Below are 43996 nucleotides of genomic sequence, written 5' to 3'. Positions count from 1 at the left end.
GGGGCGCCCGCTGGGGGGTGTCGGGGGGGGGGGGGGGGGGGGGGGTGGTTGTGGGGGGGGGCGTGTTGGGGGGGGGGGGGGGGGGGGGGGGGGGGGGGGGGGGGGGCCGGGGGGGGGGGCCCCGCGGCCAGGATCCACGCGAAAACGTGCGGGAGGCGTCGTGTCTGTCGGTGTCGCATGACCTGTGGACCGTACCGGGAGAAGCCCTACAGGGGTGTGACGTACGCGCCCGAGATGCCTCCGTCCACCAGGAAGTCGGTGGCGTTCACGAAGGAGGAGTCGTCGCTGGCGAGGAAGGCGACGGCCGCCGCGATCTCGTCCGCCTCGGCGAACCGTCCGAGGGGGATGTGCACCAGCCGCCGCGCGGCCCGCTCCGGGTCCTTCGCGAACAGCTCGCGCAGGAGCGGGGTGTTGACCGGCCCGGGGCACAGCGCGTTGACCCGGATGCCCTCGCGGGCGAACTGGACGCCGAGTTCGCGGGACAGGGCGAGGACGCCGCCCTTGGAGGCGGTGTAGGAGATCTGCGAGGTGGCCGCGCCCATCCGGGCCACGAAGGACGCCGTGTTGATGACGGAGCCGCGGCCCTGGCGGCGCATGTAGGGGATGGCGGCCTTGCAGCAGAGGTAGACGGAGGTGAGGTTGACCTCCTGGACGCGCTTCCACGCCTCCAGCCCGGTGTCCAGGATGGAGTCGTCGTCGGGCGGGGAGATGCCGGCGTTGTTGAAGGCGACGTCGACGGAACCGTAGGTGTCGTGGGCCGTGCGGAAGAGGGTGGCGACCTGTTCGGGGTCGGTGACGTCGACCTGGACGAAGATCCCGCCGACCTCCTCGGCCACCGCCTTCCCGCCGCGTGCGTCGATGTCGCCGCAGACCACCCGGGCGCCCTCGGAGGCGAGCCGGCGGGCGGTGGCGAGGCCGATGCCGCTGCCCGCCCCGGTGATGACGGCGGTGCGGCCCGTCAGCCGGCGGCAGACGGGCGTTTCGGGTGCTTCGGTCGCTTCGGTCGCTTCGGTCACAGTGCGGGGCCCTCCGTGCTGATGAAGACGTTCTTGGTCTCGGTGAAGGCGGTGAGGGCGTCCGGGCCGAGTTCACGGCCGATCCCGGACTGCTTGAAGCCGCCGAAGGGGGTCGCGTAGCGCACGCTGGAGTGCGAGTTGACGGACAGGTTGCCGGCCCGGACGGCCTGCGAGACGCGCAGGGCGCGGCCGACGTCGCGGGTCCAGATCGAGCCGGACAGGCCGTAGTCGGTGGCGTTGGCCAGGCGCACGGCGTCCGCCTCGTCCTCGAAGGGCAGCACCACGGCGACGGGCCCGAAGACCTCCTCGACGGCCACCCGGGCGTGCGCCTCGACGCCCGTGAGGACGGTGGGGGCGAACCAGAATCCCGGCCCCTCGGGCGCCGTGCCGCGGATGCCGGGCGCGTCGGCGGCGACGTAGGACCGGACCCGCTCCAGCTGCGCCCCGGAGATGAGCGGGCCCATCTGGGTCCGCTCGTCGGCGGGGTCGCCGACGACGACGGACCGGACGGCGGGGGCGAGCAGGTCGAGGAACCGGTCGTGGACCGAGCGCTGGACCAGGATGCGGGTGCGGGCGCAGCAGTCCTGGCCGGAGTTGTCGAGGAAGGCCATCGGCGCCGCCGCCGCGGCGGCCTCGACGTCGGCGTCCGCGAAGACGATGTTGGGGCTCTTGCCGCCGAGTTCGAGGGTGACGCGCTTGAGGAGGGCGGACCCCTTCGCGAGCACCCGCTTGCCCACGGCCGTCGACCCGGTGAAGACGATCTTCGCGACGCCGGGGTGCTCGACGAGTGCGTCGCCGGCGACGGGACCGGCACCGGGGAGCACCTGGAGGAGGTTCTCGGGCAGCCCTGCCTCCAGGGCGAGTTCGGCGAGCCGGAGGGCGGTGAGCGGGGTGGTCTCGGCGGGCTTGACGATGACGGCGTTGCCTGCGGCGAGGGCGGGCGCGGCGCCCCAGGCGGCGATCGGCATCGGGAAGTTCCACGGGGCGATGACCGCGACGACGCCGAGCGGTTCGAGGAGGGTGATGTCGAGGCCGCCGGCGACCGGGATCTGCCGGCCGGTCAGCCGTTCCACCCCGCCGGCGGCGTAGTCGAGCAGGTCGCGGACGTTGCCCGCCTCCCAGCGCGCGTTGCCGACGGTGTGGCCGGCCTCGCGGACCTCCAGTGCGGCCAGTTCCTCGACGTGGGCGTCGACGACGGCGGCGAAGCGGCGCAGCAGCCGGGCCCGGTCGGCCGGGGCCAGAGCGGCCCAGTGGGTCTGCGCCGCCGCCGCGCGCCCGACGGCCGCGTCCACGTCCCGCGCGGACGCGGCCGGGACGGTGGCGAGGACCTCCTCGGTGGCGGGGTTCAGCACCCGGAGCTCGTGGTCGTACGGGGGCGCGGTGTACGGGTAGGGCACGGGGGGCCTCACATGCGTTCGAAGGAGCGGCGCAGCTCCCAGTCGGTCACCGCGGCGTCGAACGCCTCCAGTTCGACGCGCGCCATGTTGCGGTAGTGGGCGACCACCTCGTCGCCGAAGGCGGCGCGGGCGATCGGGCTGTTCTCCCACAGGTCGGCGGCCTCGCGCAGGGTGGTGGGGACGTGGTCGTAGGCGGAGGTGTAGGCGTTGCCCGCGCAGGCCTCGGGCAGCTCCAGCTCGTGTTCGACGCCGTACAGGCCGGCCGCGACGAGTCCGGCGACCGCCAGGTGCGGGTTGACGTCGCCGCCGGGCAGCCGGTTCTCGAAGCGCATCGAGCGCCCGTGCCCGACCACGCGCAGGGAGCAGGTGCGGTTGTCGTGGCCCCAGGCGACGGCGGTCGGCGCGAAGGAGCCGGGCTGGAAGCGCTTGTAGGAGTTGATGTTCGGCGCGTACAGGAGCGAGAAGTCCCGCAGCGCGGCGAGCTGCCCGGCGAGGAAGTGCCGCATGAGGTCGGACATGCCGTCCGGGTCCTGGGCGGTTCCGGCCATCACGTTGGTGCCGTCGGCGTCCGCGAGCGAGAGGTGGATGTGGCAGGAGTTGCCCTCGCGCTCGTTGACCTTCGCCATGAAGGTGAGCGAGACACCCTCCTGGGAGGCGATCTCCTTGGCGCCCGTCTTGTAGACGGCGTGCTGGTCGCAGGTGACGAGGGCCTCGTCGTACCGGAAGGCGATCTCGTGCTGGCCGGGGTTGCACTCCCCCTTGGCGGACTCGACGGTGAGCCCGGCGGCCTGCATCTCGTTGCGGATGCGGCGCAGCAGCGGTTCGACGCGACCGGTGCCGAGGACCGAGTAGTCGATGTTGTACTGGTTGGCCGGGGTGAGCCCGCGGTAGCCGCTCTCCCACGCCTGCTCGTAGGTGTCCTTGAAGACGATGAACTCCAGCTCGGTGCCGACCTGGGCGGTGTAGCCGAGTTCGGCGAGGCGGTCGAGCTGGCGCCGCAGGATCTGGCGGGGCGCGGCGACCACCGGGGAGCCGTCGTTCCAGGCGAGGTCGGCGATGAGCAGGGCGGTGCCCGCGTTCCAGGGGACGCGCCGCAGGGTGGCGAGGTCGGGGTGGAGGGCGAAGTCGCCGTAGCCCCGCTCCCAGGAGGACATCGCGTAGCCGTCGACGGTGTTCATGTCGGCGTCGACGGCGAGGAGGTAGTTGCAGCCCTCCGTGCCGTGCTCCAGCACCTCGTCGAGGAAGAAGGACGCGGCGAACCGCTTGCCCTGGAGTCTGCCCTGCATGTCGGGGAAGGCCAGGACGACGGTGTCGATGTCGCCGGCCGCCACCAGGGCGTGCAGTTCCTCGACGGCGAGCGGGGGTGTGCGGTCTGCCACCGGAAGGGCCTCCTCGGGTCGGCCGGAAGCCATAAGGTATTGCGGGGAACCATTGGTTGGGAAGGGGGCGCGACCGGATGACAGGCGACCGGACGACGGGCCCGGCCGACGGCCGCGGGCCGCTCGACCGGCTGGCGCCGGTGCTGCGGCCGGTGCGGGCGGGCAACGGGTTCGAGGAGGCGCTGGAGCAGATCCTGCGGATCGTCCGGCTCGGGCTGGTGCCGGGAGGCGAGCGGCTGCCCGCGGAGCGGGACCTCGCGCGGCGGCTCGGGATCAGCCGGGTGACCCTGCGCGAGGTGCTCAAGGTGCTCCAGGAGCAGGGCCTGGTGGAGTCGCGGCGCGGGCGGTACGGCGGGACCTTCGTCCGGGTGCGCGCCGAGGCCCCGGACGAGCGGGAGCTGCGCCGCCGGCTCGCCTCGGTCGACATCGAGGACCTGCTGCGCTTCCGCGAGGTCCTGGAGGTGGGCGCGGCCGGCCTGTGCGCGGCGCAGGGCCTGTCGCCCGAGGGGGCGGAGCGGCTGCGCGCCGCGCTCGTGCGCACCGCGGACGCGCCGCTCGCCGACTACCGGCGCGCGGACACCCTGCTGCACCTGACCCTGGCGGAGCTGAGCGGTTCCCCGTCGCTGGGCGAGCGTCACGCGGCGGTCCGCGCCTCGGTGAACGACCTGCTGGACTGCATCCCGCTGCTCGTGCGCAACCTGGAGCACTCGCAGGCGCAGCACACCGCGCTCGTCGAGGCGGTGCTCGACGGGGACGCGGACGGCGCGCGGGAGGTGATGCGCGAGCACTGCGCGGGCACGGCCGCGCTGCTGCGCGGGTTCCTCACCTGAGGGCGGCGGGCCCTCGCGCCGGGCGCCGCGCCGGGCGCGGAGGATCCCGGTACGGCCGGTCCGCCCGCGAAAGGTATGAGACGGTTCCATTGACGTCCGCGGCCCCCGCCTCCCACGGGGGCGTGGCGAGGCGGAGCGGAGGGAGGGGCGCGTGGGCAGGCCGCTGATCGGGGTGAGCACGTATCTGGAATCCGGGGCGCGCTGGGGGGTGTGGCACCTGGAGGCGGCGCTGCTCCCCGCCGCCTATCCCCGGCTCGTGCAACGGGCGGGCGGGCTGGCCGCGATGCTGCCGCCGGACGCGGCGGGACGGGCGGCGGCGACCGTCGCCCGGCTCGACGCGGTGGTGGTGGCCGGCGGCGCCGACATCGACCCCGCGCGCTACGGCGCCGAGCGCTCCCCTCTGACCGGCCCGCCCGCCCCCGAGCGGGACGCCTGGGAACTCGCGCTGATCCGGGCGTCGTTGGAGTCCGGCACTCCGCTTCTGGGGATCTGCCGGGGCCAGCAGCTGCTGAACGTGGCACTGGGCGGAACGCTGGTCCAGCACCTCGACGGCCACGTGAAGGAGCCCGGGGTGTTCGGACGGCACGAGGTGACGCCCGTCCCGGGCACCCTCTACGCCGGTCTCGTGCCCGAGCCGTGCGAGGTGCCGACCCACCACCACCAGGCCGTGGACCGCCTGGGCGAGGGCCTGACCGTGTCCGCGTACGCGGCGGACGGCACCGTCGAGGCCGTCGAACTCCCCGGTCCCGGCTGGGCCCTGGGGGTCCAGTGGCATCCTGAGATGGACGACGACCTGCGCGTGCTGCGGGGGCTGGTCGCCGCCGCGTCCCGAACCGCGCGCCCCGGGGCGAGGGCTACCCGCCCCGGGTGAGGGACAGCAGGTCGCGGGCGGGGCCTGTGGGGCGGTGCCCGGTGGGCCAGACGGCGCGCAGGTCCCGGGCCAGCCGCACGTCCGCGACCGGAACGCTCACCAGGCGGCGCGCCGACAGCTCCTCCCCCAGGGCGAGTTCGCTGAGCACGGCCGGCCCGGCACCGCTCACGGCGGCGGCCTTGACCGCCGTGGTCGACGACAGCTCCATCAGCGGCCGGGCCGGCCCCCCGAGCGCCGCGTCGAGCACCTGCCGCGTGCCCGACCCCTCCTCCCGCAGGATCAGCGGGGTGTCCGCCAGCTCGGCCGCGGCCAGCGGGGCCCGGCGCCGCGCCCAGGGGTGCCCGGGTGCGGTGACGACGATGAGCCGGTCGCGGGCGATGACGGTCGCGTCCAACCCTGCCGGCACGCGGAGCCCCTCGACGAAGCCGAGGTCCGCCTCCCCGTCGAGCAGCCGCTCGGCGACGGCCGCGGAGTTCCCGGCCCGCAGGGACACGGCGGTGTCGGGCCGCTGCGCACGCAGGGCGATCAGCCAGCCGGGCAGCAGGTACTCCGCGATCGTCATGCTCGCGGCCACCCGCAGCCGGGAGTCCCGGCGGTCCCGCAGCGCCTGCGCCCCTGCGTCGAACGCCTCGGCCGCGTCCACCACCCGGCGGGCCCAGTCGGCGACCAGGGCACCCTCGTGGGTGAGCCGGGAGCCGCGCGGCGATCGGTCGACGAGGGCCACGCCGAGCTGGCGCTCCATGGACCGGATCCGGCTGCTGGCGGCCGGCTGGGTGATCCCCAGCTCGCGCGCGGCGCGCCCGAGGCTTCCAAGCCGGGCCACCGCGAGCAGCAGTTCCAGCGCCCCCAGGTCGGGCACCCGGTGCGCGATCCCGGGGCCCGGGCGTCCCTCAGCACCTGTGCTCATAAATGCAGCTTATGCCCTCATAGGTGTGTGCTCTCTGGTGGGGCGTCCCGGCCGGCGCCACGGTGGGGACATGGTCACCGCAGCCCGGCCCCGTTCCGCCGTCCCGGCACGCACCGCCCGCTCCGCGCCCCCGCGCACCGGCGGCGAGCGGATCGTCGCCGCGGTCCGCCACCTCGGCCCCAACTGGTACGCCTCCGTGATGGGTACCGCGATCGTGGCGACGGCGGGCGCCGGCCTGCCGGCCGGGGTGCCGGGACTGGGCACCGCCTGCCGTGTGCTGTGGGCGCTGTCGGCCGTGATGCTGGCGGTGCTGCTCGCCGCCCGCGCCCTGCACTGGAGGCACCACCGCGACCAGGCCCGCGCGCACCTCCTGGACCCGGCCGTGGCCCCGTTCCACGGCTGTCTCGCGATGGCCCTGCTCGCCGTCGGCGGCGCGACGCTGGTGGTGGGCGCCGACCTGATCGGGACCGGACCGGCGGTCGCGGTGGACACGGTCCTGTTCACGGCCGGGACCGTGGTGGGGCTCGCCGCCGCGGTGGGCGTCCCCTACCTCATGGTCGTCCGCCACCGGATCGAGCCCGGACAGGCGTCACCGGTGTGGCTGCTGCCGCTCGTCGCCCCGATGGTCTCGGCGGCCCTCGGGCCGCTGCTGGCGCCCCACGTCCCGGCCGGGCAGCCCCGCGCGACGCTGCTGCTCGGCTGTGTCGCACTGTTCGGGCTCAGCCTGCTGGCCGTCCTCGTGATGCTGCCGATGGTGTTCGCCCGGCTGGTCACGCGGGGACCGCTGCCGCTCGCGCTGACCCCCGTGCTCTTCCTGGTGCTCGGTCCGCTGGGCCAGTCCGCCACCGCGGCCGGCAAGTTCGCCGACGTGGCGCCGGGCGCCGCGCCGGCGTACGCCCACGGCTTCGCCCTCTTCGCGGTCCTCTACGCAGTGCCCGTCATCGGTTTCGCGCTGCTGTGGCTCACGCTGTCCGTCGCCCTGGTGGTCCGGGCCCTGCGTCACGGCATGCGGTTCTCGATGACGTGGTGGGCGTTCACCTTCCCGCTCGGGACGTGCGCGACCGGCGCCGAGGGCCTGGCCCGGCACACCGGCCTGACCGCCTTCGGCGCCCTGGCCGTCGTGCTCTACGCGCTGCTGGTGGCCGCCTGGTCGGCCGCCGCGGCCGGCACCGTCCGCGGCCTGCTCGGCGGACGCCTGCTCGCCGCGCCGCGCTGACGGGGCGCCGGGGCCCGGCCCGCTCACGGCACCGCGGCCCCGCCCGTGGCCGGCGCGGGCCCTGCCCCGGGACGCGGAACGCCCGGTGGGACGACCGGGCCCCGGCGGGGTGCGGTCGGAACCGCGGCCCGCGGCCTGCCCGGCCTCCTCGCCGAACCCCGGGGCGGCGGGCTCACGGCCACCACCAGGAGCACGTGGTTCCGTATCCCGGTACCGCGGCCGAGCGCACCGCCGTCGCGCACCGGCAGCGGGGGCGGGCTCGGGACCCGCTCCGTCACCCGCCCCGCGGGGCACGCCGGGCGGCGCCGGCCAGCGCCGCACCGAGCCGCGACGGGGCCTGGACCATGGACGGGCCGTACCAGGTGAGCATCCGGCCGTCGACGAGGGCGCAGGGCAGTCCCGGGAAGGCCTCGGGACCGTCGTCGGGGGTGAAGCGGTACGGCTCGTCGGGCAGCACGACGAGATCGGGGGCGTCGGCCGTCAGCCGGTCCAGCGGAACGCGCGGGTAGCGGTCCGCGTGCGCGGCGTACACGTTGTCGATGCCGAGCCGGGCGAGGACGTCACCCGCGAAGGTGTCCCGGCCGAGCACCATCCACGGCCGCCGCCACACGGGCACGACCGCGCGGCGGCGGGGCGCGGGCGCGGGCGGGCGGGCCCAGGCGTCCTCCGCCGCGTCCAGCCAGCGAGGGCGGGCGCGGGCCCCGCAGGCGGTGAGCACCCGGTCGAGCTCCCGGAGGGCTCCGGGCACGTCCCGCACCTCGGTCACCAGCACCTCGACACCGGCCCTGCGCAGGGCGGCCAGATCGGCCTCCCGGTTCTCCTCCTCGTTGGCGAGGACGAGGTCGGGCGCGAGCGCGGCGACGGCGGCGACGTCCGGGTTCTTGGTGCCGCCGATCCGGGCGACGGCGAGGTCCGCGGGGTGGGTGCACCAGTCGGTGGCGGCGACGAGAGCGCCCGGCAGCGACACCGCCACCGCCTCGGTGAGCGAGGGCACGAGCGAGGCCACGCGCGGGCCGGCGGCCCGCCGCCTCCCCGGCGCGGGGGCGTCCGCCGCGGGCGGTGCCACCGGTCAGCCCCTGCCGAGGCGGTGCCGGTCCTCCACCGCGTCGATGTGGTCGGGCACCTCCACGACGATCACGCGGGTGTCCGGCACGGTGGCGCGCCAGCGGTGCCGGACTCCGCCGCTCAGATGGAGGGTGTCGCCGCGTCCCAGGCGATGGGCGCGGCCCTCCGCCTCCACCTCAACGGCGCCGTCGCACACGTACATCAACTTGTCGTTGCGGTGCTGGAGTTCGCGTCCCTCGTCGTGGTCGCCGGTGAACTCGGTGGCGTGCAACTGGTGGAGACCGCGGACCAGGGGCCGCACCTGCCCGCCCGCCTCGGGAGGGAACTCGGCACCCGCCTCGGCGCGCACCACGTCGACACTGCACGCCGGGTCGGCCGCGGCGAGCAGGTCGGCGGCGGTGGTGTCGAGCGCTGCGGCGACCCGCTCCAGGGAGCTTCTGCTGGGCCGCGCCCGTTCGTTCTCCACCTGGCTGAGGAAGGGGACGGACAGGCCGCTGCGTTCGGCCACGACGGAGAGGGTGAGGCGCAGTGCGCGGCGCCTTCGCCGTACCGCCGCGCCCACCCGCAGCGGTTGGTCTTTGTGGTCGCCCATGGCTCCGGCACCCTCCCTCGTCCCGTCGGTCCGCGGGCCGTCCGGTTTTCGGCCCGCTCGTCCTGCCGAGTTCTCTGCACCCTACGCAGGTTCGGCAAACCGTTTCATGCACCCGTCACATCCCCGTCACGCTGAGGGAGTGCGAGGGTTACAGTTCGCGCCAGACGTGAGGGGGCGCGCCCCCGGGCGCGCGACCCCCGCCGCGGGAGGGAGGCGCCGCGGTGCCGGCCGGGCCGCCTCCCCGGGGCCCGGCCCGCGCGATGCGCCGGGCCCGGGCCGCGGTCGCCGGCGCCCGCGAGCGGACGGACCGGGGCGTTCCGTCGTCCGGAGTTGTCCGGATCTCTCCTCGCACGCCAGTACGCGGCCGGGCCGGGGCGTCGCCCGCGTGTGCGGCAGGAGGGCGCGGCGGGAGCACGGGCGGCGGCGCGGGCCGGACGGCGGGACCCGCCCGGCGGGCGGCCGGAAAACGCCGAGGAGTGGCCCTCGCCCCACGGGTCGTGACCCGTGCGACGTGGACCACCCCTCGGGGTGAACCGTTCACCGCCCTCCGGAGGGGGTGAACCGTGCGGCGCCTACTGCGGAGTCATCCGCTGGACCATGTCCGGGTGCTCCTTGAGCCACGCGGACACGGCGTCCTCCTCGTGACCCTGCCCGCGCTGCTTGATCTCGGCCTCCAGGCTGCCGAGTTCGTCCTCGCTCATCGTGAAGTTCTTGATCCACTCGGTGAGCTGCGGGTACCGGCCGGGGAACTTCTTGCTGGAGATGGTGCGGATCGTGTTGCCCTCGCCGAACAGCTTCTTGTCGTCGGCGAGCTTGGTGAGCTTGTACTCGCTGTAGGCCCAGTGCGGCGACCACAGGACGACGGCGACCGGCTTCTTCTTGGCGTACGCGCGCTTGAGTTCCGCCAGCATCGCCGGCGTCGACCCGTCGACGACCTTGTACTCCTTGTCCAGGCCGTAGCCCGGCAGCACCTTCTTCTTGAGGATGTTCATCTCACCGGTGCCCGGCTCGATCCCGATGATCTTCCCGCCGAAGGTCTTCGACTTGCCCTTGAGATCGGCGAGGGACTTGACGTCCTTCACGTACGAGGGGACCGCGATCTCCAGGGAGGTCGGCTTGTACCAGGTGCCGAGATCGTTCAGGTCGTCCTTGTGCTTGTCCCAGTAGTTGGACTGGGCGTAGGGAAGCCAGGCGTCGAAGTTGAGGTCGAGGTCGCCGGAGGCGAGGCCGGTGTAGACCGGGCCGACGTCCATCTGCTTCAGGTTGAGCGTGTAGCCGCGGCGGGCGAGCACGTTCTTCCAGAGGTAGGTGACGGCGACGTCCTCGTCCCAGGGGAACCAGGCGACGTCCAGCGCGCGCTTGGCCTCGGCGGGCGTGGCGGAGGCGCTCTCGACCGGGGCCAGCTTGTCGACGACGCCCGGGTTCTTCTTCAGCCAGGCGCGCACGGCGTCCTGCTGCTTGCCCTTGCCCACCTTGTTGATCTCGGCCTCGAGGTCGGTGAGCTGCTTCTCCGTCATCTTGAAGTTCTTCAGCCACCGGCCGACGACCGGGTTGTCCTGCGCGAAGCCCTTGCGGGACAGCGTGTGCACGCCGTCGCCCTTGCCCCAGGCCCCCTTGGGGTCCTTGAGCTTCTTGAGCTTGTAGTCGCTGTAGGCCCAGTGCGGCGACCACAGGGTCGCGACGATCGGCTTCTGCTTGGCGTAGGCCCGCTTCAGCTCGGCCAGCATCGCCGGCGTGGAGCTGTCGACGACCTTGTACTCCTTGTCGAGCCCGTACTCCTTGAGCACCTTGCTCTTGAGCAGACCCATCATGCCGGCGCTGGACTCGATGCCGGTGATCTTGCCGTCGAAGAGGTCGGCCTTGCCCTTGAGGTCCTCCAGGGAGTCGATGCCCTTCATGTAGGCGGGCACCGACAGCTCCAGGGAGGTCGGGCCGTACCAGGAACCGAGGTCGTCGAGCTGCTTGCCGTACTTCTTCCAGTACTGGGCGTGCGTGGTCGGCAGCCAGGAGTCGGTCTCGAAGTCGACGTCGCCCTGCGCGAGGGAGGTGTAGAGCGGTCCGGCGTCGAACTGCTTGACGTCGACCTTGTAGCCGCGCTCCTCCAGGACCTCCTTCCAGAGGAAGGTGGAGGCGACGCCCTCGTCCCAGGGGATGTAGCCGATGGTGACCTTCTTGCCCTTGCCGACGTTCTCGCCGTCGGCGGCGGTGGAGGTCGCGCCCGCGCCACCGAAGACGCCCATGCCGCCCGCGACCAGGGCGAGGACGACGACGCCCACCACGGCGACGGCCGGACGGGGGCGGTAGGACCAGATCTTCAGGCCCTGCGCGGCGCGCAGCTTGGCGGCGGCACGGCGGCCGAGCGGCGAGACCTGCGTGCCCAGCGCGCTGGTCATGCGGTCCAGGTAGATGGCGAGGATGACGATCGCGACGCCGGCCTCGGAGCCGAGACCCACGTTCAGCTGGCCGATGGCCTCGTTGACGTCGCCGCCGAGGCCGCCGGTGCCGACCATGCCGGCGATGGCGGCCATGGACAGCCCCAGCATGATCACCTGGTTGACGCCCGCCATCACGGTGGGCAGCGCCAGCGGCAGCTGGATGCGCAGCAGGGTGGCGCGCGGGGTGGTGCCGAAGGCGTCGGCGGCCTCGACCAGGTCGCCGTCGACCTGCCGGATGCCCAGCTCGGTCATGCGGACGCCGGGGGCCAGCGCGAAGATCAGGGTGGCGACGATGCCGGCGGGGGCACCGGTGCCGAAGAAGAGGATGGCCGGGATGAGGTAGATCATCGCGGGCATCGTCTGCATGAAGTCCAGGACCGGCCGGACGATGCCGCTGACCCGGTCCGAGCGCGCCGCCCAGATGCCCACGGGCACGGAGATCACCAGGGCGATCAGCGTGGCCACGAGGACGAGTGAGAGGGTCATCATCGCGTCCTCCCACAGTTCGAGGGAGTCGATGAACGCGAAGCCGGCGAACGCGAGGACACCGGCGGACGTGCCGCGCAGCCAGAACGCGATCACGGCGAAGATGCCGGCCAGCAGGAGGGGCTGGGGCGCCTGGAGGACCGCGTTGATCCCGTCGTAGGTGCCCGAGAAGACGGTCTTGAGGAAGTCGAAGAGCCACGACATGTGGTTCAGCAGCCAGTCGACCGCGTCGTTGACCCAGTCGCCGAAGGGGATCCTAGGCACCGGCCGTCACCTCCTCGCCGCGCGGGCTCGGACACTGCTCGGGCGCGCCCTGCTCGTCTCCGAGGAAGCCGACCAGGCGCTGCCGGGGGACGACGCCGACGAGGGTGTTCGTCTTGTCGACCACCGCGACCGGGTGCGAGAGCCGGGCGCTGATCGCGCACAGGTCCACGAAGGAGGTGTCCGTCGTGGCGGTCTCGCAGTCGCAGTCGGCCTCGTCGCCGCGTATCGCCGTGTCCATGACGGCGCCCGCGGTCAGCACGCGCGAGCGGTCGACGTCCTGGGTGAAGGAGGCGACGTAGTCGTCGGCGGGCCGGACCAGGATGTCCTCGGCGGTGCCGATCTGGACGATGCGGCCGTCGCGCATGACGGCGATCCGGTCGCCCAGGCGCATGGCCTCGTTCAGGTCGTGGGTGATGAAGACGATGGTCTTCTTCAGCTTCTTCTGGAGTTCGATCAGCTGGTCCTGCATGTCCCGGCGGATCAGCGGGTCGAGGGCGCTGAACGACTCGTCCATGAGGAGCAGGTCGGCGTCGGTGGCGAGCGCACGGGCGAGCCCCACGCGCTGCTGCATGCCGCCGGACAGCTCGTCGGGCCAGGACTTCTCCCAGCCGGCCAGCCCGGCCAGTTCGAGGGCCTTGGCCGCCCGCTCGCGGCGCTCGGCCGCGGGGACGCCCTGGACCTCCAGGCCGTAGGCGGCGTTCTCCAGCACGCTGCGGTGCGGGAACAGCGCGAAGTGCTGGAACACCATGCTGATCTTGTGGGAGCGAACCTCGCGCAGGTCGCGGTCGCTGAGCGCGGTCAGGTCCTGCCCGTCGAAGCGCACGTGCCCGGCCGTCGGCTCCAGCAGTCCGTTGAGCATGCGCAGCAACGTGGACTTGCCGGATCCGGACAGGCCCATGACGACGAAGATCTGGCCCGGCTCGACGGTGAAGGACGCGTCGACCACGGCGGCGGTGGTGCCGTCGGCGCGCAGTTCGTCGCGGTCGACTCCGTCACGAAGCCGCTCCACGGCCGCTTCTGGTCGTCTGCCGAACACCTTGTACAGATGATCGGCCTCAAGCCTGGATGACACGGGGTGCCTCTCGGTCGGACAGGGGAACCGGCTGAACGAGGGCCTACGGGGTTCCCGACAACGGACGACGGTTGAAGGAACAACCGACTTCGCTCAGAGGCGGCGCCTGCCCACGCTTGCACAAGGCAAACGTGGGAGTGCTCCAGGTCACTGTCGGTGCGTTACGGCATGATGCGATGCGTGACACAGCCCACTCGACGCCTCATGCTCCTCGACACCGCCTCGCTCTACTTCCGCGCCTACTTCGGCGTGCCGGAGTCCGTCCGCGCCCCGGACGGCACGCCGGTGAACGCGGTGCGCGGCCTGCTGGAGTTCATCGACCGCCTGATCCGCGACCACCGCCCCGACGACCTGGTGGCCTGCATGGACGCGGACTGGCGCCCGCGGTGGCGGGTCGACCTGATCCCGTCCTACAAGGCGCACCGGGTGGCGGCCGAGACCCCGGCCGGCCCGGACGAGGAGGAGGTGCCGGACACCCTCTCGCCGCAGGTGCCGGTGATCGAGGCGGTCCTGGACGCGCTGGGGATCGCGCGCGTGGGGGTCGTTGAGTACGAGGCGGACGACGTGATCGGCACCTTCGCCGGCCGCGCCACCGGCCCGGTCGACATCGTCACCGGCGACCGCGACCTCTACCAGCTCGTCGACGACCGGCGCGGGGTGCGCGTGCTGTACCCCCTCAAGGGCGTCGGCACCCTCCAGGTCACGGACGAGTCCTGGCTGCGCGAGAAGTACGGCGTGGACGGCCCCGGGTACGCCGATCTGGCGCTGCTGCGCGGCGACCCGAGCGACGGCCTGCCCGGGGTGCCGGGGATCGGGGAGAAGACGGCGGCCAAGCTGCTCGCCGAGTTCGGCGACCTGACCGGGATCATGGCCGCGCTCGACGACCCGAAGGCGAAGCTGACCCCCTCGCAGCGCAAGCGCCTGCACGAGTCGCGGCCCTACATCGCGGTGGCTCCCACGGTGGTGAAGGTGGCCGGCGACGTCCCGCTGCCCGCGGTGGACACGGCGCTGCCCCGCACCCCGCGCGACCCGGGGGCCCTGGACGAGCTCGCGGCGCGCTGGGGCCTCGGCGGTTCGCTGCAGCGCCTCCTCGCCACCCTGGAGGCGTAGCGGAGGGCCTCCCGGCATAGCCGGAACCGCGTCGCGCATAGGTACGGCCGACCAAGGAGTGCTAACTTAGGCAAGCCTAACTATGTTGACCTGGAGGCAGTCATGGCAGAGCGTCCGGCACGCAGGACCAGGAAGCCGCACTCCGCGACGGTGGTCCGCACCGAGCGGCTGACCCCGCACATGCAGCGGGTGGTGCTGGGCGGCGAGGGCCTCGCCGACTTCACCGCGGGCACCTGCACGGACCACTACGTGAAGCTGCTGTTCGGTGCCGAGGGGGTCACCTACCCGGAGCCCTTCGACGTGGAGCGCATCCGCGCGGAGTTCCCGCGCGAGCACTGGCCGGTGACGCGCACCTACACGGTGCGCGCCTGGGATCCCGAGGCGCGCCGCCTCACCCTGGACTTCGTGGTGCACGGAGACGAGGGGCTCGCCGGGCCCTGGGCCCTGCGGGCCGAGCCCGGCGAGGTCGTCCACTTCATGGGCCCGGGCGGCGCCTACGCTCCCGACACCGAGGCGGACTGGCACCTGTTCGCCGGGGACGAGAGCGCGCTGCCGGCCATCGCGGTCGCCCTGGAGTCGCTGCCCGACGGCGCCGAGGTCCGCGCCTTCGTCGAGGTCTCCGGCCCGGAGGAGGAGCAGAAGATCGACTCCGACGCCGAGGTCGTCTGGCTGCACCGCGGGGACCGGCCGGTGGGCCGGGCCCTCGTCGAGGCGGTACGGGATCTGGAGTTCCCGGAGGGCCGGGTGCACGCCTTCGTCCACGGCGAGGCGGGCTTCGTCAAGGAACTGCGCAGCCTGCTGCGCGTCGAGCGGCAGATCCCGCGCGAGGACCTGTCCATCTCCGGCTACTGGCGCCTCGGCCACAACGAGGACGGCTGGCAGGCATCGAAGCGCGAGTGGAACGCCCAGGTGGAGGCGGAGCAGGAGAAGCCGTCCTGACCTCCCGGCCCGGTGCCGCGCGGCGCCCGCCGCGCCCGCCCGGGGCGGTCCGCCTCGTACGCTGGGCGGGGTGAGACGCAAGCGCGGGATTCCGCCCTCTCCCCTCCCCCAGCGGCACGGGGTCGACGCCGTACGCATCCGCCTGCCGTGGCAGGGGGGCTGGGCCACCGTGCGGGACCACCTGGTGGAGCGGCTCGCCGCAGGGGGCGGGGTCGTCGACGCGATGTTCGCCGAGGGGCTGTTCGTCGGGGAGGGCGGTCTGCGGCTGACGGCCGAAACCGCCTACGAGCCGGGCATGTTCGTGTGGTTCCACCGGGAGCTGCCCGACGAGGAGCGGGTGCCCTTCCCGGTGGACGTGGTGTACCGCGACGAGCACATCGTCGTCGCCGACAAACCGCACTTCCTCGCCACCACCCCGCGCGGCAGCCATGTGGCCGAGACCGCCCTCGCGCGGCTGCGCCGGGAGCTGGACCTGCCCGAGCTGGGCGCGGCGCACCGGCTGGACCGGCTGACCGCGGGTCTCGTGCTGTTCACCGTGCGGCCCGCCGAACGCGGCGCGTACCAGTCGCTGTTCCGCGACCGGCTGATCGGCAAGGAGTACGAGGCGGTGGCTCCCCACGTCCCCGGTCTCGCCCTGCCGCGCACGGTGCGCAGCCGCATCGTCAAGGAACGCGGGGTTCCGGCGGCGCGGGAGGTGCCGGGCCAGCCGAACGCGGTCACCCGGGTGGAACTCGCCGAACACCGGGACCGGCTCGGCCGCTACCGGCTGACGCCGCGCACCGGGCAGACCCATCAGCTCCGCGTCCACATGAGCGCGCTGGGCGTGCCACTGCTCGGGGATCCGCTGTACCCGGAGGTGACCGGGCCGGTGCCGGCCGGCGACTTCCGGCGTCCGCTGCAACTGCTCGCGCGGGTGCTGGAGTTCACCGATCCGGTCACCGGACTCGATCATCGCTTCGTCAGCGGGCGGGAGCTGGAGGCGTGGTCCGCCTTCGGCGCCTGGTCGGCGGGGGCGGCCGGGGGCCGGTGAGGGCCGTGGATCAGTAGCCGCGCCACCAGCGCAGCAGGCGCTGCCAGGCACCGGGCCGGTGTTCGGGCCCGGGGGCCGCCGCGGTCCGCTCGGGCACCGGCCGGGGATCGGGCGCGGCGGGCGCCGCACCCTCACCGCCGACCTGCCATTCGGGCCGCTGGACGGGCAGGGCGCGGACGGAGGGGCGCTGCATGACGTCCTGCGGCGGCCGGGGCTGGAAGCGTACGGGCAGGTCCACCAGGTGGCGGGAGGACATGGAGCCGCGCCAGCGCAGCTCGCTCTCGGCGCAGTCGAGTTCGACGTCGGGCAGCCGCAGCAGCAGCGCGTCGACGCCGACGTCGGCGATGGCGCGGCCGATGTCCTGGCCGGGGCATTCGTGGGGGCCTCCGCCGAAGGCGAGGTGGGAGCGGTTGCCCTGCATGTTGGCGGCGAGGTCCGGACGGACCCGGGGGTCGATGTTGCCCGGCGCGATGCCGAACAGGAGCCCGTCGCCCTTGCGGATGCGCTGACCGCCGAGCTCCGTCTCCTGCTTGGCGAAGTAGCCGAGGACGGCGCTGAACGGCGGCTCGTTCCAGAGGGACTGCTCGACGGCCTCCGGCACGGTCATCTGGCCGCCGTTGAGCTGGGCGCGGAACCGCGGGTCGGTGAGCACCATCCGCAGCACGTTGGCGATGAGGTTGGCGGTGGCCTCGTAGGCGGCGAGGAGGACGAGCCGCAGGTGCTGGGCGACCTCGTCGTCGGTCAGCCGGGCGGGGTGCTCGACGAGATGGCTGGCGAAGTCGTCCTCGGGCCGGGCGCGGCGGCGCGCGGTGTGCTGGACGAGCACGTCCATGACGTACTCGTTGCTGGCGATGGCGGTGTCGGTGCCCTTGAGGAGGTCGCGGGTGGCGTGCACCATGCGGTCGTTGTAGTCCTCGGGCATGCCGATGATCTCGCAGAGCACGGACATCGGGAGGTGCTCGGCGAACTGGGCGACCAGATCGGCCTCGCCGCGCTCGCAGAACGCGTTGACCAGCCGCTGGGTGGCGCGGTTGATGTAGCGGCGCAGGCTGCGGAAGTCGATGGTCGACATGGCGCCGGTGACGGCACCGCGCAGCCGCAGGTGTTCGTCGCCCTCGGCGTGCGAGCAGATGGGCTGCCAGGCGATGTGCGGGGCCAGCGGGTGGTCCTCGCCCGCCGTGCCGTCCTGGACGGCCGTCCACAGCCGGCTGTCGCGGGCGAAGTGCGAGGGCGTGCTCACCATGTGCAGGTTCTCGCCGTGCCCGAGGACGACCCAGATCGGCACGTCGTCGTGGAGCAGTACGGGGGCGACGGCGCCGTGCTCGGCGCGGAGCTTCTCGTACAGGGCGCCGAGGTCCTCCGCCTCGGGGCCGTAGAGGCGGCGCAGCCCGCCCGGCCCCGTTCCGTGGGCGGGGCAGCCGGGCGGCGGTCCGGACAGCGGTTCTTCCGTACCGGTTGGGGAGTGGGGTTCAGGCGTCACGGTGATCGCTCCGAAGCTGAGGGAGGACGGACGAGGGGGTGGCGTCGGGGTGCCGGCGGGCCGGACCGGGCGGCGGCCCGTCGCCGGAGGCGGGCGGCCCGGTGCTCCCGCGCGGGATCGGGGTGCCGGCCGCGGGCCGCGGTGCCGCCGCCGCGGGGCTCAGGCGTGCGACGAGGTCATCGCCAGCGCGTGCAGGAACCGCATGAGGGTCATCAGGGTGTCCCGGCTCGACGCTCTGCGCCGCGCGTCGCACTTCACGATCGGGACCTCCTCGGGCAGGTCGAGGGCGGCCCGCAGGTCCTCGACGGGGTAGCGCGGCGCGTCGGGGAAGTCGTTCACCGCGACGACGAACGGCACACCGCGTTCCTCCAGGCGGCCGATGACGTCGAAACTGACCTCCAGCCGGCGGGTGTCGATCAGCACCACGGCGCCCAGCGCGCCCTCGAACAGCCCGTTCCAGAGGAACCAGAAGCGTTCCTGTCCGGGGGTGCCGAAGAGGTAGAGCACCAGCTGGTCGGTGATGGAGATGCGGCCGAAGTCCATGGCCACGGTGGTGGCCGTCTTGGTCTCGGACCCGTAGTTGTCGTCGATTCCGATGCCGGCCTGCGTCATGGTCTCCTCGGTCGTCAGCGGTTTGATCTCGCTGACGGAGCCCACCATGGTCGTCTTGCCGACTCCGAAGCCGCCCACGATCACGATCTTGACCGCCGCCTGCGTGGTGTGCGGGAGGTGGTCCTCGGCGCGAGGGCCCGTGATGGTGTCAGAGCTTTTGAAGTCCATGCATCACCGCTTCGAGGAGGGAACGGTCGGGGAGCGCCTGGCGGACGATCGGGGCGCGCGCCTGCACCAGTTCGGCCGCCAGCAGCTCGGTGAGCAGGACGGTCACCACGCTGAACGGCAGGTTGAGATAGGCCGAGAGCTCGGCCACGGACAGCGGGGCCCGGCACAGCCGCAGCAGGGCGGACTGCTCCGGCGCGATGGCCGGGGGCGGGGACTCGTCGCGCGCCACGACGAGGGTGACCAGGTCGAGTTCGGCCCGGTCGCCGCCCTCGCCGCCCCCGGTGAGCACGTAGAGGCGCTCGGGGTTCTTCGGCTTGCCCTCCCCGTCCTCCCCCGCGGGCCCGTCCGGGCCCGCGGGGGGTACGTCCGGGGCGGGTCGGGGAGGGTCGTCCTGGCGCCCGCGCCGCCGGCGTTGCGGAGGCGTCATACGGTCTGCCCGTTGCGCCGCGGCGGGCTGGTCAGATGGGCGCCGATCCGGACGACGAGGTCGCGCATGCGGTTGCTCATCAGTCCGGGTTCCGCCGTCTGGTTGGCGAGCACGGCGAGGTAGGCGTTGGGGCCGGCCGACATCAGGTAGAAGTAGCCGCCGTTGATCTCGATGATCACCATCCGCATCCGGCCGTCGCTGCCGGGGATCTCACCCGCCATGGCGCCCGCCAGGCTCTGCAGGCCGGCGCAGGCCGCCGCGACGCGGTCGGCGGCGTCCGGGTCGCCGCCGTAGCGGGCGATGCGCAGCCCGTCGGCGGAGAGCACCACGATCTGTCGGATGCCCGGCACTCCGTCGGCGAGATCCTTGAGCATCCAGTCGAAGTTGGCGCGCTGCTGGATCACTTGGGGTCCCCCTCGTCGTCGCCCTCCGCAGGGGCGGCCTGCTGGTTGTCCGTGCTGAGGGCGGCCGGGTCCGGATCGCCCTTGAGGCCGTTCATGAACGCCTCGACCCACAGGCCCGGTTCGGGCTCCTTCTCGGCCGGTTCGGGCTCGAGCCGTGCCCACGACGGCCCGGTGCCGGCGGCCTCCGCGGCCTCCAACTCCCGCGCCTCGGCGATGCGCTGGCTGAGCGGCACCTTCACCCGGCTGCGCCGCTGGGGCAGCCCGTTCGGCGTCCACTCCGTGACGACCGGCACGTCGTCCTCACGGGGGTCGCGCGGGTCGCCGCTCGACGAGGGCACCCGGGGGCCGGTGGTCGGGCGGCGCTTCTTGGGCTTGCGGGCGGGAGCCTCGACGCCGCCGGTGTCGATGCCGGTCACCGAGGTGGCACCGATGCCGTGCGCGAGCCCGGGGGCGAAGTCGGTGGTGAGCATGTCGCGCGGGGCGACGAGGACGGCGCGGACACCGCCGTAGGCGGACTGCCGCAGCGAGATCTGCATGCCGTACATCTGGGCGAGACGGCCGACGACGGCCATGCCGAGCCGGGGCGCCTGGCCCATCACGTTCGGGTCGACGCCGGCGGCGGCCAGCCTGAGCAGTTCCTCGATCTTGCCGCGGGACTCGTCGCTGAGGCTGACGCCGCCGTCCTCGATCTCGATGGCGACGCCGGTCTGCACCTCGATGGCGGTGACGTGCACCTTGGTGTGCGGCGGCGAGTAGCGGGTGGCGTTGTCGAGGAGTTCGGCGAGCGCGTGGATGAGCGGTTCGACGGAGACGCCCTTGACGGCCACGTCGACGATGTTGTGCAGCTCGATGCGCCGGTACTCCAGGATGCGCGACATGGCGCCGCGCAGCACGCTGAACAGCGGTACGGGCTCGGGCCACTGGCGGCCGGGACGGCCTCCGCCGAGCACGGCGATGGAGTCGGCGAGACGGCCGATCAGCGCGGTGCCGTGGTCGATGCGCAGCAGGTCGTCGAAGACCTCGGGGTTGCGCCCGTGGTCCTCCTCCATCTCGCGCAGTTCGTTGTTCTGCTGGTGGACGATGGCCTGCACCCGCCGGGCGATGTTGACGAAGGAGCGTTGCGCCGCGTCGCGCATCGACTCCTCGGTGTCGACGATCTTGAGCAGCTTCTTCAGCAGGTCCTTCTGCGACTGAGGCAGTTCGCGCAGTGCGGCGTCGTCGCGGCCCAGGGTGCGCACCACTTCGGACGGGGAGTCCCCGCCGTGCAGCCGGTCGAGCGCGTACGGGACGATCTCCTCGGTGAAGTGGACGATCTCCTGGTCGTGCGCGGCGATGCGCTGCTCCAGCACCGCGGTCCGGCGCGCGAAGTCGGCCCGCTGCTCCCGGCCGGCCCGGCCGCGCCGGACGGCTTCGCCGCCGACGGCGATGACCAGCAGGGTCGCGAAGCCGCCGCACAGGGCGACGGCGAACCGGGCGGGCTCCGTGACCAGGGCGACGGCGGCGCCGGTGGCCGCCGCCATCAGTATGGCGGGCAGCAACAGCACGCGCGCGTAGGGAAGTTCACGGTCACCGGGAGGCGATTGAACACTCACCATGTATGCCCTCTGAGACGGGTCGACTGGGGGGTGGGGGACGTTTGCGGGGGAATCGGCACGGAACGGCATGACCAAACGGCATCTTCGGAACTTTTGGGAACAAGCGCACGAATACATCCCAACTCGGTGCGCTGCGGGCGAGCTTAGTCCGACCGGATCATCGCCGTGTCATATTCGGCAAGCACCTGAAATGGCCCACGAGGCTGGAGTAGCCTCGGCTGCATTTGCACGCTGAGCCCTCCTTCGCACACGGTGCGTGACGGCGAACGGGAGTGCGGGACCCACCGCGCCCGGGGGTGGCACAGGGGGCCGCGGGCGCGCGGAGACCTCCGCGGCGCCTTCTCTCAAGGTCTCGCCGCCGGACAGGGGCGGAGCGGCGGGGAGATGTGTCGACGAGGAGATGCCGCGGGCCGTCGCCGGTCACGGCGTCGCGCCGCCGGTCGCGTCACCCGTGCCGGTGACAACCTCCCGCGCGCCGGGCCGGTGCGGACCGGGGCGACCGGTCCGTACGGCGGAACACCGAACGGACCGGCGGGCGCACGAGCCCTGTCGGCACCGGTGCGGAGCCGGGGGGCGCAGCACCCCGGGGGCGGTCAGCCCACCGAGGAGTAGGCGACGACGCCGCGCAGCAGGGCGTCGACGGCCTTGCGCGCGTTCTTCGCGACCGTGGAGGCACCGCCGCCCGAGACGGGGGCCGCCGCGGCGATCTGCCCGAGGACGTCGATGACCTGCTTGCACCAGCGCACGAAGTCGCCCGCCGGCATCTCGGCCTCGCGGAGCACCTCGTCGAGGCCCTTCCCGGACGCCCACTGATGAGCGGCCCAGGCGAACCCGAGGTCCGGCTCCCGCTGGCCGACACCCTCGGTCTGGCTGATCCGGAAGTCCTCCTCCAACGCGTCCAGCCGGCCCCAGATCCGGACCATCTCGCCGAGCGCCGCCTTGGCGTTGCCCGACGGCACCTTCGGAGCCATCGCGTCGTCCGCGACCCGCGACTCGTACACCAGCGCCGAGACGCAGGCGGCCAGTTCGGCGGGCGCGAGCCCCTCCCAGACCCCGGCACGCAGGCATTCGCTGGCCAGCAGGTCGAGTTCGCCGTAGAGCCGGGCGAGCCGCTTGCCGTGCTCGGTGACCTCGTCGCCGCGCAGGTAGTCCAGCTCGGTGAGCAGGGCGACGATCCGGTCGAAGGTCCGGGCGATGGTGTTCGTCCGGCCCTCGATCCGGCGCTCCAGCTGCGAGGTGTCCCGTTGCAGCCGGTGGTACCGCTCGGCCCAGCGGGCGTGGTCCTCGCGGTCGTTGCATCCGTGGCAGGGGTGGGCGCGGATCTCCGTGCGCAGCCGGGCGATCTGCCGGTCGTCGGCCGCCTCGGACCGCCTCTTGCGGTGCCGTTCGGGGACGATGTGGCCGGCCTTGGTGCGCAGCGCGGACGCCAGGTCCCGGCGGGACTGCGGGGAGCGGGCGTTGAAGGACTTGGGGATGCGCATACGGTCGAGCGCCTCGACCGGGACCGGGAAGTCCATCGAGGCGAGCCGCTTGACCTGCCGCTCGGCGGTGAGGACGAGCGGGCGGGGGCCGTCGTGCTGCTCGAAGCCCCGGTGGCCGTTGGACCGGCCCGCGGGCAGGCCGGGGTCGAGGACCAGCGCGAGCCCCGCGTACTTGCCGGTCGGCACGTGGATCACATCGCCCGGCTTCAGCTTCTCCAGGGCCACGGCGGCCTCCGCCCGGCGCACCGACGCTCCCTGCCGGGCCAGCTCGGTCTCGCGCTCCTTCAGCTCGCGGCGCAGCCGCATGTACGCGTCGAAGTCCCCGAGGTGGCAGGTCATGGACTCCTTGTAGCCCGCCAGCCCCTCCTCGTTGCGCTGCACCTGCCGGGAGATCCCGACCACCGACTTGTCGGCCTGGAACTGGGCGAAGGACGTCTCCAGCAGCTCGCGCGACCGGTGCCGCCCGAACTGCTCGACCAGGTTGACCGCCATGTTGTACGACGGCTTGAAACTGGACCGCAGCGGATAGGTGCGGGTGCCCGCGAGTCCGGCGAGGTGCTCGGGGCTGAAGCCGCGCTGCCACAGCACGACCGCGTGTCCCTCGACGTCGATCCCGCGCCGGCCGGCCCGCCCGGTCAACTGGGTGTACTCGCCGGGGGTGATGTCGGCGTGCTGCTCGCCGTTCCACTTGACGAGCTTCTCCAGCACCACCGAGCGGGCGGGCATGTTGATGCCCAGGGCGAGGGTCTCCGTGGCGAACACGGCCTTCACCAGGCCGCGCACGAAGAGTTCCTCGACGACCTCCTTGAAGGTGGGCAGCATGCCCGCGTGGTGCGCGGCGATCCCGCGCTCCAGGCCCTCCAGCCACTCGTAGTAGCCGAGGACGTGGAGGTCCTCGTTCGGGATCGAGGCCGTGCGCTCCTCGACGAGTTCGCGGACCTCGGCGCGCGCCGCGTCGTCGTTCAGCCGCAGCCCGGCGTAGAGGCACTGCTGGACGGCGGCCTCGCAGGCGGCGCGGCTGAAGATGAACGTGATGGCGGGCAGCAGGCCCTCGGCGTCGAGCCGTTCGATGACCTCGGGGCGGCCCGGCGTCCAGATGCGCGAGCGCTGCCTGCGCTCCCGCTCCCGGTCGGCCTCGCGCATCGCCCGGCCGCGCCTGCGGTCCTGGTAGGACGGGCGGCTGGCCTCCATCCGCGCCATGCGGGTGAGGTCGGGGTTGACCGCCTTGCGCTGGCCCTCGCCCTCCTCGAACAGGTCGTACATCCGCCGTCCGGCGAGCACGTGCTGGAACAGCGGGACGGGCCGGTGCTCGGAGACGATCACCTGGGTGTCGCCGTGCACCGTGTCGAGCCAGTCGCCGAACTCCTCCGCGTTCGACACGGTCGCCGACAGCGACACCAGCGTCACCGACTCCGGGAGGTGGATGATCACTTCCTCCCAGACGGCGCCGCGGAAGCGGTCGGAGAGGTAGTGCACCTCGTCCATCACCACGTACCCGAGGCCGAGGAGGGTCTGCGAGCCCGCGTACAGCATGTTCCGCAGCACCTCGGTGGTCATGACGACCACCGGTGCCTCGGAGTTGACGCTGTTGTCCCCGGTGAGCAGGCCGACCTTGTCCGCGCCGTAGCGCCGGCACAGGTCGGCGTACTTCTGGTTGGAGAGCGCCTTGATGGGGGTGGTGTAGAAGCACTTCCGGCCCTGCTGGAGGGCGAGGTGGACGGCGAACTCGCCGACGATCGTCTTGCCGGAGCCGGTGGGCGCCGCCACCAGCACCCCCTTGCCCGCCTCCAGTGCCTGGCATGCCTCGATCTGGAAGGGGTCGAGGCCGAAGTCGTACATCTCGCGGAACGGGGCGAGTGCGGTGGCCTGCTCGGCAGCGCGCCTGCGTGCTGCCGCGTACCGCTCGGCCGGTGAGAGGTCCTCTGTCATCGTGCCTTCGAGACTACCGGGAGCCACTGACATGGGGACGATCATTATCCGGATCGAAGGCGGCGAAACCTCCGGTCCCCGCAGCTCAGGCACCCGCGACGCGCACGGCTCCCGGTACGCACCGCGCGCTCAGCGGCAGCGGACCCAGCGGCTCCCCGTCCGCGTACCCCGTGACGTCGCCGGCGACGAGTTCCACGCGGGCGGCGCGGTGCACGGTGACCACCGGGTGATCGACGTGCGTGCCCCGGTAGACCTTCGGGAACACCGTGAGCAGCGTGCCCCGGCCGCAGCTTCCCACCACGGTCACGTCGAAGAGCCCGTCGGCGAGGTCCGCCTTGGGGCAGATACGCATGCCGCCGCCGTACGAGGTCCCGTTGCCGACCGCCACCAGGGTCGCCTCGATCTCCCGGGTCGCGCCGCCGTCGAGGGTCAGGCGGAAGGCCGAGGGCCGGAAGGCGGCCAGTTCGGCGAGCAGGGCGACGTCGTACCGGAACCGGCCGAGCGGCAGCCGCATCCGGTTGCCGCGGTCGTTGACCCGGGAGTCGAAACCGGAGGCGAGGACGGTGGCGAACCAGGTGGAGCCGGCGCGGCCGAGGTCGACGGCGCGCAGCCGGTCCTCCGTCAGGGCGCCGGCCGTCCGCCGGGCCGCGGTCGACGGGTCGCCGAGAGGCAGGCCGAGGGCGCGCGCGAAGTCGTTGCCGGTGCCCGCCGGGATCAGCCCGAAGGGGGTCGCGGTGCCGGCCACGGCCTGGAGGGCGAGGCTCGCCATCCCGTCGCCGCCGACCGCGACGAGCGCCCCGGTCCCGGCCGCGACGGCCGCGCGGGCCCGGGCGAGCCCGTCCGCGGCGTCCGCTCCGAGCACGGTCCGGACGGAGAATCCGGCGGCCCGGAACGCGGAAGCGGCCGGCGGCGCCGCACGGGCGCCCCGGCCGCGTCCCGCGGTGGGGTTGACGAAGAGGGTGATCTCGCCGCTCACAGGGTGACCCTACGAGGTCCGCAGCGGCGTCAGGTCACGTCGTCATAACCGTTGACCCGCTCCGTCGTCGCCTGCCCGGGCAGGGCGCGGCCCGCCGTCACCGCCTCGGTCTCCCCGATGTCCTCGGGCGTGAGGTCGAGCTCGGACGCCTCGTCGTCGGCGGGGCCCTCCTCGTCACGCCGGCGCTTGCGCCGGTCGTTGATGAGCGAGAAGGCGGTGGCGAGGAAGTACAGGACCCAGATGGGCCCGGCCAGCGCCAGCATGGTCAGCGGGTCGGTGCTGGGCGTGGCGACGGCCGCGAAGACCGTGATGCCCATGATCATGCCGCGCCACCAGCCGAGCATGCGCTTGCCGGAGAGCACGCCGGTCAGGTTCAGCATGACCAGCAGCAGCGGCAGCTCGAAGGAGAGCCCGAACACGAGCACCATGCGGGTGACCAGGTCCAGCAGCTCGTCGAGCGGGAGCTGGTTGTCCAGGTCGGCCGGAGAGAAGCCGAGCAGGACCGTGGCCATCGTCGGCAGCGTCTTGTACGCGAAGAAGGCGCCGCCGAGGAACAGCGGTACGCCGGTGCCCACGAAGGCGAGGGCGTAGCGCCTCTCGTTGCGGTGCAGGCCCGGCACGATGAACGCCCACAGCTGGTAGAGCCAGACCGGCGACGCGAAGATCACGCCGGCCATCAGGGAGACCTTGAGCGCGAGGGTGAAGGGCGTCAGCAGACCGTTGAGCACGATGCGGGCGCAGGTACCGCTCCGCTGCTGGGCCAGGTCCGTGAAGCTGGCCTTGCATCCCACGGCGTCGAGGATCGGGTTCGTGAAGAACTCGATGATGTTCTTGTAGTAGAAGGCGGCGACGATCGTGACGACGACGATCGCCAGGACGGCCTTCGCGAGCCGGTTGCGAAGCTCGCGAAGGTGCTCCGCGAGGGGCATCCGCCCCTCGGGGTCCTTCTCCTTCGTGCGGGCAGACCTGGGCAACCCACATCCTCATCTCGTGCGGCGGGCCGGACGCGTCCGGCCCTGCGTCAGCGCTTGGTCGTCGTGTCCGTCGGCTCGCTGACCGGGCGCGAGCTGGTCACGTCGCCGGGGGCCGCCTGGATGGTGCGCTGCGCGGGGGGCTGCTCGTCGGTGTTCGGCGGGCCGGCGGGGGCGGGGTTGCTGCCCTCGTCCTTCATGGCCTTGGCCTCGCTCTTGAGGATGCGGGCGGACTTGCCGAGCGACCGCGCCATGTCCGGAAGCTTCTTCGCGCCGAACAGCAGGACGATGACGACGAGGATGAGAATGATCTCGGGAGCTCCGAGCCTTCCGAACATAAGTCTTTACCTTCTCACCGAGGCTGCATGGTCGGGGTGCTGTCCGAACGGTCGGACTCGTGTCCGATCGTCGTGTCGGCAGCGATCGTAACGCTCAGGGGTGAACGCGGGGCAATCCCTGTGCGTACTCCCAGTTCGCGGTCCGCGCCTCGTTATCCGGACCGCGACCTTGAGCCTACCTGGCCAGGGCACGAAGGTGACAGGGCGAAGTGACTCATTGCGCAACCATGGAACGACTCACACCGTATCCATGGACCGCGCCGCTCCTTCCGCGGCCCGTTCCAGGTCACCGGCGGCGCGGTCGATGCGGCTCGCCGCCCGGGCTACCTGCCGTCCGAGACGCTCCGCTTCCACGAAGACACGGACGGCGAGCACCCCGAGCACGGCGATACCGAGGAACCCCACCGCGATCGCAAACATCGGCCAGAACATGACGCCGACCCTAGACGGTCGAGTGCAGCCGCAGGGTGCGCACCCCGCCGCCGGTGAGCAGCTCCACGATCCGCTCCCCCGCCGGCTTGCGGACGGCCGAGCCGCACTCCGGGCAGGTGAACGAGTAGAAGGTGGTGCGGCTGCTGGCGCCGATGGCCAGCCGCAGCGCACCGGGGGTCAGCTCGAAGCCGGCCCGGCAGTCGGGGCAGGCGGCCTTGAACATGACGTCGACCACCCGCCTCATCCCGGCGAAGGCGGTCACGACCGACATCTCGGCGGTCCCCGCGCCCGTCCCCGGCGCGGCACCCGGTGTGCGCATCGCGCCCCGCGCCTCCCGCGCACCCGTCGTCGGCGTCGTGCTCACAGCTGCTGCTCCCGCCTCTCGTCCGCCGCGTCCCGGACCTCCGCGCGCGCCTCGGGCGCGTCGTAGGCGGCGAGCGCCTCGCGCGCGGCGCGGCGGGCGCTGTCCGCGAGCTCCGGCGGCGCGACGATCCGGCCGTCGCCGCCCAGGCGCAGGGCCAGGCGCCGCAGCGACGCCGGGTCGGGGGTCCGCAGGGTGATACGCAGCCCGCCGTCCGGCAGATCGACGGCGCTGTCGTGCGGGTAGTACTCGGCGACCCAGCGCCCGGCCGGACCGACCTCGACGATCACCTCGGGGTCCTCGGCGGCCGGCTGCACGAGGCCCTCGGAGAGGTCCCGCAGCTCGATCTCGGGCGGGGCGGAGGGCTCGTCGAGGATGCGGATCTCGGCGACCCGGTCGAGCCGGAAGGTGCGGCGCGCCTCGGAGCGGCGGCACCAGGCCTCGACATAGGTGTGGCCGACGCTGACCAGGCGGATCGGGTCGATCTCGCGCTCGCTCAGCTCGTCACGGGAGGGCGAGTAGTAGCGGATCCACAGGCGGCGGCGCTCGGCGATGGCCCGGTCGACGTCGGCGAAGACGCCGCCCTCGGACTCGAAGGTCACCGAGAGGCGGGCACTGGCGCCCGCCGCCTCGCCCGCGGCGGCCTCGACCTTGGCGGTGGCCCGCAGCAGGGCCTGCCGGTCGCCCTCGCGCAGCCCGGGGAGGGTGGAGACGGCGCGGGCGGCGACCAGGAGCGCGGTCGCCTCGTCGGCTGCCATCCGCAGCGGCGCGGCCACGTCGTCGGGGTTGTGCCACCAGATCCGCTCGCCGTCGGTGTCGATGTCGAGCAGGTCGCCGCCGCGGAAGCTGGTGCCGCACAGGGGCAGCACGTCGAGGTCGGAGATCAGCTCGTCCTCGGAGATCCCGAAGGCGCGGGCGACGTCGCCGACACGGGCGCCCGGGCGCTCGCGCAGATAGGTCACCAGGGAGAGCATGCGCCGCGTCTGGTCGATCGCGTTCGTGGGCCTGGCCGGTCGTGCTGGCATCGTCGTGCGTCCCCCTCAGCCCTTGGCCACGGCGCGCAGCCGGTCGACCACGTCGGCCCGCAGCTCGGCGGGCTCCACCACCACCACGTCGGGCCCGAACTCGACGAGCCAGGCGTCCAGTCCGTGCCCGTACGGAATCTCCAACTCGTCCCAGCCGTCTCCCAGTTCCCGGACGGAGGCGGCCTTGGCGCGCAGCGGGTAGCCGGCGCCGGAGCGCAGCCGGATCAGCGCGGAGCGGTCGGCGATCTCCCCGGCCCAGCCGGCCACCGTCTCGCGCACGGTGACGACGTCGGGCACCTCGGCGGTGTAGCGCCCGGACCGGGTCCGGACCTTGCCGGTGATCCGGGAGAGCCGGAAGACGCGCTCGGCGCCGCGGTCGCGGTCCCAGCCCGCGAGGTACCAGTGACCGCGCCAGCACTCAAGGGCCCACGGTTCGACGTGCCGGGTCCCGGGGTGCGCGGCGGTGGCCTTGCGGTAGTCGAAGACGACCGGCCGACGGTCGCGGCAGGCCAGCATCAGCGGTTCGAAGGCGGCCTCGTGGACGGGAATGTGCGGCTCCAGGGCACCGAAGGAGCCGTACGGGTCGACGTCCTCGGGCAGCCCGGCGGCGCGCAGCTTGTGCAGGGCTCCGCTCGCGGCTCCGGCCAGCCGGGCCTGCTGCCAGACCTTGGCGGCCAGCCCGAGGGCCGCGGCCTCCTCGGCGTCGAGGGTGACGGGCGGCAGGCGGTTGCTGTCGCGGCGGGCGAGGTAGCCGATCTCGCCGTCGAGGTTCTCGACGGTCTCGATGACCAGGCCGAGTTCGCGCAGGTCGTCCTTGTCGCGCTCGAACATCCGGTTGAAGGAGTCGTCCGATCCGGCTTCCAGATAGGCCTCGACGGACTCGCGGAGTTCGCGCTTGCTGAGCGGCCGCCGCGTACCGAGCAGGCACAACGCGAGGTTCATCAGCCGCTCGGCCTTGGCAATGGCCATCGACGCCCTTCCCTATGGTGCTTCCGACCGTTGACCGTACCGCTCCGGCGCGGCGGGACAAAAGCCGAGGGCCCATGCCCGGACGGGCATGGGCCCCTGGTGATCGGGTCCGGTCCGGTGTGATCAGACTCCGAGCAGGTCGACCACGAAGATCAGCGTCTCACCGGGCTGGATCGCCGGGGTCGGGCTCTGGTTGCCGTAGGCGAGGTGGGCGGGGATGGTCAGCTGGCGCCGGCCGCCGACCTTCATCCCCTGCACGCCCTGGTCCCAGCCCTTGATGACGCGGCCGCCGCCGAGCGGGAAGCGGAACGGGGAGTTCCGGTTCCAGCTGGCGTCGAACTCCTCGCCGGTGCTGAAGGCCACGCCCACGTAGTGCACCGTGACGGTCTGTCCCGCCTCGGCCACGGGGCCGTCGCCCTCCCAGATGTCCTTGATCTCGAGGTCCGCCGGGGGCTCGCCGCCCGGGAAGTCGATCTCGGGCTTCTCGATGCTCACTCTGTGCTCCTGCTGTGTGTGCGTAAAGGCAACGCCGAACAGTCTGACATCCCCGGAGGTCACATCTTCGCCAGGATGTCCACCGAGAACACCAGGGTCGAGTCCTTCTTGATGTCGCTGCCGCTCGGCGGGTTGTCGCCGTAGCCCAGCTTCGGCGGGATGACGATGAGGACGCGGCTGCCGACCTTCTTGCCGGTGAGACCCTGCGCCCAGCCCTTGACGACCTGCTGGAGCGAGAACGACGTCAGCTGCCCCCGGCTGTAGGTGGAGTCGAACTCCTTTCCGCCGTCCCACAGCACGCCCTTGTACTGCACCAGGACGCTGCTGTCCGCCGCGACCTCCTCGCCGTCGCCCTCGATGACGTATTCGGCCACGAGCTTCGTCGGCGCGTCCCCCTTCGGCACGTCGATGGAGGGTGCCTTGCCGTCGGTGTTGGTGCCGACCTTCGGCAGCGCCGCGTCGCTCTGCGGGACGTCCTTGCCCTTCGCCGAGCTCTTGGCGTTGAACGTCTTCTCGATGTCGACGACGAACACCAGCGTGTCGGTGCCCTTGATGCCCGCCTGCGCGTTGCCCTGCGAGCCGTAGCCCCACGTCGGGGGGACGGCCATCTCGACGCGGCTGCCGGCCTTCTTTCCGACCAGGCCGTAGCGCCAGCCGTCGATGATGCCGCCCTGGGCGAGCTGGATGACCAGCGGCGTCTTGCGGTCGTAGGAGTTGTCGAAGACCTTCGCCGTGGACCACACCTGACCGAGGTAGTTGGCCTGGATGTAGTCGTTCTCCGCGACCGTGGTCCCGTTGCCCGCGATGACCGTCCGGACCGCGAGGTCCTTCGACGGGTCCCCCGAGCCCTTCGCGACGGTCGGCTTCTCCCCGAACTTCGTGCCGGCGGTGATGGCCGGCAGCGGACCGTCCACGATCTTCGGCGGCGGCGGGGCCGACGCGGAAGACGAAGCGGACGGGCTGCTGCTGGACTTGGCCGTGTCGGACTTGCCGTCGTCACCGCACCCGGCGAGTGTGACCAGTCCGGCGGGAACGGCGATGAGGAGTGAGCGTCGGCGCACGGTGGGGGCCTCGTATCGGTCGATCTTGCTTGATGGCGTGCGCGCAACTCTACGGCGTGCGAAGGGCGCCGTACGGACAACGTACGGCGCCCCGCGTTGCGTTCCGCGTCCCTCGCGGAACACCCGGCTCACATTCCGGCGATCAGCTTCTCCACCCGGTCGTCCACCGCCCGGAAGGGGTCCTTGCACAACACCGTCCGCTGCGCCTGGTCGTTGAGCTTCAGGTGGACCCAGTCGACCGTGAAGTCCCGGCGCTGCTCCTGGGCGCGCCGGATGAAGTCGCCGCGCAGCCGCGCGCGAGTGGTCTGCGGCGGTACCGACTTGCCCTCGAAGATCTTCAAGTCGTTGCAGATCCGGGCTGCTTGCCCCTTCTTCTCCAGCAGGTAGTAGAGGCCGCGACGGCGGTGGATGTCGTGGTAGGCGAGGTCTATCTGCGCGACCCTCGGGTGGGACATGGTCATGTTGTGCTTGGCCCGGTAGCGCTCGATGAGCTGGTACTTCATGACCCAGTCGATCTCGGTGCCGATCCGGTCCAGGTCCTCGGCCTCGATGGAGTCCAGCACCCGGCCCCACAGCTCGAGGACCTGGTCGACGGTCCCGGTGCGGATGCCGCGCCGCTCGACGAAGTCCACGGCCTTCTCGTAGTACTCGCGCTGCACCTCCAGCGCGGAGGCCTCCCGGCCGCTGGCCAGGCGCACCTTGCGGCGGCCCGTGATGTCGTGGCTGACCTCGCGGATCGCCCGGATGGGGTTCTCCAGGGTGAGGTCGCGCATGACGGTGCCGGCCTCGATCATGCGCAGCACGAGGTCGGTGGCGCCGACCTTGAGCAGCATGGTCGTCTCGGACATGTTCGAGTCGCCGACGATCACGTGCAGCCGGCGGTAGCGCTCGGCGTCCGCGTGCGGCTCGTCCCGCGTGTTGATGATGGGCCGGGAGCGGGTCGTCGCGGAGCTGACGCCCTCCCAGATGTGCTCGGCTCGCTGACTGACGCAGTAGACGGCGCCCCGCGGGGTCTGCAGCACCTTGCCGGCACCGCACAGCAACTGCCTCGTCACGAGGAACGGGATGAGGATGTCCGCGAGCCGGGAGAATTCCCCGTGCCGGGCCACCAGATAGTTCTCGTGACAACCATAGGAGTTGCCCGCCGAGTCCGTGTTGTTCTTGAACAGGTAGACGTCGCCCGCGATTCCTTCCTCGTGCAGGCGTCGTTCGGCGTCCACCAGGAGTCCTTCGAGAATGCGCTCGCCGGCCTTGTCGTGGGTGACGAGTTCCGTCACGTTGTCACATTCGGGTGTCGCGTATTCCGGATGTGATCCCACGTCGAGATAGAGGCGGGCGCCGTTCCGCAGAAAGACATTGCTGCTGCGGCCCCATGACACGACACGGCGGAAGAGGTACCGAGCCACCTCGTCGGGAGACAGGCGGCGCTGTCCCCTGAACGTACACGTGACGCCGTACTCGTTCTCCAGCCCGAAAATGCGGCGGTCCATGACTGAACATTACGCCCGATCCCCGGAGCTGAAACGGGGTTCGACGGCACGGTTTGGATCATTTTCCGATGAGACCGCGACGACCGCGCCCCTGCCGGTGGCCGACAGGACCCGCCCGGTGGCCAGCAGAACCACCAGCGCGGCGGCGCCCGCGGCCCCGGGAACGGCGAAACCACGCGCCGCGCCGCCCCATTCCACGACGGGCCCGGCCAGCCCCGTGCCGACCGACGCGCCGACCGTGAACGTCGTCACGAGCCAGGAGAACGCCTCCGTCACCGTGCCCGCCGGGGCGTGCCGGTCCACCAGTACGAAGGCGCACGCGATGCACGGCGCCAGGAACACGCCCGCGAGCGTCGCCAGCGCCGTCATCGCCACCGGGCCCGGCACCAGCGTCAGCGGGAGGTAACACACCGCCAGAAGGGCCACCAGCAGGCGAAGCCGCCGCTCCGGCGCCCCCGTCCACCGCCGCGCCCCGTAGGCCAGGCCGCCGAGCAGCGCGCCCAGCCCGATGCCCGCCATGAGCCAGCCGTACACCGTGTCCCCGCCGTGGTCGTCGGCGTAGGAGAGCGCCGCCACGGTGATCGAGCCGAGCGCCGTGCCCACGAACAGGAACGCGCCGAGCAGGGCCAGCAGGCCGGGCGAGCGCAGCGCACCGAGCCAGTGCGCCTCGCGCGGCGCCGAGCGCCACGCGCGCGAGGGCGGCGAGACGACCACGGAGAGGGCGCCCAGGACACCGACGGCGCCGAGCACCAGGAGCGCGGCGCGCGGAGACCAGAGCGCGGCGCACAGCGTCACGAGCAGAGGGCCGACGGTGAACATCACCTCCTGCGCGACCGCGTCCATGGCGTACGCGGTGTGCACCTGCTCCTCCTCGCCCAGCACGGAGGGCCACAGCGCCCGCAGCCCGCCCTCCAGGGGCGGGGTGAACAGACCCGCCACCGCCATCGCGGCATAGCCGAGGGCCGGCGGGTCGGCGCCCAGGAAGGCGAAGGCGCCCATGCCGAGCGCCGAGACCAGGGCGGCCGGCAACTGCACGCGGGGCTGGCCGTGCAGGTCCACCAGGCGGCCCAGCAGCGGCTGCCCGACCGCGTTCGCCACCCCGTAGACGGCGGCCAGCGCGCCCGCCAGGCTGTACGAGCCCCCCTCGGAGCGGACGAACAGCACCACAGCGATCGCCGCGGTGGCGTTCGGCAGCCGGCCCACCAGCGTGCCGACGAGCAGCCGGGCGGCGTGCCTCGCCCGGAGGATCTCCAGGTATCCCGCTGCCATGCCGAACCCTTTCCGCAGCGCGCGACGGCGCAGGTTTTACGTATAACGTCCGCTGTCATACGTACCATGTGCCCAGTCCGCGAGTCCAGACGAAGGAGCAGGCCGACGGTGGCACGCAGCAGTACGCGCCCCACGAGCCGGGACGTCGCCCGCGCCGCCGGGGTCTCCCAGGCCGCCGTCTCCCTGGTCCTCGGCGACAAGTGGCGCGGCCGGGTCTCCGAGGCGACCGCCGGGCGCGTGCGGGACGCGGCCCGGGAGCTCGGCTACCGGCCCAACCTGGCCGCCCGCAACCTCCGGCTGGGCCGCACCCGCACCGTCCTGCTGGTCGTCCCGGCGCTCACCACCGAGTTCTTCGCCGGCGTCTACACGGGCGCCGCGCGGGTGGCCGCCGACCACGGCTTCGGCGTCGTCCTGTACCCCTCCCCCGAGGGCATCGGCCCCGCCCGGGACCCCTTCGGCTCCGCCCAGGCCGCCCTGGACGGCGTCATCGCCTCCTCCATGGCCGCCGACGCCCTCACCGCCATCCGCGGCGACCAGCTGCCCCTCGTCATGCTGGACAGCGACCCGGCCGGCAGCCACGGCGCCGCGACCGTCAACCTCGACATCAAGGACGGCGTGCGCCAGGTCGCCGACCACCTCCTCGGCCTCGGCCACCGGCGGTTCCTGCACCTCGCCGCCGACATCCCCTCCTGGACCTTCGAGGCGAGGGCCGAGGAGGTTGCGGCCCGCCTGGCCGCGGTCCCGGGAGCCGACCTGCGCACCGCCCGCACCCCCATCTCCTTCGAGGACGCCCTGGCCGCCGCGCACACGGCCCTGTCCGCCCCCGGGCCCCGCCCGACCGCCGTCGTCTGCGACGACGACAAGCTCGCCGCCGGCGCCTACAAGGCCGCCCGCCGCCTGGGTCTGCGCATCCCCGACGACATCTCCGTCACCGGACTCGACGACCTGGCGCTCGCCCGGGCGCTCGACCCCGAACTGACCACGGTCCGCCTGGACGCCGAGCGCTTCGGCGAACAGGGCATGAAGGCCCTGCTCGCCGTCCTGGACGGCCGCACACCTCCCGTCGAGGACATCCCGGTCCACCTGGTCGTACGGGGCTCCACGGCCCCGCCGAGCCCCGCGTAGACGCCACGAGGAACGGGCTGAGCGACCCGGACGCGCCGAAGGGCGCCGCACCGCCCGCCGCCCGCCATACCGGGCCCGGGTGCTGCGGCCCGCCACCGCACCGGAGCCAGGCGCTGCGGCCCGCCCGCCGCACCGGAGCAAGCCCTGCGGCCGGTCGCCGCACGGGAGCCAGGCCCTGCGGCGCCCGCCGCACCGGAGCCAGGTCGTGCGGCCGGTCGCCGCGTCACCCCTCGGCGCCGGTCGCCGCGTCACCCCTCGGCGCCGACCGGCGGGTGCCGGGGGGCGACGTGGGAGGGGCCGCCCCGGCACTCGCCGGAACGGCCCCTCCCGCCGGCCCCTGCCGGGGCCTCACTGCTCGTCGTCGGCGTCCTCCGCCTCGGTCGCGGTCTCCGCGCCACCGGCCTCCAGCAGCCGGGCCAGCTGACGTCCCACGATCCGCTTGAACTTGCGCTGCTGCGGTCGCGTGCGGTCGAGCACCGCGACCTCCAGCCGCTCCGCGGGAATCTCCCGCTCGCCGCCGTTCGCCTCCCGGGACAGCGAGCGGACCGCCAGTTTCAGCGCCTCCGACAGGGACATCCCCTCCCGGTGCTCGGCGTCCAGATAGGTGCTGATCTGCTCCGAGCTGCCGCCGACCGCGACCGAACCGTGCTCGTCCACGATCGAACCGTCGTGCGGCAGCCGGTAGATCTGGTCGCCCTCGGGCGTCTCCCCGACCTCGGCGACCACCAGCTCCACCTCGTAGGGCTTCTCCGCCGCCGACGAGAAGATGGTGCCCAGCGTCTGCGCGTAGACGTTCGCCAGGCCGCGGGCCGTGACGTCGTCCCGGTCGTAGGTGTAGCCGCGCAGGTCGGCGTAGCGCACACCGCCGATCCGGAGGTTCTCGTACTCGTTGTACTTGCCGGCCGCGGCGAAGCCGATCCGGTCGTAGATCTCGCTGAACTTGTGCAGCGCGCGGGACGGGTTCTCGCCGACGAACACGATGCCGTCGGCGTACTGCAGCACGACCAGGCTGCGACCGCGGGCGATGCCCTTGCGGGCGTACTCCGCCCGGTCCGCCATGGCCTGCTGGGGTGAGACATAGAACGGAGTCGACACCGGCTACCCGTCCCTTTCTGTCGAAGTCACTGGATCACCTGCAAGAGGAGAGCGGTCTCAGAGCAGCGCGGCACGCGGGCCGTCGGGGTGCTCCAGGCGTCGCTCCAGGATCGAGCGGGCGATCTCGGAGGACTCCTCGTCCGTCAGCCGGCGGAAGCCGTCCTCGGTGATCACGGTGACGATCGGGTAGATCCTGCGGGCGACGTCGGGACCGCCGGTCGCGGAGTCGTCGTCGGCCGCGTCGTACAGCGCCTGGACGACCAGGGTCGTGGCCTGTTCCGCCGTCAGATCCTTGGCGTAGAGCTTCTTCATGGCACCGCGCGCGAAGAGCGAGCCGGAGCCCGTGGCCGCGTAGCCGTGCTCCTCGGAGCGGCCGCCGGTCACGTCGTAGGAGAAGATGCGGCCCCTCCCCCGGTCCACGTCGTAGCCGGCGAACAGGGGAACCACGGCGAGACCCTGCATGGCCATGCCGAGGTTGGAACGGATCATCGTGGACAGCCGGTTGGCCTTGCCCTCCAGGGAGAGCTGCGCGCCCTCCACCTTCTCGAAGTGCTCCAGCTCCAGCTGGAACAGCTTCACCATCTCGACGGCCAGGCCCGCCGTGCCGGCGATGCCCACCGCCGAGTACTCGTCGGCCGGGAACACCTTCTCGATGTCGCGCTGCGCGATGACGTTGCCCATGGTGGCGCGCCGGTCGCCGGCGAGGACCACACCGCCCGCGAACGTGACGGCCACGATGGTCGTGCCGTGCGGCGCCTCGATGACGCCCTGGACGGGCGGCAGCTGACGCTTTCCGGGGAGCATCTCCGGCTGCTGCTCGGAGAGGAAGTCCATGAAGGACGACGACCCGGGCGTCAGGAAGGCAGCCGGTAGACGCCCGGTGCTACGAGTGTTGGCTTCCACGGGGATCCTTCCAGTAGGCGGCAGCCCGACGAACAGCGTCGGGATCGTCTCCCAACTTGCCGATGGCCGAATTGCAGTTGATGCACGGTACGCCACGGACCCTACCCGCCCCGCGGCGGTGATCCACATGAATGGCCGGAGCTTTCCGGCGGATCGAACGGAGCCGTCTTCCGGGGCCGCGCCGCAGCGTCGCGGTCGTGTCGTGAAGGTACGGGTGCGCCTCGGGTGGCGCGCCCGTCCCAAGGTCGCACCGCACGCGCCCCGCCGTGTGGCCGCCGGTCGCCGACGCCAAGTGACGCCGCCGGCGGCGTACACCTCGGGCCCGCGGCCGACTGCAGGGACCGGCGAGGTCCCGCTGCGCCCGGCAGGCCCCGCGGCCAAGCCCGCGACCGGGCCCGCGGCCCGTCACCGGACGCCCTCCTCGGCGGCGAGGCACGCTCACGGCCCGGTCTCCCCGCACCGTGAGCAGTGCTTCACTCCGTCTCCGCCTCGTCGGCCCGAGGCCCCCGGTCCCGGGGACGCGAGGGCTACTCGCCACCCTTCTGGACGAAGGAGCGGACGAAGTCCTCGGCGTTCTCCTCGAGGACGTCGTCGATCTCGTCCAGAACCGAGTCGACATCGTCGCTCAGCTTCTCCTGGCGTTCCTTGAGGTCGTCGCCGGCCTGCGCGTCCTGCGCCTGCTCCTCGACCTCCTCGGTGGAATGCGTCGCCTTCTGCTGTCCGCCGCCGGTGTCCTTGGTCGCCATAACCCTCACCCCGCTCGGTTCGACGTTCTTGATCAGACCCTACAAGCAGGGTCCGACATCGGCCCCGCAGTTTGCGCAACGTACGGGGGGCATCTCCATGATTCCCGTCCGCCGCCTGTTCCACCCTGCCGTGCCCGCGCGGCCCGCGCCGCCCGGGCGCCGTGCTCACTTGCCCGACAGGACCTTGACCAGGTCTTCCGCCGTTCGACAGCGGTCCAGGAGCTCCTTGACGTGATTACGCGTTCCGCGAAGCGGCTCCAGGGTTGGAACGCGCTGGAGCGAGTCGCGGCCCGGCAGATCGAAGATCACCGAGTCCCAGGAGGCCGCCGCGACGTCGTCCGCGTACTGCTCCAGGCAGCGTCCGCGGAAGTACGCGCGTGTGTCCTCCGGCGGCTTCGTGCGGGCGCGCTCGACGGTGTCCTCGTCCAGCAGGCGCTTCATCCTGCCGCGGGCCGCGAGCCGGTTGTACAGGCCCTTGTCCGCCCGCACGTCGGCGTACTGGAGGTCCAGCAGGTGGAGCTTGGCGGCGTCCCAGTCGAGGCCGTCGCGGCGCCTGTAGCCCTCCATCAGCTCCCGCTTGGCGATCCAGTCGAGCTCGCCGGAGAGGCTCATCGGATCGTTCTCCAGGCGGTTCAGGGTGTCCTCCCAGCGCAGCAGGACGTCCTTGGTCTGGTCGTCGGCGTCCGCCCCGTAGCGCTCCTCGACGTACTTGCGCGACAGCTCGAAGTACTCCATCTGGAGCTGCACCGCGGTGAGTGTGCGACCGCTGCGGAGCGTGACCAGGTGCTTCAGGGTCGGGTCGTGCGAGACCTGGTGGAGCGTGCGCACGGGCTGGTCGACGGCCAGGTCGACGGCGATGAAGCCGTCCTCGATCATGGAGAGCACCAGGGCGGTGGTGCCGAGCTTGAGGTAGGTCGAGATCTCGGAGAGGTTGGCGTCCCCGATGATCACGTGGAGCCGGCGGTACTTCTCCGCGTCCGCGTGCGGCTCGTCGCGCGTGTTGATGATGGGGCGCTTCAGCGTGGTCTCCAGCCCCACCTCCACCTCGAAGTAGTCGGCGCGCTGGCTGAGCTGGAAGCCGTGCTCGTGGCCGTCCTGGCCGATGCCGACGCGGCCGGCCCCGGTGACGACCTGGCGCGAGACGAAGAACGGGGTCAGGTGCCGCACGATGTCCGAGAACGGGGTCTCCCGCTTCATCAGGTAGTTCTCGTGCGTGCCGTAGGAGGCGCCCTTGTTGTCGGTGTTGTTCTTGTAGAGGTGGATCGGCTGGGCGCCGGGGAGCTGGGCGGCGCGTTCGGCGGCCTCGGCCATGATGCGCTCGCCGGCCTTGTCCCACAGGACCGCGTCCCGCGGGTTGGTGACCTCGGGGGCGCTGTACTCCGGGTGCGCGTGGTCGACGTAGAGCCGCGCCCCGTTGGTGAGGATGACATTGGCCAGGCCGATGTCCTCGTCGGTGAGCTGGGTGGAGTCGGCGGCCTCCCGGGCGAGGTCGAAGCCTCGCGCGTCCCGCAGCGGGTTCTCCTCCTCGAAGTCCCAGCGGGCGCGGCGCGCCCGGTGCATCGCCGCCGCGTAGGCGTTGACGATCTGGGACGAGGTGAGCATGGCATTGGCGTTCGGGTGGCCGGGGACGGAGATCCCGTACTCCGTCTCGATGCCCATTACTCGCCGTACGGTCATGCGGCCCTCCTTGCCCGGCGGCGCCCTCGGTCGGGAGCGCCGCTCAAGTCCCGCCGGCGCTCCGATGCGTGTGCGGTGCCCGTCCCCGCACTGCGCGACTCGGCGGTACGAACGAGCCTAGAACGCCTTTGCGCTGGTGGGGAGATCATTTGCGTCATTGCTGTGTTCCGGCCGTGAGCGGAAAAGCAGTCGGCTGCGGGTACCCGCGACGGGCACCCGCAGCCGCCCCGCTTCCTACAGGTACTGGCCGGTGTTGGCCACCGTGTCGATGGAGCGTCCGGTGTCCGCGCCCTGCTTTCCGGTGATGAGCGTACGGATGTACACGATCCGCTCGCCCTTCTTTCCGGAGATCCGGGCCCAGTCGTCCGGGTTGGTGGTGTTCGGCAGGTCCTCGTTCTCCTTGAACTCGTCCACGCATGCCTGGAGGAGGTGGGAGACGCGAAGGCCCTTCTGGCTGTGCTCCAGGAAGTCCTTGATGGCCATCTTCTTGGCGCGGCCGACGATGTTCTCGATCATGGCGCCGGAGTTGAAGTCCTTGAAGTAGAGGACTTCCTTGTCACCGTTGGCGTAGGTGACCTCCAGGAAGCGGTTCTCCTCCGATTCGGCGTACATCTGCTCCACGGCGGTCTGGATCATGCCGTGGACGGTGGCCGCCCGGTCGCCGCCGTGCTCCCCGACGTCCTCGGAGTGCAGGGGGAGACGCTCGGTGAGGTACTTCTGGAAGATGTCCTTCGCCGCTTCGGCGTCCGGACGCTCGATCTTGATCTTCACGTCGAGGCGGCCGGGGCGCAGGATGGCGGGGTCGATCATGTCCTCGCGGTTCGAGGCGCCGATGACCACCACGTTCTGCAGGCCCTCCACGCCGTCGATCTCGGCGAGCAGCTGGGGGACGATGGTGTTCTCCACGTCCGAGCTGACACCGGATCCGCGGGTGCGGAAGAGGGACTCCATCTCGTCGAAGAAGACGATGACGGGGGTGCCCTCGCTGGCCTTCTCACGGGCACGCTGGAAGACGAGGCGGATCTGCCGCTCGGTCTCGCCGACGTACTTGTTGAGCAGCTCGGGGCCCTTGATGTTGAGGAAGAAGCTCTTGCCGGTGGCCTGACCGGTCACCTCGGCGACCTTCTTGGCCAGCGAGTTGGCCACGGCCTTGGCGATGAGCGTCTTGCCGCATCCGGGGGGCCCGTAGAGCAGGACGCCCTTGGGCGGCCGCAGCTCGTGCTCCTTGAAGAGGTCGGGGTAGAGGTAGGGGAGCTCGACGGCGTCGCGGATCATCTCGATCTGGCCGCCCAGACCGCCGATCTGCTCGTAGCCGATGTCCGGGACCTCTTCGAGGACGAGTTCCTCGACCTCGCTCTTCGGAACGATTTCGTAGACGTAACCGGATCGGGGTTCCAGGAGGAGGGCGTCACCGGGACGGATGGTGACGTCCAGGAGCGGCTCGGCGAGCCGCACCACCCGTTCCTCGTCGGTGTGCCCCACCACCAGGGCGCGCTCGCCGTCCTCGAGGATCTCCTTGAGGGTGACGATGTCGCCGACGCTCTCGTACTCCATGGCCTCGACCACGTTGAGAGCCTCGTTCAGCATCACTTCCTGGCCGCGCCGGAGCTCCTCGAGCTCCACGCTGGGGCTGACGTTCACCCGGAGCTTGCGGCCCCCGGTGAAGATGTCCGCCGTGCCGTCCTCGTTCGCCACGAGGAAGACGCCGAAGCCGGCCGGCGGCTGCGCGAGCCGGTCGACCTCTTCCTTGAGGGCCACGATCTGGTCGCGGGCCTCACGGAGCGTGTTCGCGAGACGCTCGTTCTGCGCGGACACGCCGGCCAGGTTGGTCTGCAGCTCGACGATCCGCTCTTCGAGAATCCTCGTGTGCCGCGGAGAGTCGGCGAGCTTGCGTCGCAGGACGGCGATCTCCTGCTCAAGGTAGGCAATCTGCCCGGCGGGGTCATCGGACCCTCGTCCCGGGCGGATGCCGCGGTTCATGTCGTCGTCGTGGGCTGCCACGGTCCTCACCTCCTCCAAGGGGAGCTGGACGCTTCCAGACCCTACCTGGGTGGGTGTCGATTGAAACCCCTAGATCACAAAGACGGTCGGGGTGTGTCCGATCTTCACCCTTGCGCTCTCCCTCACGCCAGGGGAATACCCACCGAACATGATTGGGAAGCGGGCGGAGGTAGGGTCGAAGTGTTCAACACCCGCCAGAGCTGGCCCGATTCCCCCATTATCGGTTCGCTCGGCGCAGAAAACGGCAGGAGAAATGACCGTGCAGCAGGAGGCCGGAGCCGACGGCGAGGCGCTTGAGGTCTGGATCGACCAGGATCTGTGTACGGGCGACGGGATCTGTGTCCAGTACGCCCCCGAGGTCTTTGAGCTGGACATCGACGGTCTGGCCTATGTGAAGGGCGACGACGACGAGCTGCTGCAGTCCGCGGGAGCCACAACGCCCGTACCGCTGCCGCTTCTGCGGGACGTGGCGGACTCGGCGAAGGAATGTCCGGGAGACTGCATCCACGTCCGTCGGGTTTCGGACAAGGTCGAGGTGTACGGGCCCGACGTGGAGTGACGCGTGGGGTACCGCCCGTGGCGGCCGGGGGCGGCCCCGTCCGCCGCGTACACCCCCCGCGCCGCGCGGCCCGGGCGGCCGGCGGCCGTCCTTTCGCACCCTCCGCTCCGGCGGGGGGTGCTTCCGTGCGGGGGCGCTCCGCCCGGCGCGGTGGCCCGGAACCGGCCCCGTTCCGGGCCGGGGTGAACGGGCCCGAGGGGGCGCTTTCAGACGCTCCGCGCGCCGGCCGGGGTGGAGCGGACGAACGCGCCGTTCCTCCACTGCCACTTGGCCTGCTCCGTGACGTCCGGGCAGCAACTCGGGACGTCGAGGGAGGAGTAGCCGAGGACGGTGGCGGTGACGGCTGCGTCACGGACGGCGAAGTCGGTGACGGTGAGGCGGTCCTTGGGCTCGATCAGGGTGGCGACGACGCGGGGTTTCCCGGCGTCCTCACCCTGCGTGAGGACGTAGACCCCGTTGGGCGGGGTGCCGGAGCCGGCGTCGCAGCGGACGACGGCGACCGTCTCGGGGCGCCCGTCGCCGTCGAGGTCCCCGGACGCCTTCTTCGTGACGAGCGCCTTGGCCGGCCCGCAGGTGATCGGGAAGTCGACGCCGGACGGGTCGGGCGCGGCGGCGGGGGCAGCCGCCCGGGCCGCTCCCCCGGCGGGCTGCGCGGCCCTCGCCGGATCGGGCTGGAGCACCGTGGAGAGCGCGACGACTCCGGCGATGGCGGTGGCCGTGGCGACCCACTGGAGCGGGCTGGTGTGCGTGTGTGCCAGTTCCGGGACGGCGGATTGCTGCACTAGGAGTGTCTCCCGTGAGGGGCTGTGCCGGTGGGGGTGGGGTGTCCCGCATGGTGCCACACGTCACAGTCCCTGGGAACGGCGGGGTCAGGACTTTCGAGCGGTTCCCGGCCTTCCGGGGTGCCGCCGACGGCGGCCCCGGGGCGCGGCACCGTCCGGGGGGGGCGGGGCCGCCGGGCGCCCGGCCCCGGCCGGCGTGCGCCGGGCGGGGCGTGGAGCCCCGTCGAGGCGCGTCGGGCCGGTGGCTCCCGCGCCCGTGTGCCGGGCTCGCCCCGCGCCGGTGTCCCCGGCCGACCGCCGCGCCGGGGCCGGATTCAACGCGGAAGCGCTGTGGCCGAGTTCCCCGGGACATTCGGGAACTCGGCCACGGTCGGGGTGCGTTGTCTCGTCAGCGGCCGGATCCGCCGTCGGCGTTGGGGCCGGCGTAGTCCTCGCCGTAGGCGCCCTTGGCGGGGCGGCGGCGGCGCATGGGCGGCTCGACGCCGTCGGCGAGGCGCCGGGCGGTGAGCAGGAAGCCGGTGTGGCCGATCATGCGGTGGTCCGGGCGGACGGCCAGGCCCTCGATGTGCCAGTTGCGGATCATCGATTCCCAGGCGGTCGGCTCGTTGAAGGAGCCGATCTCGCGGATCGACTCGACGGTCCGCGCGAGCTGGGTCGTGGTCGCCACGTAGCAGCAGAGGATGCCGCCGGGGACGAGCGCCTTGGAGACGGCCTCCAGGCACTCCCAGGGGGCGAGCATGTCGAGGATGACGCGGTCCACGTCGGTGTCGCTCAGGTTGTCCTGGAGGTCGCCCACGGTGAGCTGCCAGGCGGGGTGCGGGCCCCCGAAGTAGCGCTCGACGTTCTGCCGGGCGATCTCGGCGAAGTCCTCGCGGCGCTCGTAGGAGTGCAGCATGCCCTGGTCGCCGATGGCGCGGAGCAGGAAGCTGCTGAGCGATCCGGAGCCGACGCCCGCCTCCACGACGCGCGCGCCGGGGAAGATGTCGGCGAAGGCCAGGATCTGCCCCGCGTCCTTG

Annotated in this window: 41 protein-coding genes (1 of these 41 cut by a window edge); 8 read left to right on the top strand and 33 right to left on the bottom strand. The window is 72.3% G+C overall.

The genetic code is table 11. The annotated features are described in order from the left end of the window. Positions 1–206 precede the first annotated feature (206 nt). Genes ACGFS9_RS05785 through ACGFS9_RS05775 form a run of 3 tightly spaced genes read right to left on the bottom strand, consistent with a single transcriptional unit; the run spans position 207 to position 3792 of the window. Entirely contained in the window at positions 207–1016 is an 810-nt protein-coding gene (locus ACGFS9_RS05785; protein ID WP_393251059.1) for a 3-oxoacyl-ACP reductase, read from the bottom strand. Beyond that, positions 1013–2413, bottom strand: coding sequence for an aldehyde dehydrogenase family protein (locus ACGFS9_RS05780; RefSeq protein ID WP_393251058.1), 1401 nt, complete (start codon positions 2411–2413; stop codon positions 1013–1015). The genes ACGFS9_RS05785 and ACGFS9_RS05780 overlap by 4 nt, the downstream gene beginning before the upstream one ends. An 8-nt stretch (positions 2414–2421) precedes the next feature. After that, positions 2422–3792, bottom strand: coding sequence for a glutamine synthetase family protein (locus ACGFS9_RS05775; protein ID WP_393251057.1), 1371 nt, complete (start codon positions 3790–3792; stop codon positions 2422–2424). 77 nt (positions 3793–3869) lie between these two features. Between ACGFS9_RS05775 and ACGFS9_RS05770 the strand changes: the two genes are divergently transcribed. After that, complete coding sequence (locus tag ACGFS9_RS05770; protein WP_393251056.1) at positions 3870–4622, top strand: FadR/GntR family transcriptional regulator; 753 nt, start codon at positions 3870–3872, stop codon at positions 4620–4622. 151 nt (positions 4623–4773) lie between these two features. Beyond that, positions 4774–5493, top strand: coding sequence for a gamma-glutamyl-gamma-aminobutyrate hydrolase family protein (locus ACGFS9_RS05765; RefSeq protein ID WP_393251055.1), 720 nt, complete (start codon positions 4774–4776; stop codon positions 5491–5493). On the opposite strand, the gene ACGFS9_RS05760 is transcribed toward ACGFS9_RS05765, so the two are convergent. Continuing rightward, the gene (locus tag ACGFS9_RS05760) at positions 5477–6400 is read right to left on the bottom strand and encodes a LysR family transcriptional regulator (protein ID WP_393251054.1); all 924 of its coding nucleotides are present in this window, start codon (positions 6398–6400) and stop codon (positions 5477–5479) included. The two genes, ACGFS9_RS05765 and ACGFS9_RS05760, sit on opposite strands and share 17 nt — an antisense overlap. A 70-nt stretch (positions 6401–6470) precedes the next feature. On the opposite strand from ACGFS9_RS05760, the gene ACGFS9_RS05755 reads away from it, so the two are divergent. Then, positions 6471–7616, top strand: a complete 1146-nt coding sequence (locus tag ACGFS9_RS05755; protein ID WP_393251053.1) for a TDT family transporter — start codon at positions 6471–6473, stop codon at positions 7614–7616. A 274-nt stretch (positions 7617–7890) separates the two neighbouring features. Here ACGFS9_RS05755 and ACGFS9_RS05750 read toward each other — a convergent pair whose 3' ends face one another. The 4 genes from ACGFS9_RS05750 to ACGFS9_RS05735 all read right to left on the bottom strand — a co-directional run bounded on the left by ACGFS9_RS05750 (position 7891) and on the right by ACGFS9_RS05735 (position 13530). Then, a complete protein-coding gene (locus ACGFS9_RS05750) occupies positions 7891–8682 on the bottom strand; it encodes a helical backbone metal receptor (RefSeq protein WP_393251052.1) in 792 nt (263 codons plus the stop codon). Positions 8683–8685: 3 nt separating this feature from the next. Then, positions 8686–9273, bottom strand: a complete 588-nt coding sequence (locus ACGFS9_RS05745) for a helix-turn-helix domain-containing protein (protein ID WP_393251051.1) — start codon at positions 9271–9273, stop codon at positions 8686–8688. 572 nt (positions 9274–9845) lie between these two features. Beyond that, entirely contained in the window at positions 9846–12458 is a 2613-nt protein-coding gene (locus ACGFS9_RS05740) for an ABC transporter permease/substrate binding protein (protein ID WP_393251050.1), read from the bottom strand. Further along, entirely contained in the window at positions 12451–13530 is a 1080-nt protein-coding gene (locus ACGFS9_RS05735; RefSeq protein WP_393251049.1) for a glycine betaine/L-proline ABC transporter ATP-binding protein, read from the bottom strand. Before ACGFS9_RS05735 ends, ACGFS9_RS05740 begins: the two co-directional genes overlap by 8 nt. 171 nt (positions 13531–13701) lie before the next feature. Here ACGFS9_RS05735 and ACGFS9_RS05730 point away from each other — a divergent pair, with 171 nt between their 5' ends. The 3 genes from ACGFS9_RS05730 (at position 13702) to ACGFS9_RS05720 (ending at position 16609) form a co-directional block, all read left to right on the top strand. Then, complete coding sequence (locus ACGFS9_RS05730) at positions 13702–14640, top strand: 5'-3' exonuclease H3TH domain-containing protein (RefSeq protein ID WP_393251276.1); 939 nt, start codon at positions 13702–13704, stop codon at positions 14638–14640. A 102-nt stretch (positions 14641–14742) separates the two neighbouring features. Next, a complete protein-coding gene (locus ACGFS9_RS05725) occupies positions 14743–15579 on the top strand; it encodes a siderophore-interacting protein (protein WP_393251048.1) in 837 nt (278 codons plus the stop codon). Between the two features lie 70 nt (positions 15580–15649). Then, positions 15650–16609, top strand: a complete 960-nt coding sequence (locus ACGFS9_RS05720) for an RluA family pseudouridine synthase (RefSeq protein WP_393251047.1) — start codon at positions 15650–15652, stop codon at positions 16607–16609. 10 nt (positions 16610–16619) lie between these two features. Here ACGFS9_RS05720 and ACGFS9_RS05715 read toward each other — a convergent pair whose 3' ends face one another. The 17 genes from ACGFS9_RS05715 to ACGFS9_RS05635 all read right to left on the bottom strand — a co-directional run bounded on the left by ACGFS9_RS05715 (position 16620) and on the right by ACGFS9_RS05635 (position 34092). After that, positions 16620–18089 (bottom strand): cytochrome P450, encoded by a 1470-nt coding sequence (locus ACGFS9_RS05715; protein WP_393251046.1) that lies wholly within the window; start codon positions 18087–18089, stop codon positions 16620–16622. Between the two features lie 159 nt (positions 18090–18248). Continuing rightward, positions 18249–18869, bottom strand: coding sequence for an ATP/GTP-binding protein (locus tag ACGFS9_RS05710; RefSeq protein WP_393251045.1), 621 nt, complete (start codon positions 18867–18869; stop codon positions 18249–18251). Next, positions 18850–19296, bottom strand: a complete 447-nt coding sequence (locus ACGFS9_RS05705) for a DUF742 domain-containing protein (RefSeq protein WP_393251044.1) — start codon at positions 19294–19296, stop codon at positions 18850–18852. The genes ACGFS9_RS05710 and ACGFS9_RS05705 overlap by 20 nt, the downstream gene beginning before the upstream one ends. Next, the gene (locus tag ACGFS9_RS05700) at positions 19293–19700 is read right to left on the bottom strand and encodes a roadblock/LC7 domain-containing protein (RefSeq protein WP_393251043.1); all 408 of its coding nucleotides are present in this window, start codon (positions 19698–19700) and stop codon (positions 19293–19295) included. Before ACGFS9_RS05700 ends, ACGFS9_RS05705 begins: the two co-directional genes overlap by 4 nt. Continuing rightward, positions 19697–21295: a sensor histidine kinase gene (locus ACGFS9_RS05695; RefSeq protein WP_393251042.1), complete on the bottom strand. Its 1599-nt coding sequence runs from the start codon at positions 21293–21295 to the stop codon at positions 19697–19699. Before ACGFS9_RS05695 ends, ACGFS9_RS05700 begins: the two co-directional genes overlap by 4 nt. A gap of 593 nt (positions 21296–21888) precedes the next feature. Continuing rightward, complete coding sequence (locus tag ACGFS9_RS05690; protein WP_393251041.1) at positions 21889–24750, bottom strand: DEAD/DEAH box helicase; 2862 nt, start codon at positions 24748–24750, stop codon at positions 21889–21891. Positions 24751–24790: 40 nt separating this feature from the next. Continuing rightward, a complete protein-coding gene (locus ACGFS9_RS05685) occupies positions 24791–25681 on the bottom strand; it encodes a diacylglycerol kinase (protein ID WP_393251040.1) in 891 nt (296 codons plus the stop codon). A 29-nt stretch (positions 25682–25710) separates the two neighbouring features. Continuing rightward, entirely contained in the window at positions 25711–26655 is a 945-nt protein-coding gene (gene tatC, locus ACGFS9_RS05680; protein WP_393251039.1) for a twin-arginine translocase subunit TatC, read from the bottom strand. A gap of 47 nt (positions 26656–26702) precedes the next feature. Continuing rightward, positions 26703–26990 carry a Sec-independent protein translocase subunit TatA gene (tatA, locus tag ACGFS9_RS05675; protein ID WP_393251038.1) on the bottom strand — a complete coding sequence of 96 codons (288 nt, stop codon included), beginning with the start codon at positions 26988–26990 and terminating at the stop codon, positions 26703–26705. A gap of 237 nt (positions 26991–27227) precedes the next feature. After that, the gene (locus ACGFS9_RS05670; protein WP_393251037.1) at positions 27228–27422 is read right to left on the bottom strand and encodes a hypothetical protein; all 195 of its coding nucleotides are present in this window, start codon (positions 27420–27422) and stop codon (positions 27228–27230) included. A 10-nt stretch (positions 27423–27432) separates the two neighbouring features. Further along, complete coding sequence (locus ACGFS9_RS05665) at positions 27433–27741, bottom strand: hypothetical protein (protein WP_393251275.1); 309 nt, start codon at positions 27739–27741, stop codon at positions 27433–27435. A 41-nt stretch (positions 27742–27782) separates the two neighbouring features. Next, positions 27783–28808, bottom strand: a complete 1026-nt coding sequence (locus ACGFS9_RS05660; protein ID WP_393251036.1) for a helix-turn-helix transcriptional regulator — start codon at positions 28806–28808, stop codon at positions 27783–27785. A 15-nt stretch (positions 28809–28823) separates the two neighbouring features. After that, positions 28824–29777 (bottom strand): helix-turn-helix transcriptional regulator, encoded by a 954-nt coding sequence (locus ACGFS9_RS05655; protein WP_393251035.1) that lies wholly within the window; start codon positions 29775–29777, stop codon positions 28824–28826. A gap of 123 nt (positions 29778–29900) precedes the next feature. Next, complete coding sequence (locus tag ACGFS9_RS05650) at positions 29901–30272, bottom strand: FKBP-type peptidyl-prolyl cis-trans isomerase (protein WP_366697397.1); 372 nt, start codon at positions 30270–30272, stop codon at positions 29901–29903. A 59-nt stretch (positions 30273–30331) separates the two neighbouring features. Then, positions 30332–31333, bottom strand: a complete 1002-nt coding sequence (locus ACGFS9_RS05645; RefSeq protein ID WP_393251034.1) for an FKBP-type peptidyl-prolyl cis-trans isomerase — start codon at positions 31331–31333, stop codon at positions 30332–30334. Between the two features lie 128 nt (positions 31334–31461). Continuing rightward, positions 31462–32823, bottom strand: a complete 1362-nt coding sequence (gene pafA, locus ACGFS9_RS05640; RefSeq protein WP_393251033.1) for a Pup--protein ligase — start codon at positions 32821–32823, stop codon at positions 31462–31464. 9 nt (positions 32824–32832) lie between these two features. Then, positions 32833–34092, bottom strand: coding sequence for an MFS transporter (locus tag ACGFS9_RS05635; RefSeq protein WP_393251032.1), 1260 nt, complete (start codon positions 34090–34092; stop codon positions 32833–32835). A gap of 108 nt (positions 34093–34200) precedes the next feature. On the opposite strand from ACGFS9_RS05635, the gene ACGFS9_RS05630 reads away from it, so the two are divergent. Continuing rightward, positions 34201–35217: a LacI family DNA-binding transcriptional regulator gene (locus ACGFS9_RS05630; RefSeq protein WP_393251031.1), complete on the top strand. Its 1017-nt coding sequence runs from the start codon at positions 34201–34203 to the stop codon at positions 35215–35217. Between the two features lie 348 nt (positions 35218–35565). Here ACGFS9_RS05630 and prcA read toward each other — a convergent pair whose 3' ends face one another. The 6 genes from prcA to arc form a co-directional block, all read right to left on the bottom strand. Beyond that, positions 35566–36312 carry a proteasome subunit alpha gene (gene prcA, locus ACGFS9_RS05625; RefSeq protein WP_393251030.1) on the bottom strand — a complete coding sequence of 249 codons (747 nt, stop codon included), beginning with the start codon at positions 36310–36312 and terminating at the stop codon, positions 35566–35568. A 57-nt stretch (positions 36313–36369) separates the two neighbouring features. After that, positions 36370–37215, bottom strand: coding sequence for a proteasome subunit beta (gene prcB, locus ACGFS9_RS05620; RefSeq protein ID WP_393251029.1), 846 nt, complete (start codon positions 37213–37215; stop codon positions 36370–36372). Further along, entirely contained in the window at positions 37196–37834 is a 639-nt protein-coding gene (locus ACGFS9_RS05615) for an endonuclease domain-containing protein (RefSeq protein ID WP_393251028.1), read from the bottom strand. The genes prcB and ACGFS9_RS05615 overlap by 20 nt, the downstream gene beginning before the upstream one ends. Further along, complete coding sequence (locus ACGFS9_RS05610; protein ID WP_393251027.1) at positions 37743–37961, bottom strand: ubiquitin-like protein Pup; 219 nt, start codon at positions 37959–37961, stop codon at positions 37743–37745. Before ACGFS9_RS05610 ends, ACGFS9_RS05615 begins: the two co-directional genes overlap by 92 nt. Positions 37962–38126: 165 nt before the next feature. Continuing rightward, entirely contained in the window at positions 38127–39638 is a 1512-nt protein-coding gene (gene dop, locus ACGFS9_RS05605) for a depupylase/deamidase Dop (RefSeq protein WP_393251026.1), read from the bottom strand. 234 nt (positions 39639–39872) lie between these two features. Beyond that, complete coding sequence (gene arc / locus ACGFS9_RS05600; RefSeq protein ID WP_393251025.1) at positions 39873–41639, bottom strand: proteasome ATPase; 1767 nt, start codon at positions 41637–41639, stop codon at positions 39873–39875. Positions 41640–41892: 253 nt separating this feature from the next. Between arc and ACGFS9_RS05595 the strand changes: the two genes are divergently transcribed. Then, on the top strand, positions 41893–42198 hold the full coding sequence (locus ACGFS9_RS05595; protein ID WP_393251024.1) for a ferredoxin: 306 nt from the start codon (positions 41893–41895) through the stop codon (positions 42196–42198). Between the two features lie 206 nt (positions 42199–42404). Here the strand turns inward: ACGFS9_RS05595 and ACGFS9_RS05590 are convergent, their stop codons facing one another. Both ACGFS9_RS05590 and ACGFS9_RS05585 read right to left on the bottom strand, forming a co-directional pair. Then, positions 42405–42980 carry a hypothetical protein gene (locus tag ACGFS9_RS05590; RefSeq protein ID WP_393251023.1) on the bottom strand — a complete coding sequence of 192 codons (576 nt, stop codon included), beginning with the start codon at positions 42978–42980 and terminating at the stop codon, positions 42405–42407. Between the two features lie 388 nt (positions 42981–43368). Further along, positions 43369–43996, bottom strand: partial view of a tRNA (adenine-N1)-methyltransferase gene (locus ACGFS9_RS05585; protein ID WP_393251022.1) — the 3' portion only. The gene runs 275 nt beyond the window's last position; 628 of the gene's 903 nt are visible here — the last part of the coding sequence; its start codon lies off the right edge, out of view; it ends in the stop codon at positions 43369–43371.

The organism is Streptomyces sp. NPDC048566 (genome assembly GCF_043199735.1).
In the GTDB taxonomy this organism is placed as follows: domain Bacteria; phylum Actinomycetota; class Actinomycetes; order Streptomycetales; family Streptomycetaceae; genus Streptomyces.
This window is presented reverse-complemented; position numbering and strand designations above follow the sequence as displayed.

Bases quoted from the DNA above. Each gene is read 5' to 3' on its own strand.
- ACGFS9_RS05770 (WP_393251056.1), top strand. From the start codon at position 3,870: ATGACAGGCGACCGGACGACGGGCCCGGCCGACGGCCGCGGGCCGCTC.
- ACGFS9_RS05760 (WP_393251054.1), bottom strand. From the start codon at position 6,400: ATGAGCACAGGTGCTGAGGGACGCCCGGGCCCCGGGATCGCGCACCGG.
- ACGFS9_RS05755 (WP_393251053.1), top strand. From the start codon at position 6,471: ATGGTCACCGCAGCCCGGCCCCGTTCCGCCGTCCCGGCACGCACCGCC.
- ACGFS9_RS05745 (WP_393251051.1), bottom strand. From the start codon at position 9,273: ATGGGCGACCACAAAGACCAACCGCTGCGGGTGGGCGCGGCGGTACGG.
- ACGFS9_RS05730 (WP_393251276.1), top strand. From the start codon at position 13,702: ATGCGATGCGTGACACAGCCCACTCGACGCCTCATGCTCCTCGACACC.
- ACGFS9_RS05725 (WP_393251048.1), top strand. From the start codon at position 14,743: ATGGCAGAGCGTCCGGCACGCAGGACCAGGAAGCCGCACTCCGCGACG.
- ACGFS9_RS05710 (WP_393251045.1), bottom strand. From the start codon at position 18,869: ATGGACTTCAAAAGCTCTGACACCATCACGGGCCCTCGCGCCGAGGAC.
- ACGFS9_RS05705 (WP_393251044.1), bottom strand. From the start codon at position 19,296: ATGACGCCTCCGCAACGCCGGCGGCGCGGGCGCCAGGACGACCCTCCC.
- ACGFS9_RS05695 (WP_393251042.1), bottom strand. From the start codon at position 21,295: ATGGTGAGTGTTCAATCGCCTCCCGGTGACCGTGAACTTCCCTACGCG.
- ACGFS9_RS05690 (WP_393251041.1), bottom strand. From the start codon at position 24,750: ATGATCGTCCCCATGTCAGTGGCTCCCGGTAGTCTCGAAGGCACGATG.
- tatA (WP_393251038.1), bottom strand. From the start codon at position 26,990: ATGTTCGGAAGGCTCGGAGCTCCCGAGATCATTCTCATCCTCGTCGTC.
- ACGFS9_RS05670 (WP_393251037.1), bottom strand. From the start codon at position 27,422: ATGTTCTGGCCGATGTTTGCGATCGCGGTGGGGTTCCTCGGTATCGCC.
- ACGFS9_RS05665 (WP_393251275.1), bottom strand. From the start codon at position 27,741: ATGCGCACACCGGGTGCCGCGCCGGGGACGGGCGCGGGGACCGCCGAG.
- ACGFS9_RS05660 (WP_393251036.1), bottom strand. From the start codon at position 28,808: ATGCCAGCACGACCGGCCAGGCCCACGAACGCGATCGACCAGACGCGG.
- ACGFS9_RS05655 (WP_393251035.1), bottom strand. From the start codon at position 29,777: ATGGCCATTGCCAAGGCCGAGCGGCTGATGAACCTCGCGTTGTGCCTG.
- pafA (WP_393251033.1), bottom strand. From the start codon at position 32,823: ATGGACCGCCGCATTTTCGGGCTGGAGAACGAGTACGGCGTCACGTGT.
- ACGFS9_RS05635 (WP_393251032.1), bottom strand. From the start codon at position 34,092: ATGGCAGCGGGATACCTGGAGATCCTCCGGGCGAGGCACGCCGCCCGG.
- ACGFS9_RS05615 (WP_393251028.1), bottom strand. From the start codon at position 37,834: ATGTCGACTCGGTTCTGGACGAGATCGACGACGTCCTCGAGGAGAACG.
- ACGFS9_RS05610 (WP_393251027.1), bottom strand. From the start codon at position 37,961: ATGGCGACCAAGGACACCGGCGGCGGACAGCAGAAGGCGACGCATTCC.
- dop (WP_393251026.1), bottom strand. From the start codon at position 39,638: ATGACCGTACGGCGAGTAATGGGCATCGAGACGGAGTACGGGATCTCC.
- ACGFS9_RS05595 (WP_393251024.1), top strand. From the start codon at position 41,893: ATGACCGTGCAGCAGGAGGCCGGAGCCGACGGCGAGGCGCTTGAGGTC.